Genomic DNA, 40,807 nt, shown 5'->3' with positions numbered 1-40,807 from the left:
GCCCTGATCTCGGGCGGCGCCGACACGGCCGACGCCAAGCTCGCCATCATGGAAGAGTGCGGCTTCAAGGTCACCCGCAACCCCTCGGAAATGGGTCGCATCCTGAAGTCGCTGCTGTGATGCTGCGCTGACCCCGGCCGCCTGGCCGGGGCTGCAGGCACCGCGACGAAAAAAGGCCACCCCTTGCGGGGTGGCCTTTGCACTTTCATGCAGACCGATCCGCGTGTCCGGAGACCCCTCCCCGGCCACGCCATGCCGCCCGGGGGAGCGGACTCCCCCGGCGCATTCCTCAGAAGAACAGCACGCCACCCAGCGAGATGCTGCGGTTCTTCTCCTTGGTGGCCACGTTGTCCTTGCGCTCCTGGTTGAGCTCGCCGGTCAGCGTGATGTACTTGTTCAGCGTGTGGTAGACGCCCAGCGTCAGGCCCTTGCTGTAGATCGAGTTGCCCGCGCCGACCGCGCCGTCGCTGTCGGTGTTCTTGCCGTAGTTGACGCCGACCTTGGTGTCGCCGGTGATCTTGTAGGTCACCTGGGCCAGATAGCCCTTCGAGTCGGTGCGGTTGCCGGCGGCGTCGGCGCCGCCCAGGAACTGCGCGCCCACCGTCGACAGGCCCAGGCCCTTGCCCTTGAAGCCGTAGAGCACCGCCTCGGCGTCGCCGAAGCCGACCTTGGCGCCGAGCTCCATGCCGTTGGCGGTGAAGGGCTGGCTGGTGCAGGTGCCCGAGCAGCTGGTGCTCTGGTGGACCAGGCCGGTCCAGACCTTGCCGGCGGCCGGACCGCTCCAGTCGTAGCTGAGCATCGCCTGCACGCCCGGCGTGCGGGTCTGGTTGCCGGCGAAGCGGCTCGGCTGGAAGATGCCGGCCGCGGCCTGCACGCCACCCGTCTTCGGCGTCGTGTAGGTGATCTGCGGCTGGAAGCCCACGTACATGTAGCCGTGGCCGATCATGCCGAAGGTGGTGTTGAACGGAATGCTCGCGTTGGTCGTGCCGCCGACGCCCAGCAGCGTCATGTCCGACAGCACGATGTTCTGGCCGAACAGGCCGATGTCGCGGCCGAACTTGATCGTGCCCCAGCCGTCGTTGCCGAACTGGAAGTAGGCGCTGCGGGTGTCGATCTGGCTGTAGGGATTCGGCGTGGCCGGGCTGGCACCGCCCGAGTTGTCGCCGATCGGCAGGCCGACGACGCTCGAGGTGCTGTTGATGCCCGGCGCGAAGCTGATGTCGGCCTTCACGTTCTGCTCGCCGGCCTTGGCGGTGGCGGTGAAGTGGATCCAGCCCGGCAGCAGGCCGTTGGAGATCGCGCTGTTGTCGCTCTTCGATTCGGCACCGGTGGCCTTGGTGGTCACGGTGGCGCTGCGGTTGACGTAGAAGCCGTTGACGGTGCCGCTGATGTCGAGCGTGACGTCGCCCTGGGTGAAGCTGACGGCCTCGGCCTGGCCGGCCGCAAGCAGGCCCAGCAGCATCACGCCGAGCGCATGGCGGATCGGGGTCGGACGGAATCGCTTCATGGTATGTCTCCTTCGATGAGGGTCGTGTGGCATTGTTCGGGAACGGATCCCCCCAGGGCCAGATCCGTGCCAGCCTGCCGCCCCACCTCGCAGCCCCCTGCTCTCCGGGATGACCCTGTCACATCGGTGTCCTGCACCCCCGCCGCCACCCCGACTGGCCCAGGCTGGAGCAGCCCGGCCGCCTGCGGCAGGCGAACCGGGCGGCGCCGGACACCCGTCCATCAGGATCGGCCCGCGAACGTCCGATCCGCACCACGCCGCCCTGCGGGCCCATCACCCCGGAACCGCCCGGGCCGCGGCCGCTCCCCCGCGAAAGTCCCTAGACAGCCCGGGGAATCACCGCGACGGGTTACACGACGGTCACAGACCGCCTCGCTGCACTGGCACCGGTTCCGCGCCGGCAGCTGCCCCATCCCGGCACACCCTGGCGCGGTCCGGGCGCGGGCGATCTCTCGAGAGGACAGCGCCGGCAGCGCTGCTCGCGCCCGCTGCTCCAGGGCCCGCGTCCACGCTGGAACAGTGCTCGCGCAGGCGGCGCCGCCGAAGAAACAGCGATGTAACCCGCGAGCAAGGGGTTTTCCCGTGTCCTGCCCGGGCGGCTCGGCCGGTCGAGGGTTTGTCAGGACGACAGCGCACGGCGCGGCTCGTAGAGTCACTCGCACAAAATCGAACGGTCGTGCTTTTTTTGTCACGCCGTCGCCTCGGTCCGATCAGGAGACATGATGAAGACGCCTTCCCCCACCGCCCGCCCCTTCCCCGTGCGCGCCGCGATCACGCTGGCCGCCGCGCTGATGCTCGCCGCCTGCGGTGGCGGCGGCGGTGACGACAGCGGCCCGAAGGTCGGCGCGCTGAAGGTCATGGGCGACAGCCTGGCCGACGTCGGCACCTTCGGGATGAAGTTCACCATCCAGGGCAACGCCACCTATCCGGAGCTGATCTCGCAGGCCTACGGCCTGGGCAGCGGCTGCAACTTCTTCCGCTTCACCGGCACCACCTTCACGACCGACAGCAGCGTCAACTGCACCAACTTCGCCGTCGGCGGCGGTGTCATCAATCCGGCCAGCTTCGCGCTGAGCGCCCAGGACCCGCGCGGCCTGGCGGTGCAGTTCGCCGCGGCCAACGCCATCGGCGCCTTCACCGCCGGCGACCTGCTGCTGATCGACGGCGGCGGCAACGATGCCGCGTCGCTGGTCTCCGCCTACCTGAAGGCCTCGACGGATGGCGGTGCGGCCTACACCGCGCTGCTGGGCAGCCTGCTGTCGAGCGCGCAGGTCTCGGCCGCGGCGGCCGGCGGCACGACCGGCCTGGCCGGCGCCGGCGCGACCTACATGGGCGCGCTGGCCGACCGCATGGTCACGCTGATCACCACGCAGGCACTCGACCGCGGCCTGCGCCGCGTCGCGCTGCTGAACATGCCCGCGATCACGCAGACGCCGCGCTTCCGCATGGTGCTGGCCAGCATCGGCGCCAGCGCCGGCGCAACCGCCAGCGCGCAGAGCGAGGCGCTGTTCCGCAGCTGGGTGTCGGCCTACAACACCCGGCTGGCCGAGCGGCTCGGCAACGACAGCCGCGTCGCGCTGATCGACTTCCAGGCCTCGCTCGACGCCGAGATCGCCGATCCGGCCGCCTACGGCCTGAGCAACGTGAGCACGCCGGCCTGCCCGGTCACCGGCACCGGCAGCGACGGCCTGCCGACCTACACCTTCGCGACCTGCACCGACGCCGCGCTGGCCGCCAGCCCGCCCGCGGGCGCCTCGGGCAGCGACTGGTACAGGCGCTACGCCTTCTCCGACGGCTTCCACCCGACGCCCTACGGCCACCAGCTGCTGGCGGCGCTGATCAGCAAGGCGCTGCTGGCGAAGGGATGGAACTGAGGGGGCCGCACGCCCGACGCCAGCAGGCCACAAAAGTCATGTCACTTTGGCACGCCGGCTGACGGCATCCGACGGGTGGCCTCCCGCCGCCCGGACACCCTGGAGAGAATTTCCGGATCGGGACAGGCTCCGCCACGGCGGCCCTGCCCGATGCCCGGCCATCATCTTCAGGGAGCCCTCTTCATGCATCACCACCCCTTCGTCTCCGTGCTGGTCCTGTCGGCCTGCGCACCGCTGATCGCGCAGGCCGAACCGGCCCGCCCGGCCCCGACCGCCCCTGCGGCGACCGAACCGGCAGCGCCCTCGCCCTCTCTCACCACGTCAGGCCCGTCGCAGGCAACGGCGAAGGCGGAGAACAATGGATTCGGAACCCGGAATACGGCAGCCTCTGCGCAGATCAAACCGGGCCTGAAGTGAGCGGAGAAGCGCGTCAGCGCCCGTAGGTCGCGGTGAACGAGGCCTTGCCGAGCAGCTTGTCGCCCAGGCCCTTGTTCAGCACGAAGCCGTGCAGCGCCGCCGAGCCGGTCTTCGGGATGCCGGCGGCGGCGTGCAGGTTGTCGACGCCGAGCGCGAACACGGTGAAGACATAGCGGTGCGGCTTGTCGCCGACCGGCGGGCACGGGCCGCCCCAGTTGCCGTTGCCGCCGGTGGCGCCGGTGTCGAAGAAATCGCTGTGGCCGCCGTTCGCGCCGGCCGGCAGCGTCGCCGCCGAGTTGCCCGCACCCTGCGCCAGCGAGGTCACCGCAGCCGGGATGTTGTAGACGCCCCAGTGCCAGAAGCCGCTGCCGGTCGGCGCATCCGGGTCGTAGACCTGGATCGCGTACGACTTGGTACCAGCCGGCGGATTCGTCCAGACCAGCGCCGGCGAGACGTTCTCGCCCTTGCAGCCGAAGCCGTTGAGCACGAACTTGCCGGCGATGACGCTGCCGGCCGGGATGTCCGGGCTGGAGAGCGTGAAGCCGCCGGCGGACGCTGGCAGCGTCGGCATCGAGCCCGCACAACCCGCCAGGGTCAGCACGAGCGCGGACAGCGCGGACACGGCCGCCGGGCGGCGCAGGCGATCGGACATCATCGTCATCAGGGGTTCCTCCTCATCGGTATGAATGCAGGCGACCGCAGGTCGATCGCGGTCACCATGCATTCTGGACGAACCCTGCGCAGCGGCACAATGTCACACACCCTGACGACTGCGGGCCCCGGGAGGGCCCGGCCGTTCACAGGCGCACCAGCGTGCGGATCTTCTCCAGCAGCTTCGGGCCCATGCCCTTGACCGCCAGCAGGTCCGCCGTCGAGGCGAACGGGCGCGCCGCGACGATGGCCTCGGCCAGCTTCTTCGACACGCCCTTGATGGCGGCGATCTCGGCACGGCTGGCCTCGTTGAGCGAGAGACGCGCATCCGCCGCGGCCGCGGCAGGCGCCTTCGAGGCCGTCTTCGGCTCGGGGGTCAGCGCCGGCTGAGCGACGGCCTCGGCACGCGGCTCCGCCGGGGCGAAGTTCACCGTGATCACGTTGTCGGCCTGCGCCTGCACGGCGGCCACCGCCTTGCGCTCGACCACATAGGGCTGCGCGAACTGCACCTGGTCGCGCGTCACGAAGCCCTGGCCGTCCCACTCGCGCAGCATCAGCGTCAGGGTCCAGGTGCCGGCGCCCGGCGCGGTGAACGGCAGGTCATATTGATTGTTCACCAGCAGGTGCTGGCCCTGAACGCGGCCGATCTGCACGCCCGCCAGCGCCACCCCGTCGAAATCGCCACCCAAATAGGGTCGATCCAGCGCCCACAATTCCAGCGACAGGCTGCCGCTGATATTGTCGGCATGGCGATGATTGGAAATCTCGGATGCGCTGAGAATCACGCGGTCGCCGTGGATCGAATATCCATTGATACCCGACAGGGTCAGCGACGAACTGTTTTGCGGAGCAATATTCAGCAGAGCGGTGGAAGGCATGTTCATGGTCGGTGTTGCGGCCCCCGGGCCGCTGGACACGAGCGGCGCCACGCTGTGCGCCCTCTCGAAGGCGGGCGGATTGTGACACCAGTGTTCGCCCGGCTGTGTGAAAGCGGCATGAACCGCCCCGGCCCATCCGCCCTCGGACATCGCGGTGGCGGCCCCATCGGCATTTGCATGGCCTGAAAATGCACGGATCAGGTGCAGCGCAGGATAAATGCACCAACTTGGTCCACCGAATCATTAACACCCTGTCGCAAAAAAACCCGACCGGCTGACGCTGATCGGGTTTTTCTTCGCAGGCCTTGCGGGCCTGTCGTGGGCACCCGCTTTCGCGGGTGTGACGGGAATATCGTCTTACTTCTTGCTCGGCGGCAGGTCCGTGCACGAGCCGTGCGCCACTTCCGCCGCCATGCCGATGCTCTCGCCCAGCGTCGGGTGCGGGTGGATGGTCTTGCCGATGTCCACCGCGTCGGCGCCCATCTCGATGGCCAGCGCGATCTCGCCGATCATGTCGCCGGCGTGCGTGCCGACGATGCCGCCGCCGAGGATCTTGCCGTGGCCGTGGGCCTCGGGAGAATCATCGAACAGCAGCTTGGTGAAACCCTCGTCGCGGCCGTTGGCGATCGCCCGGCCCGAAGCCGTCCACGGGAACAGGCCCTTCTTGACCTTGATGCCCTGCGCCTTGGCCTGGTCCTCGGTCAGACCGACCCACGCCACTTCCGGATCGGTGTAGGCCACCGACGGGATGACGCGGGCGTTGAAGGCCGACTTCGCCAGCTTGTCGTCGCCCAGCAGCGTGCCGGCGATGACTTCCGCCGCGACGTGCGCCTCATGCACCGCCTTGTGCGCCAGCATCGGCTGGCCGACGATGTCGCCGATGGCGAAGATGTGCGGCACGTTGGTGCGCATCTGGATGTCGACGTTGATGAAGCCGCGATCGGTCACCGAGACGCCCGCCTTGTCGGCAGCGATCTTCTTGCCGTTGGGCGTGCGGCCCACGGCCTGCAGCACCAGGTCGTAGACGCCTTCCGACTTCGTGCCGTCCAGGCCCTCGAACTGCACCTTGATGCCTTCGGGGGTCGCTTCGGCGCCGACCGTCTTCGTCTTCAACATGATGTTGTCGAAGCGCTTGGCGTTCATCTTCTGCCAGACCTTGACCAGGTCGCGGTCGGCGCCCTGCATCAGGCCGTCCATCATCTCGACCACGTCCAGGCGGGCGCCCAACGTGGAATAGACGGTGCCCATCTCCAGGCCGATGATGCCGCCGCCGACGATGAGCATCTTCTTCGGCACCGACTTCAGCGCCAGGGCGCCGGTCGAGTCGACGATGCGCTCGTCATTGGGGAAGAACGGCAGGCGCACCGCCTGCGAGCCCGCGGCGATGATGACCGACTTGAACTTCACCACCTTGGTCGAGCCGGTGCGTTCGGTGCCGGTGCCGCCGGTTTCCTCGACCTGCACGTGGTACGGGTCCAGGAACTGGCCGACGCCGCGCACGGTCGTGACCTTGCGCATCTTGGCCATCGCGGCCAGGCCGCCGGTCAGCTTGCCGATGACCTTTTCCTTGTGGCCGCGCAGCTTGTCGATGTCCAGCGTCGGAGCGCCGAACTCGACGCCCAGATCCCCCAGGTGCGAGACCTCGTCCATCACGGCCGCGACATGCAGCAGCGCCTTCGACGGGATGCAGCCGACGTTCAGGCAGACACCGCCGAGCGTCGCGTAGCGCTCGACGATGACCGTCTTCAGGCCGAGATCGGCGGCGCGGAAGGCGGCCGAGTAGCCGCCCGGGCCCGCGCCCAGCACCAGCACGTCGCACTCGACGTCGGCCGGGCCGCTGTAGCTGCCGGCCGGACCGGCCGGTGCGGCCACCGGAGCCGGTGCCGCGACCGGGGCGGCGGCCGCCGGTGCGGGCGCCGGTGCCGGAGCGGCCGCAGCCGCCTCGGCGCTCTCCAGCACCAGGATCACGTTGCCCTGGTTCATCTTGTCGCCCAGCGCGACCTTGAGCTCCTTGACCACGCCGGCGTGGCTCGACGGAATCTCCATCGAGGCCTTGTCGGATTCGACCGTGATCAGGCTCTGCTCGGCCTTCACCGTGTCGCCGGCCTTGACCAGCAGCTCGATGATCGCCACGTCCTTGAAGTCGCCGATGTCCGGGACCTTCACTTCGATCAGTGCCATGTCGTGTTCTCCCCGATCACAGCACGATGCGGCGGAAGTCCGCCAGCAGCGATGCGAAGTAGACGTTGAAGCGGGCGGCGGCCGCGCCGTCGATGACGCGGTGGTCCCACGACAGCGACAGCGGCAGCATCAGGCGCGGCTGGAACTGCTTGCCGTCCCACTTCGGCTCGATCTGGCTCTTGCACACGCCCATGATCGCGACTTCCGGGGCGTTGATGATCGGCGTGAAATACCGACCACCGATGCCGCCCAGGCTGGAGATCGTGAAGCAGGCGCCGCTCATGTCGGCCGGGCCCAGCTTGCCGTCGCGCGCCTTCTTGGCCAGCTCGCCCATTTCCTGGCTGATCTGGAAGATGCCCTTCTTGTCGCAGTCCTTGATGACCGGGACCACCAGGCCGTTGGGCGTGTCCGCCGCGAAGCCGATGTGGAAGTAGTTCTTCAGCACCAGCTGCTCGCCGTCGAGCGACGAGTTGAACTCGGGGAACTTCTTCAGCGCCGCGACCGCCGCCTTGATCATGAAGGCCAGCATGGTGACCTTGACGCCGGACTTCTCGTTTTCCTTGTTCGTCTGGACGCGGAAGGCTTCCAGCTCGGTGATGTCCGCGTCGTCATGGTTGGTGACGTGCGGGATGACCACCCAGTTGCGGTGCAGGTTGGCGCCCGAGATCTTCTTGATGCGCGACAGGTCCTTGCGCTCGACCGGGCCGAACTTGGCGAAGTCGACCTTCGGCCACGGCAGCAGGCCGGGGAAGGCGCCACCGGCGGCGGCCGCCGCGGCCGGAGCCGGAGCGGCGGCCTTCTGCGCCGCGGTCTGCACCGCGCCGGCCATCACGCCCTTGACGAAGCCCTGGATGTCGGCCTCGGTGATGCGGCCCTTCGGACCGGTTCCCTTGACCTCGGCCAGCGGCACGCCCAGTTCGCGGGCGAACTTGCGCATCGACGGCGACGCATGCGGCAGGCCCAGCGCCGGAGCGGTCGGGTTGTGCGCCGGCACGGCAGCGGCCGGGGCCGCGGCAACCGGAGCGGCAGCCGCCGGGGCCGGCGCCGCAACGGGCGCCGCCACCGGAGCGGCAGCGGGTGCAACCGCGGCAGGCGCCGGAGCGGCCACGGCGCCGGCCGCGCCTTCCAGCACCGCCACCAGCGAGCCCTTGCTCACCTTGTCGCCCAGCGCGACCTTCAGCTCCTTGACCACGCCGGCGTGGCTCGACGGGATCTCCATCGAGGCCTTGTCCGACTCGACGGTGATCAGGCTCTGCTCGGCCTTGACGGTGTCGCCGACCTTGACCAGCAGCTCGATGACCGCGACCTCGGAGAAGTCGCCGATGTCGGGCACGAACACCTCGACCGGGCCGGCGGCGGCGGCGGCCGGGGCCGCGGCCACCGGGGCCGGAGCCGGTGCAGCCACCGGCGCCGGGGCCGGCGCAGCAGCGGCCGGAGCCGGCGCGGCGGCGGCCGCACCGGCCACTTCCAGCATCAGCACCAGCGAGCCTTCGCTGACCTTGTCGCCCAGCGCGACCTTCAGCTCCTTGATCACGCCGGCGTGCGAGCTGGGAATCTCCATCGAGGCCTTGTCGGACTCGACGGTGATCAGGCTCTGCTCGGCCTTGATGGTGTCACCCGCCTTGACGAGGACCTCGATGATCGTCACTTCCTTGAAGTCCCCGATGTCGGGGACCTTCACTTCGATCAGTGCCATGGTGTCTGTCTCCGTGTTCCGTGCCGATCAGGCGTACAGCGGGTTGATCTTGTCGGTCTTGATGCCGTAGCGGCTGATCGCCTCGGCGACCTTGGCCAGCGGCAGCGTGCCCTCGTCGGCCAGCGCGCGCAGCGCGGCGACGACGATGTAGTGGCGGTTGACCTCGAAATGCTCGCGCAGCTTGGAGCGGAAGTCCGAGCGACCGAAGCCGTCGGTGCCCAGCACCTTGTAGGTGCGGCCCTTCGGCATGAACGGGCGGATCTGCTCGGCGTAGCTCTTCATGTAGTCGGTCGAGGCGACCACCGGGCCGGCGTGCGGCTGCAGCTGCTGGGTGACGAACGGGACCTTCTGGGCCTCGGTCGGGTGCAGCAGGTTCCAGCGCTCGCAGTCCTGGCCGTCGCGGGCCAGCTCGTTGAAGCTCGGGCAGCTCCAGACGTTGGCGGCCACGCCCCAGTCCTTCTCCAGCAGCTCCTTGGCGGCGATCGACTCGCGCAGGATCGTGCCCGAGCCCAGCAGGTTCACGCGCGGGGTGATCTTGGCGCCTTCCTGCAGCAGGTACATGCCCTTGAGGATCTGCTCCTCGGTGCCCTGCGACAGGCCCGGCATCGCGTAGTTCTCGTTGAGCAGCGTCAGGTAGAAGAACACGTTCTCCTGGTTCTCGACCATGCGCTTGAGGCCGTGGTGCAGGATCACGCCCACTTCATGCGCGAAGGTCGGGTCGTAGGAGACGCAGTTCGGGATCGTGCCGGCCAGGATGTGGCTGTGGCCGTCCTCGTGCTGCAGGCCTTCGCCGTTCAGCGTGGTCCGGCCCGACGTGCCGCCCAGCAGGAAGCCGCGGGCCTGCATGTCGCCGGCCGCCCAGGCCAGATCGCCGATGCGCTGGAAGCCGAACATCGAGTAGTAGACGTAGAACGGGATCATGATCCGGTTCGACGTGCTGTAGCTGGTGGCCGCGGCGATCCAGCTGGCCATGCCGCCGGCCTCGTTGATGCCTTCCTGCAGGATCTGGCCGGCCTTGTCCTCGCGGTAGTACATGACCTGGTCCTTGTCGACCGGCGTGTACTGCTGACCCAGCGGGTTGTAGATGCCGACCTGGCGGAACAGGCCTTCCATGCCGAAGGTGCGGGCCTCGTCGACCAGGATGGGCACGACGCGCGGACCGACGTCCTTGTCGCGCAGCAGCTGCGTCAGGAAGCGCACATAGGCCTGGGTGGTCGAGATCTCGCGGCCTTCCGCGGTGGGCTCGAGCACCGCCTTGAAGGTGTCCAGCGCGGGAATGGCGAACTGCTCGTCGGCCTTGGTGCGGCGGTGCGGCAGGTAGCCGCCCAGCGCCTTGCGGCGCTCGTGCAGGTAGCGCATCTCCGGCGTGTCGTCGGCCGGCTTGTAGAACGGGATCTTCGGCAGCTCGCTGTCGGGCACCGGGATGTTGAAGCGGTCGCGGAAGGCGCGGATGTCGTCGTCCGTCAGCTTCTTGGTCTGGTGGACGGTGTTCTTGCCCTCGCCGACCTTGCCCATACCGAAGCCCTTGACGGTCTTGATCAGCAGCAGCGTCGGCTGGCCCTTGTGGTTGACCGCGCGGTCGTAGGCCGCGTAGACCTTCTGCGGGTCGTGGCCGCCACGCTTCAGGGCCCAGATCTCGTCGTCGCTCATGTGGGCGACCATCTCGAGCGTGCGCGGGTCCTTGCCGAAGAAGTGCTTGCGCACGTAGGCGCCGTCGTTGGCCTTGAAGGACTGGTAGTCGCCGTCGACCGTGTCCATCATCAGCTTGCGCAGCGCGCCGTCCTTGTCCTTGGCCAGCAGCTTGTCCCACTCGCTGCCCCACAGCAGCTTGATGACGTTCCAGCCGGCGCCACGGAACTCGCCCTCGAGTTCCTGGACGATCTTGCCGTTGCCGCGCACCGGGCCGTCCAGGCGCTGCAGGTTGCAGTTGATGACGAAGATCAGGTTGTCCAGGCCTTCGCGAGCGGCCAGGCCGATCGCGCCCAGCGATTCCGGCTCGTCCATCTCGCCGTCGCCGCAGAACACCCAGACCTTGCGGTTGCTGGTGTCGGCGATGCCGCGGGCATGCAGGTACTTCAGGAAGCGCGCCTGGTAGATCGCCATCAGGGGGCCCAGGCCCATCGAGACGGTCGGGAACTGCCAGAAGCCGGGCATCAGCTTCGGGTGCGGGTAGCTCGAGAGGCCCTTGCCTTCGACTTCCTGGCGGAAGTGCAGCAGCTGCTCCTCGGTCAGGCGGCCTTCCAGGTAGGCGCGCGCGTAGACGCCCGGCGACACGTGGCCCTGGAAGTAGATGCAGTCGCCGCCGTGGTTCTCGCTCTCGGCGTGCCAGAAGTGGTTGAAGCCGGCGCCGAACATGTGCGCCAGCGAGGCGAAGGAGCCGATGTGGCCGCCCAGGTCGCCGCCGTCCTCGGGGTTGTGGCGGTTGGCCTTGACGACCATCGCCATCGCGTTCCAGCGCATGTAGGCGCGCAGGCGCTCCTCGATCTCGATGTTGCCCGGGCAGCGGGCTTCCTGGTCGACCGGAATGGTGTTGACGTAGGCGGTGTTGGCCGAGAACGGCATGTCCAGCCCGCTCTGGCGCGCATGGCCGAGCAGCTCGTCGAGGAGCTGGTGGGCGCGTTCGCCGCCTTCGGCCTGGATGACCGCGCTCAGCGCGTCCAGCCACTCGCGGGTTTCCTGGGTATCCGGATCCTGGGGATTCTGGGGCAGTGCAGACATGGTGTCTCCTCGTGCTGCATCGTCGGGAAAGACCCGTTGCGGCCGCGCTCGCTGGCGTCGGGCTCCGGGCAGGCGCACCCCTCCTCGGGGCATGGGCACGAAGTCTCGCACATCAGGATCGAAATTTCAAATGGTGCCTTACACATTCACATTGTGAAATTCACTGAAACCATAATGTCACCATGAGCTCCCGCCCTCCCGAATCCGCCCCGCCCGTGGCCCCGACCGCGCGCCCGGGCCTGCGCCTGCTGCGCCGCCTGGCCGCGCGCTGGCGACGCATGTCGCCCTCGCGCCAGGACCGGGTCGCGACGCTGGCACCGCTGCTGTCGGTGCTGCTGTTCCTGGCGGCGATCATCTCGGCCTTCTGGTATCTGCGGAACGAGGAGATCGAGCGCGAGATCGAGTCGGTCAAGCGCGACGCCGAGCTGGTGCAGCAGCAGATCCGCCTGCGGCTGATCGAGAACCAGGAGCAGCTGGTGCGCATGGCGCGCGAGGTCGCCACCCGCGCGGTCGACCGCGACGAGGTGGTGGAGCAGGCCGAGCGGCTGCAGCGCGAGCGCCCCGAGATCGTCAGCCTGACCTGGCTGGGCGCAGGCCGGCAGGTGCTGGCGCGCCATGTCTCGCCGGACCTGGTGGCGGCGATGCCGCGGCTGGGCACGCCCGGCGACGGCGACCCCAACGACGACGACGAGCGCCAGCGCATCACGCAGCAGACCTTCCGCAACGGCCGCGACCTGCGCCTGCCGGTCTACTCGCCGCCGTTCAAGCACAACAACCGGCTGCTGCTGGTGCAGGTGCTGGTGCCGGTGATCGACCACGGCAACTTCGCCGGCGCGCTGGTGGCCGAGTATTCGGTCGAGGCGCTGCTGCGCCATTTCGTGCCGCCGGAGGTCGCGCAGCGCCATGTCATCTCGGTGGTCGACAGCGACGACCAGGTCATGGCCAGCACCGTCGGCGCCGCCGGCAGCACCCGCCGCGGCACCGCGACGCTGACCTGGAGCGTGCCCTTCGCGCCGGTGCACCACGGCATCACGCTGCGCGGCGAGGGCTACCGCACCTCCGTCGGCCTGATCGGCAACACGCTGTTCTGGATGGTGCTGGCGCTGTCGGCGCTGACGCTGTGGATGCTGCTGGGCACCTGGCGCCACATGCGCCGGCGGCTGCAGATCCAGGGCGCGCTGGTGCAGGAGACCAACTTCCGCCGGGCGATGGAGAACTCCATGCTGACCGGCATGCGCGCGATGGACCTCGACGGGCGCATCACCTATGTCAACCCGGCCTTCTGCGCGATGACCGGCTTCACCGAGGCCGACCTGATCGGGCGCATGCCGCCCTACCCGCACTGGCCGCCCGAGCGCATGGAGGAAAACAACCGCCTGCTGCAGCAGGAGCTGGCCGGGCGCAGCCCCGCCGGCGGCATCGAGGTCAAGGTGCAGCGCAAGGACGGCACCCGCTTCGACGCGCGCATGTACGTCTCGCCGCTGATCGACTCGCGCGGCCAGCAGACCGGCTGGATGACCTCGATGACCAACATCACCGAGGCCAAGCGCATCCGCGACCAGCTCACCGCCTCGCACGAGCGCTTCACCACCGTGCTGGAGGGGCTGGATGCGGCGGTGTCGGTGATGTCGGTGCAGACCGGCGAGCTGCTGTTCGCCAACCGCACCTACCGGCTGTGGTTCGGCGGCGAGGCGCGCTGGCATGCGCAGCTCGCCGGCCGGCCGGCCGCGGGCGACGACGAGCTCACCGACGCGGTCGACGCGATGTCGGGCGTGCCCACCGCCGAGCTCGACGAGGCCGGCGCCGAGGCGCGCGAGGTGCACATCGAGGCGCAGCAGAAATGGTTCGACGTGCGCGCGCGCTACCTGCAGTGGACCGACGGCCGCCTGGCGCAGATGCTGATCGCCACCGACGTGACCTCGCGCCGGCAGATGGAGGAGGAGACCGCCCGCCAGATCGAGCGCGCCCAGGAGACCAGCCGGCTGGTGACGATGGGCGAGATGGCCTCCTCGGTCGCGCACGAGCTCAACCAGCCGCTGGCGGCGATCACCAACTACTGCAACGGCATGCTCTCGCGGCTGCGCGCCGGCAACCTGCGCGAGGAGGATCTGGCGATGGCGCTGGAGAAGACCTCCAAGCAGGCGCAGCGCGCCGGCCAGATCATCCACCGCATCCGCCAGTTCGTGAAGCGCAGCGAGCCGCAGCGCCAGGCCGCGCGCGCCGCCGAGATCGTCGAGGACGCGCTGGAGCTGGCCACCATCGAGCTCAAGCGGCGCAACGTCGCGATCCAGAGCTATGTCGCGCAGCGCCTGCCGGTGCTGCAGGTCGACCCGATCCTGATCGAGCAGGTGCTGCTGAACCTGCTGAAGAACGCCGCCGAGGCGATCGACAACGCGCAAATGCCGCCGAAGCGGCGCACCATCGAGCTGCGCGTCGTGCCGCGCCACACCGCCGAGCTCGGTGGCGTGATCGAGTTCAGCGTCACCGACGCCGGCCCCGGCATCCGCGAGGAAGTCATCGGCCGCCTCTACGAGGCCTTCTTCTCGACCAAGTCCGACGGCATGGGCATCGGGCTGTCGCTGTGCCGCTCGATCATCGAGTCGCACCAGGGCCGGATGAAAGCCGAGAACATCTACAATGGGGACAGCATCTGCGGATGCCGTTTCTCCTTCATGTTGCCCGTCGCCGCTGCGGGCGACGGCACGTCAAAGACACCTGAGGTCCACTGAAGACATGAGCCTGATCCCGAAGAAAGGTACGGTGTACGTCGTCGACGACGACGAGGCGGTTCGCGATTCGCTGCAGTGGCTGCTCGAGGGCAAGGACTACCGGGTCAAGTGCTTCGACTCGGCCGAGGCCTTCCTGTCGCGCTTCGACCCGCGCGAGGTCGCCTGCCTGGTCGCCGATATCCGCATGGACGGCATGAGCGGCCTGGAGCTGCAGGACCGCCTGCTCGAGCGCAAGAGCCCGCTGCCGATCGTCTTCATCACCGGCCACGGCGACGTGCCGATGGCGGTCACGACGATGAAGAAGGGCGCCGAGGACTTCATCGAGAAGCCGTTCAAGGAAGACGAGCTGGTCGCGCTGGTCGAGCGCATGCTCGACCGGGCCCGCTCCGCCTTCTCCTCGCACCAGGAACAGGCCAGCCGCGAGGCGCTGCTGGCGCGCCTGACCACCCGCGAGGCGCAGGTGCTCGAGCGCATCGTCGCCGGCCGCCTGAACAAGCAGATCGCCGACGACCTGGGCATCAGCATCAAGACGGTGGAGGCGCACCGCGCCAACATCATGGAGAAGCTCAACGCCAACACCGTCGCCGATCTGCTGAAGATCGCGCTGGGTGCCGGCCACGCCGCCAAGGCCTGAGCCCGCCCTCCCCGCTCCCGAGGCCGCTGAAGCGTCAGCGGCCTTTTTCATTGTCCCCCAGCTTCCTCAGCTCTTTTCCCTCCAGGAGATCCCCGTGACCGCCCAGCTCATCGACGGCAACGCCCTGTCCAAGCAACTCCGCGCCGAGGTGGCGCAACGCGCCGCCGCGCTGACCGCACGCGGCCTCAAGCCCGGTCTGGCCGTCGTCCTGGTCGGCGACAACCCGGCCAGCGCGGTCTATGTGCGCAACAAGGTCAAGGCCTGCGAGGACGTCGGCTTCCACTCGGTGCTGGAGAAGTACGAGGCCACGCTGTCGGAGGCCGAGCTGCTGGCGCGCATCGACGCGCTGAACAACGACCCGTCCATCCACGGCATCCTGGTGCAGCTGCCTCTCCCGAAGCACATCGACGACCACAAGGTGATCGAGGCCATCTCGCCGCTGAAGGACGTCGACGGCTTCCACGTCGCCTCGGCCGGCGCGCTGATGGTCGGCGAGGTCGGCTTCAAGGCCTGCACGCCCTACGGCTGCATGAAGATGCTCGAAAGCATCGGCATGAAGGATCTGCGCGGCAAGCACGCCGTCGTCATCGGCCGCTCCAACATCGTCGGCAAGCCGATGGCGATGATGCTGCTGGCCGCCAACGCGACCGTGACCGTCTGCCACAGCGGCACGGCCGACCTGGCCGCCATGACCCGCCAGGCCGACGTGATCGTCGCGGCGGTGGGCAAGCGCAACGTGCTGACCGCCGACATGGTCAAGCCGGGCGCGGTCGTCATCGACGTCGGCATGAACCGCAACCTTGAGGGCAAGCTCTGCGGCGACGTCGACTTCGACGGCTGCAAGGAGATCGCCGGCTTCATCACCCCGGTGCCGGGCGGCGTCGGGCCGATGACGATCACGATGCTGCTGGTCAACACGATGGAGGCGGCCGAGCGCGTCGCTGCTGCCGCCGCCTGAGCGAGCGCAGCACATCCCGTCACGCCCGGGAGCGGGCGGGGCCCCTTGCGGATGCCCTGCCCGCCCCCACCTGAAGCCCCGGTCGGTTACGCTGGCCGGGGCTTCGTGCCGTCCGGCGCGTCGCCTGTCCGTCCCCTTCGCTTTCCAGCCCTGCTGCCCATGCCGATGACCGACACCGCCGCCAATCCGCTGCTGACCTCCTCCCCGCTGCCGCTGTTCGACGCCATCCGCCCGGAGCATGTGAGCCCGGCGCTCGATGCGCTGCTGGCCGACGCGAACGCCGCGCTCGAGACCGCGGTCGCCGCCGACACCCCGGCCGACTACGACACGCTGTCGCGCACGCTGACCGTCGCCACCGAACGCCTGGGCTGCGCCTGGGGTGCGGTCGGGCATCTCAAGGGCGTGGCCGACACGCCGGAGCTGCGCGCCGCCTTCAACGAGAACCTGCCGCGCATCACCGAGTTCTATACCCGCCAGGGCGCCGACGAGCGGCTCTACGCCAAGTACAAGGCCATCGCCGCCAGCCCCGCCGCGGCCACGCTGAGCGCGCCGCGCCAGCAGGCGCTGTCGCACTGGCTGCGCGACTTCGTGCTGTCGGGCGCCGAGCTGCAGGGCGAGGCCAAGGTGCGCTTCGCGCAGATCCAGGAGCGGCTGGCCGAGCTGAGCCAGGCCTTCTCCGAGCATGTGCTCGACGCCACCGACAGTTTCTCCTGCCTCGTCACGACGGAGGAGCTCGCCGGCGTGCCGGCGGACGTGCAGGCCGCCACCCGCGCCGCGGCCGAGGCTGCGGGCCAGGACGGCCACAAGCTCACGCTGCACATGCCGGTCTACCTGCCGGTGATGCAGTACGCCGAGAACCGTGCGCTGCGCGAGCGCCTGTACACGGCCTACGTCACCCGCGCCTGCGAGGCCGGGCCGCCCGAGCGCGACAACACCGCGGTGATGGCCGAGATCCTGCGCCTGAAGCAGGAGGAGGCCGCGCTGCTGGGCTACGCCACCTACGCCGACGTCTCGCTGGTCGCCAAGATGGCCGAGAGCCCGCAGCAGGTCATGGACTTCCTGCGCGACCTGGCCCGCCGCGCCCGGCCCTACGCCGAGAAGGATCTGGCCGAGCTGCGCGAGTTCGCCGCCAAGGAGCTGGGCCTGAGCGAGCTGAAGTCCTGGGACGTGTCCTTCGCCAGCGAGAAGCTCAAGGAGGCGCGCTACGCCTTCAGCGACCAGGAGGTGAAGCAGTATTTCACCGAGCCGAAGGTGCTCGCAGGGCTGTTCCGCATCATCGAGACGCTGTTCGAGGTGGCGATCCGCCCGGACAGCGCGCCGGTCTGGCACGAGTCGGTGCGCTTCTACCGCATCGAGCGCGGCGGCGAACTGGTCGGCCAGTTCTATCTCGACCCCTACGCACGCCCGGGCAAGCGTCCCGGCGCCTGGATGGACGACGTGAAGGGCCGCTGGCTGCGCCCGGACACCGGCACGCTGCAGACGCCGGTGGCGCATCTGGTGTGCAACTTCTCGGCGCCGGTGGGGACGAAGCCCGCGCTGCTGACGCACGACGAGGTGCAGACCCTGTTCCACGAGTTCGGCCACGGCCTGCACCACATGCTGACGCAGGTGGCGGACCTGGGCGTGTCGGGCATCTCCGGCGTCGAGTGGGACGCGGTCGAGCTGCCGAGCCAGTTCATGGAGAACTTCTGCTGGGAATGGGAGGTGCTCAAGCACATGACCGCCCATGTCGACTCGGGCGAGCCGCTGCCGCGCGCCCTCTTCGACAAGATGATCGCCGCGAAAAACTTCCAGAGCGGCCTGATGACGCTGCGCCAGGTGGAGTTCGCGCTGCTCGACATGCGCCTGCACGCCGAGCCGGGCAGCGACGCGCGCATCCAGCAGGTCGTCGACGAGGTACGCGACGAGGTGGCGGTGATGAAGCCGCCGGCCTTCAACCGCTTCCAGCACACCTTCTCGCACATCTTCGCCGGCGGCTACGCGGCGGGCTACTACAGCTACAAGTGGGCCGAGCTGCTCAGCGCCGACGCCTGGAGCGCCTTCGAGGAAGAAGGCGTGCTCAACCCCGAGACCGGCCGGCGCTACCGCCGCGAGATCCTGGAGGCGGGCGGCGCGCGCGACGCGATCGACAACTTCCGGGCCTTCCGCGGCCGCGAGCCGAAGATCGACGCGCTGCTGCGTCACCAGGGCATGGCATGAAGGCGGCCCGTCTGACGATGGCGCTGGCGGCGGGCGCGGCGCTGCTGGCGCTGGCCGGCTGCGCCTCGGGCCCGGGCACGCCGGCCGCGCCGCTGCCGACCGTGGCCTCGGTCGACCTGGCGCGCTACGCCGGCGCCTGGTACGAGGTCGCCTCGCTGCCGAACCGCTTCCAGAAGCAGTGCGTCGCCGACACCCAGGCACGCTATCGCCCGGTCGGCGACGACATCGAGGTGCGCAACCGCTGCCGCACCGCCGACGGCGCGGTCGAGGACATCACCGGCATCGCCAAGGTGGTGCCGGGCAGCGGCAACGCCAAGCTGCGGGTGAGCTTCTTCCGGCCCTTCTACGGCGACTACTGGATCCTGGCCTTCGGGCCGGACCAGCGCTGGGTGCTGGTGGGCGAGCCGAAGCGCCAGTTCGGCTGGGTGCTGTCGCGCACGCCACAGCTGCCGCCCTCGGAGCTCGACGCCGCGCTGGCGCGTGCCGAGGCGCTGGGCTATGCCCGAAGCGCCTTCAAGACCACGCCGCAGACGCAGCCGCTGGATTGACGGAGCGATTGAGCGACCGGCCGCGCGGCCGGCCGGCTCAGGCCGCGCGCCGGCCGGTGCGGCCGGCGACCACCTGCTCGCAGACCTTCAGCGTCTCGACCGCCACGTCGTCCCAGGTGCGGCTCATCGCCGCGGCGATGCCGGCGTGGTCCCAGTCGCGGTCGAGCGCGTCGCGCAGCGCCTTCGTCAGCGCGCCGGCGTCGCGCGGCGGGATCAGGATGCCGTTGCGCTCGTGCAGGATCTCGCGGGTGCCGCCGACATCGGTGGCCACCACCGGGCGGCCGCAGGCCACGCCCTCGACCACCACGTTCGGATAGCCCTCCGACCAGCTTGGCAGCGTCAGCACGTCGGCGGCGTTGATCCATTCGGCGACCTGCTCCGGTGCCTGGCCGCCGGGCAGGTGCACCCGCTCGGTCAGGCCGGTCGAGCGCACCAGCTCCATCAGCTCGGCCTTCATCACGCCGTCGCCCACCAGCGCCAGCGTGACCTTCGGATCGTCCTTGGCCAGCGTCTGGAAGGCGGTGATCAGCTCGCGCATGCCCTTGGCCTCGACGAAGCGGCCGACGTACACGATCATCTTCTCGTCCGGCCTGACGCCCCACTTCGCGCGCAGCGCGGCCTGGTCGAGCGGCTTGAAGACGGCGGTGTTGAAGCCGTTGATGATGGTGTGGACCTTGTCGGCGGGCGCGCCGAACTCGCGGATCGAGTACTGGCGCATCGCCTCCGAGACGGTCAGCAGCGCGTCGACGCCGTCGATGGTGCGCCGCGTCATCTTCTCGTTGACGCCCGAGCGCACATGGATGTCCGAGCCCAGCGCGCCCACCACGCAGGGCACGCCCAGCGCACGCGCGGTGCGCAGCGCGGCGAAGCCGTCCGGATAGACCCAGTAGGCCAGCACCAGATCGGGCTTGAAGCGCCGCACCCTGGGCGTCAGCGACCAGCTGGCGATGTGGCCGTTCCAGCCGCGGCTGACGACCGGCAGGCCCATGTAGTCGAAGGTCTCGACATCGCAGCCGTCGAGCCGGTAGTCGGGGCCGATCGAACCGTAGATGAAGCTGCGCGGGCGCAGGCCCGGCACCTTCGGATACTGCATCGTCTGCAGGAAGGTCTTGACGGTGGCGAGCCGGCCGAGCGAGCGGGCGGTCTCGTGGATGTAGCGGCCCCGCGTCTGGTCGTGCGGGACGGGCAGCATGGGCGTGACGAGGGCGATGCGCATGGACGACAGAAGGGAAGAAGGTGGTGCTGGACGTCGGCCGCGGTACGGGCACGCGGCACAGGGATCGCCATTGTCGGGGCAAACCCGCACCGCCCGGTGACACGCGGCCCGCCCCGGCGCCGAGGGACGCGGCGGCGCGGGCAATGTGTCTCAGCGGCGCAGCATCGGACTGTCGAGCGCCAGCGTCGTCGCGTCCAGGCGCAGGGACTGCGCATCCAGCCCCTGCAGCGACTCGCCCGCGCCCTCGAGCCGGCCGACGACGACGGTGCGCAGCGCCGCGGCCGGCCAGCGCCGGCGCACGAACTCCAGCACCTGCAGGCCGTCGACGCCGGCGAGTTCGCCGGCGAAGCGCGCCGGCTCGTCGAGCGCCACGCCCTGGGCCCAGAGCTCGCCGAGCTGCGTGGCCAGCCCCTCGGTGGTGTCGAGCCGGCGCGCGAAGCTGCCCACCAGCGCCGCGCGCCGCGCCTGCAGCTCGGCCTCGTCGGGCGGCTCGCGTCCGGGCGAGAGCATCTGCTCGCGCATCAGCAGCACCGCCTCGGCGGCATGGCGGTGCTCGACGCGCGTCTCGGCGAAGAACAGGCCGCCGGCGCGCTGCTGCTCGATGCGGCCGTCGGCGCCGTAGGACAGGCCGCGGCGCACCCGCACCGCCTGGTTCAGCCGGGCCGAATAGCCGCCGCCCACCACCGCCGCGGCCATCTGCGCGACCCGGCGGTCCGGCGCGTCCAGCGCGACGAAGGGCGCGCTGACGACGACGCTGCTCTGCGCCGCCCACGGCAGGTCGATCAGCAGCGTCGCGGGCAGCACCGGCTGCGGCGCCGCGCTGGGCATCTCGTAGGTGGCCGGCTCGCCGGCTCGCCAGCCCTCCAGCAGCGGGCGCATCAGCGCACGGGCCCGCGCCGGATCGATGTCGCCGGCCAGCACGATGGCGAGCCGGTCCGGGCGGAACCAGCGCCGGTGCATCGCCGCCAGATCCTCGCGGCGCACCGCCTGCAGGCTCTCGGGCGTCGTCACCAGCCCGTGCAGGCTGCGCCCCCAGGCCGAGCGGCGCGCCACCAGCGTGGCCAGCAGCGCCGGGTCCTGCAGCCGCAGCCCCAGCCCGTCGATCGCCTGCGCGCGCACCTGCTGCAGCTCCTGCGCGCCCAGCAGCGGCCGGCGCACCAGATCGACCAGCAGCGCCAGCGCCTCGGGCAGGCGCGGCGTCATCACCGTCATGTCCACCCAGATGCCGCTGTCGTGCACGCCGGTGGCGATCGAGCCGCCCAGCGCCTCGGCCTGGCGCGCCAGCGTGGCGCCGTCGACCGGCTGGCCCTGGCGCATCGCGCCGCGCGCCAGCATCTGCGACAGCAGCATCGCGCAGCCCGCGCGCCCGGGAGGATCGGCCGCGCTGCCGCAGCGCACCCGCATCGACACGCTGACCAGCGGCAGCTCGTCCTGCGTCGCGACGATCAGCTCCGGCGCGCCGCCGCCCAGGCGCAGCCGCACCACGTCGGGCACATGCACCGGCGCCATCGGCCCGGGCTCGGGCAGACCCGGCACCGCCAGGCTGCTGCCGCGCGGCGGCCCGGCCCGCGGCACGCCCGAGGCCGAGGACAGCGCCGGCCCGGCGCAGCCCGACAGCGCCGCGCCGGCCAGGCCGAAGCCCAGACCGCCCTGCATCACCGAGCGCATCAGATCGCGCCGGCGCATCATCGCCGTCCCCCGGTCGGGGGCTGCTGCACGTACTGCAGCGTCACCCGCGGCGCGCCGAGCAGCTGGCTGCGCAGCACGCGGCGCACGTCCTCGGCCTGCACCGCGGCGAGCCGCTGCAGGTCGGCGTCGGCCGCGGCCGCGTCGCCCTGCAGCATCTCGGCCCAGCCGGCGGCCAGCGCCCGGCCCTCGGCGCTCTGGCGCGACACCAGCGCCTCGGTCAGCAGCCGGGTGCGGACCTTGTCGAGCTCGGCCGGCGCCAGGCGGCCATGCGCGAGCTGGTGCAGCTCGCGCAGCAGCGCCTCCTCCAGCCGCGGCAGGCGCGGATCGGCGCGCGGATCGAGGCCGACCACCGACGGGCCGGCGGCGATCGCCCAGGCGCTGAGCATGCCGGCCTCGGCGAACAGGTCGACGCCGAAGCCGGCGCCCTGCGCCAGGCGCTCGCGCTCGACCAGCGCGGCGACCATGCGCGAGGAGTCGCCGTCGCCCAGCAGCGCCGCGACCACGCGCCAGACCACCGCATCCGGATGCGAGGCGGCCGGGCCGCGCCACATCAGCGCCACCGCCGGCGCCGGCACCTGCGCAGCCGCCAGCACCGTGCGCGCATCGGCCTCGCGCGGCGGCTCGACGACCGGCATGCGCGGCACCGGCCCCCGCGGCGCCTGCAGCGGCCCGAAGTGGCGGTCCACCCAGCGCTCGAGCTGCGCCGGATCGAAGTCGCCGGCCACCACCAGCGTGGCGTTGTCCGGCCGGTAGTAGGCATCGTGAAAGCGCTGCACGTCGGCCAGCGTCGCCGCGTCCAGGTCCTCGATGCGGCCGATGACCGGGCGACGGTAGGGATGGGCCTGCCAGAAGGCCGGCGCCAGGCCGTGGAAGAGCGGCCCGTACGGATCGTCCAGCACGCGCTGGCGGAACTCCGCCTGCACCACCGCACGCTCGCTGCGCAGGCTGCTCTCGTCGACCTGCAGCCAGGCCATGCGCTCGGCCTCGGCCCACAGGATGCGCTCCAGGTGGCCCGAGGGCACCAGGCTGAGGTAGGCGGTCGTGTCCTCGGCGGTGAAGGCGTTGTTGCGCCCGCCGACGTCTTCGGTGAGCCGGTCGAAGGCCTCGTCGGGCAGGCGCCGGGTGCGCCGGAACATCATGTGCTCGAACAGGTGCGCGAAGCCCGAGCGGCCCGGCGGATCGTCCTTGCCGCCCACCCGGTACCAGATCTGCACCGCGACGACGCCGGCCCCGGCCCGGCCGACGCGGCGCTCGTCGGGCAGCGCGACCACCCGCAGCCCGTTGGCCAGCACGCGCTGCCGCGGCTGCAGCCGCGGCAGCGCCGGCCATCCGCCCGCGGCCGGCGCCGGCTCGCCCCGGGCATCGGCACGCACCGCGCCGGGCGCCGCCAGCGCCAGCGCGCCCAGCGCCCGCAGCCAGACCCGCCGGTCCGGCCCCCTGCCCCGCGTCGCCCGAAGCCCCGCCCTCACCGTCTCGCCATCCGCCACGCGCCGATCCACCCCGTTCCTCCGGGACGCAAGCCTACACCGTGGCGTTCCCCAGATCGGTGTCGCCCTGCTGGTGGAAACCCAGGCCGTGGCGACCTTCGTGCTTGACCCGGTACATCGCGGTGTCGGCGCGACGCATCAGCGTGGCCTCGTCATCGCCATCCTCCGGGCTGACGGCGATGCCGATGCTGAACGAGACCCGCAGCTCCAGCGCGCCGATCCGGTAGGGACGGTCGACCGCCTCGAGAATGTGCTGCGCGACCCGCCGGGCGTCCGGCGACTCCTCGATCTGCGGCAGCAGCACGACGAACTCGTCGCCGCCGAGGCGGCAGACGGTATCGCTGGCGCGCACCGCCTCCTGCACCCGCCGCGCCACCGCCCGCAGCAGCGCGTCGCCGGCGTCGTGGCCATGGCGGTCGTTGACCTGCTTGAAATGGTCCAGGTCCATGAACAGCAGCGCGAGCCGGCCGTGCTGGCGCCGCCGCAGCTGCAGCGCCTTGTGCAGCCGGTCCTGCAGCAGCAGCCGGTTGGGCAGACCGGTCAGCGCGTCATGGTGGGCCTGGCGCGCCAGCGTGCGCTCGAGATCGTGCGCGGCCGTGATGTCCTGCAGCGTCAGCACGACGCCGACCGACTGCGCGTCGCCGCGCTCGCCCGGCTCGTGCAGCGGCACCGCGGTCTCGCGCACCACGCGCCAGCGACCGTCGCGGCAGCGCAGCCGGCAGCTCACCGGCGCCGGCCGGCTGTCGTCGAGCAGGCAGCGCTCGACCGGATCGCCCGGCGCCGAGCCGCCGTCGAGCGCCTGCCGCCCCAGCAGCCCCGCCCACGGCCGGCCGCGCACCTCGTCGAGCGTCCAGCCGATCATCTCGACCGCGGCCGGATTGAGGCTGCGGACCCGGCCGAGCCGGTCCAGGCCGACGACCGCGTCGCCGATGCTCTCGAGCATCGCCGCGGTGTGACGGTGCTGCAGCGCGAGCTGCTCGGCCAGGCGCTTGCGCGTCACGTCCTCCAGCACCGCCAGCGAGCGGATGAAGCGCCCCTGCTCGTCATGCTCGCTGATCGCCGACAGCAGCACGTCCAGATGGCCGCCGTCGCGGGCGACCATGCGGTACTCGACATCGCGGCATTCGCCGCTGCGCAGGAAGGCCGGAATGACCTGCTCGATCGCGCGCCGGCGCGACTCGGCGTCGAGGAAGTCGGTCGACGGCCGGCCGACGACGTCGCGCTCGTCGTAGCCGAGCCGCTCGAGCCAGAGCCGGCTGACCGCGAGCATGCGGCCGTCCGGACCGATCGAATGCATCATCGCCGGCGTGCGCTCGTACAGGCGCCGGTAGCGCTCGCGCTCGCGCTCCAGCGCGACCTCGCGCTCGAGCGCCGCGCCCATCGAGGCCGACAGCAGCAGCGAGGGCACCAGCATCATCGCCACCGACAGGTGCACCAGCGCGTCCTGCCAGTGCGTGGTGGTCGGCGGCGTGGCCAGCAGGCCCAGCGAGATCATCGCGCCGACCGCCTGCGCGACGCACAGCACCAGCAGGGACACCTGCACGAAGCGCAGCCGCACCGCCGCCACCAGCAGCGGCAGGCCGATGTAGACGAAAGGGTAGGCCAGATGCAGCAGCGCCAGCACCGCCACGCCCAGCGACACGCACAGCAGCACCAGGGTGTCGACATCGACCCAGGCCGCCATCTCGGCCGGCTTCAGGCGCAGCAGCGCCAGCAGCAGCGGCAGCAGCGCCAGCGTGCCGATCAGGCTGCCCAGCACCAGGTTCAGCCAGGCCAGCGGCGCCGACGCGCCCGTCTGCCCGGCCAGCAGCATCAGCGGCACCGACAGGCTCGCGGCCACCAGCGCCGGCAGCAGCACCGCGCTGAGCCCGACGCGCGCGCACGCCCGCGGACTCGACAGCAGCCGCAGCCGGTCGGGCGAGACCTGCAGCACCCGCGCGCCCAGCAGCATCGCCGCCGCGTGGCCCGGCAGCCAGGACAGCAGCGTCGCGCCGCCCAGCCCGCTCAGCAGCCCGGCCAGCGCCAGCCCGGCCAGCAGCGCCGCCAGCGCCTGCAGGCGCTGGCGCGGCCCGGTGGTGCACAGCAGCGCCACCATGCCGAAGGCATCGGCCATCCACGGGCTGACCAGGCTGCCGGGCTGGCTGGCCAGCAGCAGCGCCAGGCCGGCGAGCAGCGCCGCGCCGGTCGCCGTGGCCAGCGCCATCCGCCCGGGCCGGCGCTGCCAGCCCCGCAGCAGCACGGACTCGACATCGGCGGCGGCCGCAGCACCCTCGGCGCCGGCGGCATGGGCCGGATCGATCGGCGCCGCGCTCATCGGCTGCCCCCGGGCGACGGGCGGCGGCGCCATAGCGCCAGCGCCGACAGCAGCAGCGCCAGCCCGAGCAGCAGCAGGCCGATGCGACCGGCCCACAGCCGCAGGCCGGTCTCGGCGCCGGTCTCGATGCTGACGCCCCAGCGCTGCAGCAGATCGCGCCGGCGCGCGGCCGGCACCCGGCGCAGCGCCTCCTCCAGCGCCTCGCCCAGCTCGGGGCGGTCGCGTCGCCAGGCGAAGCTCAGCGGGTACTCGAAGCCGACCGGCGCGCCGATGACCAGGCCGCCCAGATCATGCTCTCGGGCGACGAAATGCACGCTCGCGACATCGGCGACCACCGCGTCGACCTCGCCGCGCAGCATCTGGCGCAGGCCGTCGAGGTCGCTGTCGACCGCGCGCCAGCCGACCTCCGGATGCTGGGTGCGCACATGGGCCTCGACCGCGTAGCCACGCCCGACCGCCACCGGCCGGCCCGCCAGCTCGGCCAGCGAGTCATGCACGCGCCGCCCGACGATGACCGCCGGCACGCTGACATAGGGCCGCGAGAACGACAGGTACTGCGCGCGCTCCGGCGTCGGCCGCAGCGAGGACAGGAAATCGACCTCGCCGCGGCGGGTCGCGGCGAGCTGATCGGCCAGCGGCCGCGCCGGCAGCATCTGCACCGGCAGGTCGGCCTGCTGGCGCATCTCGTCGAGCAGGTCGATCGACAGGCCGCGCACCCGGCCCTGGCGGTCCTGGTAGACGAAGGGGCCGTAGTCGCTCTCCGGCGCGAAGCGCCAGGCCGCCGCTCCGGCCCGGGCCGACGGCAGCATCAGCAGGACGCCCAGCAGCACGGCCTGCAGGACGGATGCTCGTGGTCTTGGAAGCACGGCTTGTTCTCCCCCTCGCGAATTTTCATTCTCGATGTGAACCCGACGTGCGTGCAAGGCGGGTCGCCCCACCCCTGGCCGGCCGGGGGACAAGCCGTCGATCAGCGGCGCGGGCGCTCGCGCCGCACGGGCCGGCGCTCGGGCCAGTCCGGCGGCACCGCGGCGGCCGGGGCGGCAGCGGCGGCCTCGGGCGCCTGCGCCGCCTCGTCGCCGGCCTTCAGCGCCAGCGCACGCGCATAGAGCTCGCCCTTGGGCGCGCCGGTGGCGCGCACCGCCAGCGCCACCGCCTGCTTGAGCGGCAGATCCTCCAGCAGCACTTCCAGCAGCCGTTCGGTCGAGGCGGTCGCGGCGCCGGCCTCCTCAGCCTCGGGCGCCGGGCGGGCGTGCAGCACCAGCACGAACTCGCCGCGGCGGTGGTCGTCGCTGGCGGCCAGCCAGGCGGGAAAGGCCTCGGCCGCGAGCGTGTGGATGGACTCGAACTGCTTGGTCAGCTCGCGGCAGACGGTCAGGCGCCGCTCGGGCATCGTCTGCGCCAGCGCGGCGGCCAGCGCCTCGATGCGGTGCGGCGCCTCGAAGATCACGCAGGTGCCGGCGTCCTCGGCCAGCCGGCGCAGGTCGCGCTCGCGCGCCGCGGCCTTCGGCGAGACGAAGCCGGCGAAGCGGAAGCCCTGCCCCGCGATGTCGCCGGCCGCGCTCAGCGCCGTCACCACGCTGCTGGGGCCGGGCAGCGGAATGACCCGGAAGCCCGCCTCGCGCACCGCCGCCACCAGGCGCGCGCCGGGGTCGGAGATCGCCGGCGTGCCGGCATCGCTGACATAGGCCACGCGCTCGCCGCGCCTCAGGCGCTCGACCACGCGCGGCGCGGCCGCTTCCTCGTTGTGCTCGTGCAGCGCGATCAGCGGCTTGCCCAGGCCCAGGCGCTGCAGCAGCCCGGCGCTGACGCGGGTGTCCTCGCAGGCCACCGCGTCGACCAGCGCCAGCACATGCACCGCGCGCAGGCTGAGGTCGGCGATGTTGCCGATCGGCGTGGCCACGACATACAGTGAGGCGGCCGGATGCTGCTGCTGGCCGGCGGCCAGCGCCGCGGCCTGGACGATCGAGGGGGGGACGGAAATGTCGAGAGTCACGGACGGAAACGCCGGAGGCGCCACGAGGATCGGGATCGGATCGGCCGCGGAGGACCGGGCCCTGCAGCACCTGCAGCGCCACGGGCTGGTGCTGGTGCAGCGCAATTATCGAGTGGCCGCGGGCCCGTCGGCACGCGGCGGCGAGATCGACCTGATCCTGCGCGCGCCCGACCGCGAGGGCACGCTGGTCTTCGTCGAGGTGCGCAGCCGCGGCCGCGACGACCACGGCGGGGCCGCAGCCAGCATCACGCACGCCAAGCGCCGGCGCATCATCCTGGCCGCGCGCCACTACCTGCAGCGGCTGCGGGGCGAGTGGCCGCCGTGCCGCTTCGACGTGGTGGCGATCGACGGCGACGAGCTCGAATGGCTGGTGGCGGCCTTCGACGCCGGCTGAGGAGAGGCGCCCTGCGCTTCTGAAATCCGCCCGAAACGGAGCGGCGCGCGCGCTGGCATATCATCGACGCCATGCTCGAGCAACGCATCCAACAACAGTTCTTCGACAGCGCCGACGTCAAGTACGCCGCCGCCGAAGTCCTCACCCGGCCGGTCGGCGACGCGGCCCAGATCCTGCTGAACTGCATCACCTCCGGCGGCAAGGTGCTGGCCTGCGGCAACGGCGGATCGGCCGGGGACGCCCAGCACTTCGCCGCCGAGCTGGTCGGCCGCTTCGAGCGCGAGCGCCCGGGCCTGCCGGCGATCTCGCTGGCCACCGACACCTCGATCCTGACCGCGGTCGGCAACGACTACGGCTACGAGCATGTCTTCTCGAAGCAGGTGCAGGCGCTGGGCCAGCCCGGCGACGTGCTGCTGGCCATCAGCACCAGCGGCAACTCCGGCAACGTCATCGCCGCGATCGAGGCGGCGCACGAGAAGGACATGACCGTCATCGCGCTGACCGGCAAGGGCGGCGGGCGCATCGGCACGCTGCTCGCCGGCGAGGACATCCACATCTGCGTGCCGCATGACCGCACCGCGCGCATCCAGGAAGTCCACCTGCTGGTCATCCACTGCCTGTGCGACGCGATCGACGTGTCGCTGCTCGGCGAGGAATGAGGCTCCACGAAAGGATCGAGACGATGAAGACGCCGCTGAAGACCCCGCCCCTGCTGCGCACGGTGCTGCTGCCCGCGCTGCTGGCGTCGCTGCTGGCGGGCTGCGCCCCGGTGCTCGTCGGCGGCGCGGCCGTCGGCGGCGTGCTGGTGGCCAGCGACCGCCGCAGCGCCGGCGTGCAGCTCGAGGACGAGGGCCTGGAGCTCAAGGTCGGCCAGCGCATCCGCACGGTCGCCGGAGAACGCTCGCATGTCAGCGTCAACAGCTACAACCGCCAGGTGCTGCTGACCGGCGAGGTCTTCAACGAGGCGGACAAGGCCGCGATCGAGCAGGCCGCGACGCGGGTCGACGGCGTGCGCTCGGTGGTCAACGACCTGGGCGTCATGTGGCCGAGCTCGACGAGCGAGCGCTCGCGCGACCTGCTGCTGGCCGGCAAGGTCAAGGCGACCTTCGTCGACGCCGCGGGGCTGTCGGCCAGCGCCTTCCACATCACCGTCGAGCGCGGCGTGGTCTACCTGATGGGCCGGGTGACCGAGGAGGAGGCGCAGCGCGCGATCGACCTCGCGCGCACCGTCTCCGGCGTCGCCAAGGTCGTGCGTCTGGTCGAGATCCTGACGCCGGAGCAGCTGGCCAACCTCAAGGCCCGCTGAGCGCGAGCGCGCCGGCTCAGCGCAGCCGGCGGATCAGGCTGGAGGTGTCCTGGCGGCCGCCGCCCAGCGCCTGCACCTCGGCGTAGAACTGGTCGACCAGCGCGGTCACCGGCAGGCGCGAGCCGTTGCGGCGCGCCTCCTCCAGCACCAGGCCGAGATCCTTGCGCATCCAGTCGACCGCGAAGCCGAAGTCGAACTGGCCGTCCACCATCGTCGTGCCGCGGTTGTCGAGCTGCCAGCTCTGCGCCGCGCCCTTGCCGATGACCTCGAGCACCTGCTTCATGTCGAGCCCGGCGTTCTGGCCGAAGGCGATCGCCTCCGACAGGCCCTGCACCAGGCCGGCGATGCAGATCTGGTTGACCATCTTCGCGAGCTGGCCGGCGCCGCTGTCGCCCAGGCGCGTGACGGCGCGCGAGAAGGCCATCGCGACCGGGCGCATCTTCTCGAAGGCCTCGGGCGTGCCGCCGCACATCACCGTCAGCACGCCGTTGACCGCGCCCGCCTGACCGCCGGACACGGGCGCGTCGACGAAGTCGCAGCCCCGCGCGCGCGCCAGCAGCGCCAGCTCGCGCGCCACGTCGGCCGAGGCGGTGGTGTAGTCCACCAGCAGGCCGCCCGGCTTCAGGCCGGCCAGCGCCCCGTCCTCGCCCAGCACCACCGAGCGCAGGTCGTCGTCGTTGCCGACGCAGATGAAGACGATGTCGGCCTGCCCGGCCGCCTGGCGCGGCGTGGCTGCGCAGGCCACCGTCAGGCCGGCGTGGGCGGCGACCCAGTCGGCGGCCTTCGCGGCGGTGCGGTTGTAGACGGTGACGGCGTGGCCGGCACGGGCGAGGTGGCCGGCCATCGGGCCGCCCATCACGCCCAGGCCCAGGAAGGCGACGCGGCGGGGTTCGATCGGATCGTGACTGCGGGTCATCGCGGGCTCGGCTCCGTGCACGGGAGGTTCATTGGAGGTCGGTCATCCTAAGCGGTTTCGGAGCCAGGCGCCCCAGCAGCCGGTCCTCCTCGGCCGGCTTGACGAACAAGTCCCGCAGCTCTTCGGGCGGCTGGCTGGCCAGCTCGGCCGCCTTGCGCCGGCTGTGCAGCTTGATCATCAGGCGCAGGTCGTTGAGCGAGTCGGCATTGCGCAGCGCGTCCTCCTCGGTGATGAAGTAGCCCTCGAAGAGGTCGAACAGCGCCTGGTCGAAGGTCTGCATGCCGTGCTCGCGGCTGCGCTTCATCACGTCCTTGATCGCCGAGACCTCGCCCTTGAAGACCAGGTCCGACACCAGCGGCGTGTTGATCAGCACCTCGACCGCCGCGATGCGGCCGCTGCCGTCCTGGCGCGGCACCAGGCGCTGCGAGATCAGCGCGCGCAGGTTCAGCGACAGGTCCATCAGCAGCTGGTCGCGCCGCTCCTCCGGGAAGAAGTTGACGATGCGGTCGAGCGCCTGGTTCGCGTTGTTCGCATGCAGCGTGGCCATGCACAGGTGGCCGGTCTCGGCGAAGGCCACCGCGTGCTGCATCGTCTCGCGGTCGCGGATCTCGCCCATCAGGATCACGTCGGGCGCCTGGCGCAGCGTGTTCTTCAGCGCCGCCTCCCAGTTCAGCGTGTCGATGCCGACCTCGCGCTGCGTGACGATCGAGTTCTTGTGCGGATGCACGAACTCGACCGGATCCTCGATCGTGACGATGTGGTCGCAGGCATTGACGTTGCGGTGGTCGACCATCGCCGCCAGCGACGTCGACTTGCCCGAGCCGGTGGCGCCGACCATGATGATCAGCCCGCGCCGGGTCATCGTCAGGTCCTTGAGCACGTTGGGCAGGCCCAGGCGGTCGATGTTGGGCAGGTCCTTCGGGATGGTGCGCAGCACCAGGCCGGTCTGGCCCTGCTGCACGAAGGCATTGACGCGGAAGCGCCCGATCTCCTTCGGCGAGATCGCGAAGTTGCACTCCTTGGTGCGCTCGAACTCCGCCGCCTGCTTGTCGTTCATGATCGAGCGGGCCAGCGCCATCGTGTGCTGGCCCGACAGCGCCTGCGGCGACACGCGCACCACCTTGCCGTCGACCTTCATCGCCGGCGGGAAGTCGCAGGTCAGGAACAGGTCCGAACCTCCGCGGGAGACCAGCAGGCTCAGCAGGTCGTTGATGAACTTGGATGCCTGATCGCGTTCCATCTGAAGCAGTCCTCGCCGGCTCAGCCGGGAAAGTTCTCGGGCGAACGGGCCTTGCCACGGGCCTCGGCCGCGTTGATCTGCCCACGGCGCACCAGGTCGGCCAGGCACTGGTCGAGCGTCTGCATGCCCTGGGCCTGGCCGGTCTGGATGATCGAATACATCTGCGCGACCTTGGCCTCGCGGATCAGGTTGCGGATGGCCGGCGTGCCCAGCATGATCTCGTGCGCCGCGACCCGGCCGTTGCCCTCGCGGTTCTTGCACAGCGTCTGCGAGATCACCGCCACCAGCGACTCCGACAGCATCGCCCGCACCATGTCCTTGTCACCGGCGTCGAAGACGTCGATGATCCGGTCGATGGTCTTGGCCGCGCTCGAGGTGTGCAGCGTGCCGAAGACCAGGTGGCCGGTCTCGGCCGCGGTCAGCGCCAGCTGGATGGTCTCGCGGTCGCGCATTTCGCCCACCAGGATCGCGTCCGGATCCTCGCGCAGCGCGCCGCGCAGCGCCGCCGAGAAGCTCTCGGTGTCGCGGTGGACCTCGCGCTGGTTGATCAGGCACTTCTTCGACTCGTGCACGAACTCGATCGGATCCTCGATCGTCAGGATGTGGCTGTACTCGCTCTCGTTCAGGTGATTGATCATCGCCGCCAGCGTCGTCGACTTGCCCGAGCCGGTCGGGCCGGTGACCAGCACCAGGCCGCGCGGGCGCAGCGCCAGCTCGCCGAACACCTTCGGACACTTCAGGTCCTCCAGCGTCTGGATCTTGCTGGGGATCGAGCGGAAGACCGCGCCGATGCCGCGGTTCTGCATGAAGGCGTTGACCCGGAAGCGCGACAGGCCGTTGATCTCGAACGAGAAGTCGCAGTCCAGCTTGGCCTCGAAGGCCTTGCGCTGGGCGTCGTTCATCACGTCGTAGACCATCTCGTGCACCTTCTCGTGCGGCAGAGGGTCGACGTTGAGCCGGCGCACGTCGCCGTGGACGCGGATCAGCGGCGGCATGCCGGCCGAGAGATGCAGGTCGGAGGCCTTGTTGCGGACCGCGAATCTCAGAAGTTCAGTGATTTCCATGCAGCGATACCTCCCGGGCGGCTCCGCCCTCGAGCGGGCGGGCGGCCCTGCCGACCCGGAAATAAATGAAAAACTCCAAGTCGACGATTATGACGATGCTCAACGGCAACATCCAAGTTGTACACCAGCGCCTTAAGGCGGCCTGCACCCAGGCGGCCAGGCCGGCGCAATCCGTGCAATTGCTGGCAGTCAGCAAGACCCGCGGCGCCGACGAGGTGCGCCTGGCCCATGCCGCCGGCCTGCGCGCCTTCGGCGAGAACTACGTCCAGGAAGGACTCGACAAGATCGCCGCGCTGGCCGACCTGCGCGCCGACCTCGAGTGGCACCTGATCGGGCCGCTGCAGTCGAACAAGACCCGCGTGGTGGCCGAAGGCTTCGACTGGGTGCATTCGGTCGACCGGCTGAAGACCGCCGAGCGGCTGTCGGCGCAGCGCCCCGTGGGGCTGGCGCCGCTGCAGGTCTGCCTGCAGGTCAACATCAGCGCCGAGGACAGCAAGAGCGGCGTCGACCCGGCCGAGGTGCCGGCGCTGGCGCGCGCGGTGGCGGCGCTGCCGCGGCTGCGCCTGCGCGGCCTGATGGCGATTCCCGCGCCGGCCGAGGGTCTGCAGGCGCAGCGCGAGCCGCACCGCGCGCTGCGCGAGCTGCTCGAGCGGCTGCGCGCCGAGGGCCTGGCGCTCGACACGCTGTCGATGGGCATGAGCGACGACCTCGAGGCGGCCGTTCTCGAAGGCGCGACGATCGTGCGCATCGGCACCGCGATCTTCGGCCACCGCGCGCCGAAGGCCGCCGGCTGACGGTCTTGAAAGCCGGCGCCGCCATCCCATCTGCCAGAGCAGGAAAGACACGGACGACGGGCCCCGGCCCGCGCCGATCCACCGCACCACGGAGGTTGCTTCCATGCTCTACAGAAGCCTGTTCCCGCGCGACCTGTTCGCCGAGTTCGACCGCCTGCAGCGCGAGCTCCAGGCCGGCGCCGACACGCCCGCCACCATCCGCGGCAGCGGCCGCGGTGGCTACCCCGCACTGAACGTCGGCACCACGCCGTCCAGCGTCGAGGTCTGGGCCTTCGCGCCCGGCCTCGAGCCCGCCTCGATCGAGGTGCAGCTGGAACGCGGCGTGCTGACGCTGGCCGGCGAGCGCGCCCCGACCCGCCCGTCCGCCGACGACAAGGCCACCCAGCATCTGGCCGAGCGCTTTTCCGGCCGCTTCCGCCGCGTCGTCAGCCTGCCCGACGACATCGACCCGGACGCGGTCGAGGCGCGCTACCGCGACGGCGTGCTGCAGGTCAGCGTGCGCCGCCGCCAGGCCGCGCAGGCCCGCCGCATCGAGGTCCAGTGAGTTCCGGCAAGTACCGGTGGTGAACACCGACACGATCGCTGACAGGAGTTGCACGATGAACACGCCGAACCGTTCCCAGAACGCCGCACCGACACCGACCGGCGGCACCGACCCGACCCGCCCGGATCCGGCGATCGTCCCGCCGGTCGACGTCATCGAGGATGCCGGCGGCATCACGCTGTACGCCGACCTGCCGGGCGTGCCGCGCGAGGCGCTGCACCTGCGCGTCGACGGCGACCAGCTCTCGATCGAGGGCGAGGCCCGGGTGCCCGCGCCGGCCGGGCTGGAGATCAGCCATGCCGAGGTCGCGCTGCCGCGCTACCGGCGCACCTTCACGCTCAGCCGCGAGCTCGACAGCGGCCGCATCGCGGCCGAGATGAGCCACGGGGTGCTGCGCGTGCGCATTCCGCGGGCCTCGCACGCGCAGCCGCGCCGCATCGAGGTCCAGGTGCAGTGAGCCTGCAGGGCCGGCCGCGACCGGCCCGCCCCCTCCCGTTTTCCTCCACCCGCTTGATCAGGAGCAGCGCATGAAGATCGACGACATCCGCGAGAACCTCGGCCAGTTCTGGGGTTCGTTCTCCGAGGGCTGGGACCGGCTGCGCCACACCGCCGCCGGTGCGCTGACCCGCTTCCGCCCGGGCGAGCAGACCCAGCTGCCCGAGCGCCACGAGATCGACGATCCGCTGCATTTCCCGGCGCAGTCCTGGGCGATGCTCGGCGGCGACGTGTTCGAGGACGAGCAGCGCCTGGTGGTGCGCATCGAGGCACCGGGCATGCGCAAGGAGGACTTCTCGATCGAGATCGGCGGCGACACGCTGCAGGTGCGCGGCGAGAAGCGCTTCGAGCGCGAATCCACCGAGGGCCGCTGGCGCGTGCTGCAGTGCGCCTACGGCAGCTTCCAGCGCTCGGTGCCGCTGCCCGCGCCGGTGCGCGGCGAGGAGGCGCGCGCCAGCTACCGCGACGGCGTGCTGCGCATCGACCTGCCCAAGCGCGAGCCCGGCCGCCCGGGCAGCGTGCACGTCAAGGTCGACTGAGCGACGGCGCGACGGCCGCCGGCGCGGCCGTCCGGGTCTGCGGACCCGCGGGCAGGGCCAGCATCGCCGCCGTGGCGATCTGCACCGGCGACGACGGCGCGGCGGTCGCGCCGGAGGCCGGCTGCGTCCCGCTGACCCGCCCCAGGTCGCCCGGACAGGGCTGGCCCTGGAAGACGATGCCGGTGTCGGTGCGGCACTTGTAGACGCCGGCCGGCAGCTGCGCCAGCGCGGGCGCGGCCGGCATGGCCAGAGCAGCGGCCAGCGCCAGCAGCGCCGGCGCGCGACGCGATCCGCGGCCCGGCCGGCCTGCGAGCAAGTGGTTCTTGTCTGTTCCCAACGGCATGGATGCCCTCGTCAATCGGTTTTCGCAATTCAACCCTTCAAAAGGTTGAATCACGCCACCCACCCCCGCGAACAGGGGGTGCATGAACGAGAAGCAGTGCCGGTCCCGCCGGGACCATGGCGCCGGCGCGCCCGGAGCCCGGCACGCCGACGCTCAGAGCTTGATCGCCGCGGTGTTCTTGACCTCTTCCATCACCACATAGGTGCGCGTCTCGCGCACGCCGGGCAGCGCCCAGATCACCGAGCCGATGAACTCGCGGTAGGCGGCCATGTCGGCCACGCGGGTCTTGAGCAGGTAGTCGAAGCCGCCGGCCACCAGGTGGCATTCCAGGATCTCGGGGCGCACCTGCACCGCGGCGCGGAAGGTGTCCATCACGTCCTGCACCGTGCGGTCGAGCAGCACCTCGACGAAGACCATCAGCCCGGCGTCGAGCTTGACCGGGTCGAGCCGCGCCTCGTAGCCGAGGATGAAGCCCTCGCGGGTCAGACGGCGCACCCGCTCCAGCACCGCGGTCGGCGACAGATGCACCGCCTCGGCCAGCTTCAGGTTGGAGATCCGCCCGTCCGCCTGCAGCAGCGCGAGGATGCGACGGTCGATCTTGTCCAGATCGGAGGAGGTGCGGTCATTGGCCATGCCGGACATTATCCGGTTGTCACCGCTGATTTTGGCGAGTTGTTCTGCCTCCTGACGAATACGCTGGAGACCTTTCCAACATCGCCGAGACCACCGCCATGAACGCCCTGACCGACCTTCCCGCCCTGGCCTCCCTCTTTCCGGACCGCCTGCCGCCGCCGGTGCGCGACGAGTCGCAGCAGGTCGCACGGCTGCTGGCCGAGCTGCACGGCCGGCTCGACTGGGCGGCGGTGATCACGCTGGGCACGCCGTGGGTGGACGCGGTGCGCCGGCACCCGGCGCCGTTCTGGGCGATGGAATCGCTGCTGCGCGAATACCCGATCTCCAGCGCCGAAGGTCTGGCGCTGATGCGCCTGGCCGAGGCGCTGCTGCGCGTGCCCGACACCGAGACCGCGCTGGCCCTGACCGCCGACCAGCTCGGCCGCGCCGACTTCGCCGCGCACACCCACGACGGCCAGGACCATGCGCTGATGAGCCACCTGGCGGCGCAGGCCATCGAGCTGTCGAAGAAGATGCTGCCCGGCGACGAGGCCACCGGCCAGCGCGCCGGCCTGCTGCAGCGCCTGGGCGCCAAGACGGTGGTGGCGGCCACGGTGCGCGCGATCCAGCTGCTGGGCCGCCAGTTCGTGCTCGGCCAGAACATCGGCGAGGCGCTGGACCGCGCCGCCGCCAACCACCGCGAGCACCGCCTGCTGCGCCACAGCTTCGACATGCTGGGCGAAGGCGCGCGCACCGACGCCGACGCGCAGCGCTACGCGAAGTCTTATGCCGACGCGATCGCCGCCATCGCCGCGCGCGGCCGCGCCAGCCGCCCGGAGGACGGCGACGGCATCTCGATCAAGCTCTCGGCGATCGACCCGCGCTACGAGGCGGCCCAGTTCGCCACCGTGCAGCGCCGGATGATGCCGCGCCTGCTCGCGCTGGTGGACGCGGCGGCCAGCGCCAACCTGAACCTCACCATCGACGCCGAGGAGACCGAGCGGCTGGAGCTGTCGCTGGCGGTGCTCGACGCCACCGCGGCGCATGTGGCGCAGCGCTTTCCCACCTGGCGCGGCCTGGGCCTGGCAGTGCAGGCCTACCAGACCCGCGCGCCGGAAATGGTCGAGGCGGTCATCGAGATCGCGCGCCGCCACGGCCTGCGGCTGATGGTGCGCCTGGTCAAGGGCGCCTACTGGGACGGCGAGATCAAGCGCGCGCAGGAAATGGGCCTGCCGGGCTATCCGGTCTGGACCGACAAGCGCCACACCGACCTGAGCTACCTGGCCTGCGCGCAGCGCCTGCTGGCCGCCGCCGAGATCTATCCGCAGTTCGCCACCCACAACGCCGGCACCATCGCCGCGATCCTGGAGATGGCGCGCGCGGCCGGGCGCATCGGCGCCGATCCGGGCTTCGAGCTGCAGCGCCTGCACGGCATGGGCGAAGGCATCCACCGCGAGGTGCTCAAGCGCGCGGACGCGCCGCCGCTGCGCATCTACGCGCCGGTGGGCGAGCACCGCGACCTGCTGGCCTATCTGGTGCGCCGGCTGCTGGAGAACGGCGCCAATTCCTCCTTCGTGCACCAGCTCGCCGACGAGGCGGTGTCGATCCCGGCGCTGCTGGCCTCGCCGCTGCGCGCCGCCGCCCCGTCGACGCTGCCGCTGCCGCGCCGGCTCTACGGCGAGTCGCGCGTCAACGCGCTGGGCGTCGATCCGGTGGTCGAGCGCGAGCGCCTGCCGCTGCTGGCCCGCCTGGCGGTGCCGATGCCCTCGGCGCCGACCGACGACAGCGCCGCCTCGGCCGCGCTGGCGATGGACGCGCTGCACCGCGCGCAGCCGGCCTGGAACGCGGTGCCTTTGAGCGAGCGCTGCGCCGTGCTGCGCCGCGCCGCCGACCTGATGGAGCGCCAGATGACCGAGCTGGTGGCGCTGCTGGCGCAGGAAGGCCGCAAGACCTTCGGCGACGGCGTGGCCGAGGTGCGCGAGGCCATCGACTTCTGCCGCTACTACGCCGAGCAGGCCGAAGCCCGCCTGGCCCCGCAGGCCCTGCCCGGCCCGACCGGCGAGAAGAACGAGCTGCGCCTGCACGGCCGCGGCGTCTTCGTCTGCATCAGCCCGTGGAACTTCCCGCTGGCGATCTTCGCAGGCCAGGTGGTGGCGGCGCTGGTGGCCGGCAACACGGTGGCGGCCAAGCCGGCCGAGCAGACCCCGCGCAGCGCGCGCCGCTGCGTCGAGCTGCTGATCGAGGCCGGCCTGCCCGCGGACGCGATCCGCCTGGTCTGCGGCCCCGGCGAGACGGTGGGCGCGGCGCTGGTGGCGCATCCGCGCTGCGCCGGCGTGTGCTTCACCGGCTCGACCCAGGTCGCGAAGATCATCCAGCGCCAGCTCGCGATGGGCGACGGCCCGATCGTGCCGCTGATCGCCGAGACCGGCGGCCTGAACGCGATGATCGTGGATTCGAGCGCACTGCCCGAGCAGGTGGTGGACGCGGTGGTGCAGAGCGCCTTCCGCTCGGCCGGCCAGCGCTGCTCGGCGCTGCGGCTGCTGCTGGTGCACGAGGGCGTGGCCGACAAGGTGAGCGAGATGATCGCCGGCGCGATGGCCGAGCTGGTCTGCGGCGACCCGGCCGACGCGGCCAGCGGCTGGTCGGTCGACGTCGGCCCGGTGATCGACGCCGAGGCGCATGCCGGCCTGTCGACGCAGGTCGCGCGGCTGGAGCGCGAGGCGCGCCTGGTCGCCCGCACCGCGATGGACGCGCGCTTCAGCGCGACCCACATCGCGCCGGTGGCCTTCGAGCTGAAGTCGGTCCAGGAGATGAAGCAGGAGATCTTCGGCCCGGTGCTGCACATCGTGCGCTGGAGCGGCCCGGTGGACGCGGTGGTCGATCAGGTCAACGCGCTGGGCTACGGCCTGACGCTGGGCATCCACACCCGCATCGACGACCGTGCCCACCGCATCGCCGAGCGCGCGCGCGTCGGCAACGTCTATGTCAACCGCAACATGATCGGCGCGGTGGTGGGCGTGCAGCCCTTCGGCGGCGAGGGCCTGTCGGGCACCGGCCCGAAGGCGGGCGGGCCGCACTACCTCTACCGCTTCTGCGGCGAGCAGACGCTGACGGTGAACACCGCGGCGGCCGGGGGCAATGCGGCGCTGCTGGCCGGGGATCACTGAGCCGGCGCCTGGCGTGGATGGCCGCCTTCGCGGCCATGACGGAGGACGCGCAGATGCCGCCCTCCCGTCATCCCCGCGCAGGCGGGGACCCACGAGCTGAAACCCCGGTGCTGGCGGCCGTCGCGGCCGTCATCCCCGCGCACGCGCAGCCACCTCACGCGGGCATCCTGAAGGGCCGTCATCCGCCCCCCTCGGACATACACTTCCCCGCCATGACACACGACGCCCCCACCTCCACCTCCCCCACCCTCGCCTTCATCGGCGGCGGCAACATGGCCACCGCCATCCTCGGCGGTCTGGTGCGCAGCGGCACGCCCGGCGCCAACCTGATCGTGCTCGACCCGAACGCCGAGCAGCGCGCCCGGCTGGAGCGCGACTTCGGCGTGCGCACGCTCGCCGCAGCCGACGCCACGCTGTCCGAGGCGGACGCGGTGGTCTGGGCGGTCAAGCCGCAGAGCTTCCGGGACGCGGCCGCGCCCTGCGCGCCCTTCGTGGCCGGCGCGCTGCACCTGTCGGTGATGGCCGGCATCCGCAGCGACGCCATCGCCCAGGCCACCGGCTCGGACCGCGTGGTGCGCTCGATGCCCAACACGCCGGCGCTGATCGGCCAGGGCATCTCGGGCCTGTACGCGCGCCCGGCGGTGAGCGCGGCCGAGCGCGCCCAGGTCGAGGCGATGCTCGCGCCCACCGGCGCGGTGCTGTGGGTCGCGCAGGAAAGCGATCTGGACGCGGTGACGGCGCTGTCGGGCTCCGGCCCGGCCTATGTCTTCTATTTCATCGAATCGATGATGGCCGCCGCCGAGCGCATGGGCCTGTCGGCCGAGCAGGGCAAGCAGCTCGCGCTGGCCACCTTCGGCGGCGCCACCGAGCTGGCGCGCCGCTCCGACGAGACGCCGGCGGTGCTGCGAGAGCGCGTCACCTCCAAGGGCGGCACGACCTACGCTGCGCTGACGACGCTGGATGCGCGGGAGGTCAAGGGCAGCTTCGTCGAGGCGATGCTGGCGGCGCAGGCGCGGGCGCGTGAGCTGGGGGACGAGTTCGGGCGGTGAGATTCGAGGGGCCTGTTCGGCGGCACGAAGCGATGCAGCGCGACGCGCTCCTGAGCCCCTGCAGACGCTACCGCTACGCGCTGTGGCGCCGCTGGGGCGAAGGCCCGCCCGCGATGTTCATCGGCCTGAACCCGAGCACCGCTGACGAGACCGCCGACGACCCCACCATCCGGCGCTGCATCGCGTTCGCACGATCCTGGGGCCATGGCGCGCTGTGCATGGTCAACCTCTTTGCCTACCGCGCCACGCGGCCGACCGACCTTCTGGCACAGGACGACCCGGTCGGGCCAGAAAACGACGCCTATCTTCAGAAGCTGGCCGCCGAGGCCGGCGTGGTGGTCGCGGCCTGGGGCGTTCACGGCACCCACCGCGGCCGGCACAACGTGGTGCGCGCCATGCTTCCCGCACTGCACTATCTGCGGCTGACGAAGGACGGACACCCCGGCCATCCGCTGTATCTGCCTGCCAGCCTGCGACCGGTGGCGTGGGTTAGGCGATGCTGCGCCGAGCAGTCACAACGTTGCACGAGCGCGTCACCTCCAAGGGCGGCCCCCTCTAGCTGTCAAGACCCGGGAGATTCTTTGGCCGCTTCTTGAACAAGTCGGGTGACTTGGCCCGCCAGGACTTGAGGGCATCAAGAGGCGTGTGATGGTCC

The 40,807-nt window shown here is 71.2% G+C and carries 34 protein-coding genes and 1 pseudogene; 18 read left to right on the top strand and 17 right to left on the bottom strand.

Annotation, left to right across the window (positions count from 1 at the left end):
- Positions 1 to 120 (top strand): annotated as a pseudogene (locus HNQ01_RS21170) (succinate--CoA ligase subunit alpha); the annotation flags it as partial.
- Positions 121 to 289: 169 nt separating this feature from the next.
- Here the strand turns inward: HNQ01_RS21170 and HNQ01_RS21165 are convergent.
- Complete coding sequence (locus tag HNQ01_RS21165) at positions 290 to 1,507, bottom strand: porin (RefSeq protein WP_173807500.1); 1,218 nt, start codon at positions 1,505 to 1,507, stop codon at positions 290 to 292.
- Between the two features lie 722 nt (positions 1,508 to 2,229).
- Here HNQ01_RS21165 and HNQ01_RS21160 point away from each other — a divergent pair.
- Together HNQ01_RS21160 and HNQ01_RS21155 are read left to right on the top strand one after the other, a co-directional pair.
- A complete protein-coding gene (locus HNQ01_RS21160; RefSeq protein ID WP_286181052.1) occupies positions 2,230 to 3,381 on the top strand; it encodes an SGNH/GDSL hydrolase family protein in 1,152 nt (383 codons plus the stop codon).
- A 183-nt stretch (positions 3,382 to 3,564) separates the two neighbouring features.
- Positions 3,565 to 3,798, top strand: a complete 234-nt coding sequence (locus HNQ01_RS21155) for a hypothetical protein (protein WP_173807499.1) — start codon at positions 3,565 to 3,567, stop codon at positions 3,796 to 3,798.
- A gap of 13 nt (positions 3,799 to 3,811) precedes the next feature.
- On the opposite strand, the gene HNQ01_RS21150 is transcribed toward HNQ01_RS21155, so the two are convergent.
- The 5 genes from HNQ01_RS21150 to aceE all read right to left on the bottom strand — a co-directional run bounded on the left by HNQ01_RS21150 (position 3,812) and on the right by aceE (position 11,922).
- Positions 3,812 to 4,369 carry a YbhB/YbcL family Raf kinase inhibitor-like protein gene (locus tag HNQ01_RS21150; RefSeq protein ID WP_217427645.1) on the bottom strand — a complete coding sequence of 186 codons (558 nt, stop codon included), beginning with the start codon at positions 4,367 to 4,369 and terminating at the stop codon, positions 3,812 to 3,814.
- Between the two features lie 226 nt (positions 4,370 to 4,595).
- Positions 4,596 to 5,333 carry a ComEA family DNA-binding protein gene (locus HNQ01_RS22250; RefSeq protein ID WP_217427642.1) on the bottom strand — a complete coding sequence of 246 codons (738 nt, stop codon included), beginning with the start codon at positions 5,331 to 5,333 and terminating at the stop codon, positions 4,596 to 4,598.
- 351 nt (positions 5,334 to 5,684) lie between these two features.
- Positions 5,685 to 7,508, bottom strand: coding sequence for a dihydrolipoyl dehydrogenase (lpdA, locus tag HNQ01_RS21140; protein WP_173807497.1), 1,824 nt, complete (start codon positions 7,506 to 7,508; stop codon positions 5,685 to 5,687).
- Positions 7,509 to 7,524: 16 nt separating this feature from the next.
- Positions 7,525 to 9,204: a dihydrolipoyllysine-residue acetyltransferase gene (gene aceF / locus HNQ01_RS21135; protein WP_173807496.1), complete on the bottom strand. Its 1,680-nt coding sequence runs from the start codon at positions 9,202 to 9,204 to the stop codon at positions 7,525 to 7,527.
- Between the two features lie 27 nt (positions 9,205 to 9,231).
- Positions 9,232 to 11,922, bottom strand: a complete 2,691-nt coding sequence (gene aceE, locus HNQ01_RS21130) for a pyruvate dehydrogenase (acetyl-transferring), homodimeric type (protein WP_173807495.1) — start codon at positions 11,920 to 11,922, stop codon at positions 9,232 to 9,234.
- 182 nt (positions 11,923 to 12,104) lie between these two features.
- Here aceE and HNQ01_RS21125 point away from each other — a divergent pair, with 182 nt between their 5' ends.
- The 5 genes from HNQ01_RS21125 (at position 12,105) to HNQ01_RS21105 (ending at position 18,990) form a co-directional block, all read left to right on the top strand.
- The gene (locus HNQ01_RS21125; protein WP_173807494.1) at positions 12,105 to 14,651 is read left to right on the top strand and encodes a PAS domain-containing sensor histidine kinase; all 2,547 of its coding nucleotides are present in this window, start codon (positions 12,105 to 12,107) and stop codon (positions 14,649 to 14,651) included.
- A gap of 4 nt (positions 14,652 to 14,655) precedes the next feature.
- Entirely contained in the window at positions 14,656 to 15,285 is a 630-nt protein-coding gene (locus HNQ01_RS21120) for a response regulator transcription factor (RefSeq protein WP_173807493.1), read from the top strand.
- Between the two features lie 94 nt (positions 15,286 to 15,379).
- On the top strand, positions 15,380 to 16,243 hold the full coding sequence (folD, locus tag HNQ01_RS21115; RefSeq protein ID WP_173807492.1) for a bifunctional methylenetetrahydrofolate dehydrogenase/methenyltetrahydrofolate cyclohydrolase FolD: 864 nt from the start codon (positions 15,380 to 15,382) through the stop codon (positions 16,241 to 16,243).
- A gap of 165 nt (positions 16,244 to 16,408) precedes the next feature.
- Entirely contained in the window at positions 16,409 to 18,442 is a 2,034-nt protein-coding gene (locus tag HNQ01_RS21110; protein ID WP_173807502.1) for a M3 family metallopeptidase, read from the top strand.
- Positions 18,439 to 18,990: a lipocalin family protein gene (locus tag HNQ01_RS21105; RefSeq protein ID WP_173807491.1), complete on the top strand. Its 552-nt coding sequence runs from the start codon at positions 18,439 to 18,441 to the stop codon at positions 18,988 to 18,990. The genes HNQ01_RS21110 and HNQ01_RS21105 overlap by 4 nt, the downstream gene beginning before the upstream one ends.
- Before the next feature lie 37 nt (positions 18,991 to 19,027).
- Here HNQ01_RS21105 and HNQ01_RS21100 read toward each other — a convergent pair whose 3' ends face one another.
- From HNQ01_RS21100 to rsmI, 6 genes are all read right to left on the bottom strand, one after another.
- Positions 19,028 to 20,182: a glycosyltransferase gene (locus HNQ01_RS21100; protein WP_217427641.1), complete on the bottom strand. Its 1,155-nt coding sequence runs from the start codon at positions 20,180 to 20,182 to the stop codon at positions 19,028 to 19,030.
- A 174-nt stretch (positions 20,183 to 20,356) separates the two neighbouring features.
- A complete protein-coding gene (locus HNQ01_RS21095) occupies positions 20,357 to 21,892 on the bottom strand; it encodes a M16 family metallopeptidase (protein WP_173807489.1) in 1,536 nt (511 codons plus the stop codon).
- Positions 21,892 to 23,364: a M16 family metallopeptidase gene (locus tag HNQ01_RS21090; RefSeq protein ID WP_173807488.1), complete on the bottom strand. Its 1,473-nt coding sequence runs from the start codon at positions 23,362 to 23,364 to the stop codon at positions 21,892 to 21,894. The genes HNQ01_RS21095 and HNQ01_RS21090 overlap by 1 nt, the downstream gene beginning before the upstream one ends.
- 52 nt (positions 23,365 to 23,416) lie before the next feature.
- Positions 23,417 to 25,729: a diguanylate cyclase domain-containing protein gene (locus tag HNQ01_RS21085; RefSeq protein WP_217427640.1), complete on the bottom strand. Its 2,313-nt coding sequence runs from the start codon at positions 25,727 to 25,729 to the stop codon at positions 23,417 to 23,419.
- A complete protein-coding gene (locus tag HNQ01_RS21080) occupies positions 25,693 to 26,526 on the bottom strand; it encodes a transporter substrate-binding domain-containing protein (protein ID WP_217427639.1) in 834 nt (277 codons plus the stop codon). The genes HNQ01_RS21085 and HNQ01_RS21080 overlap by 37 nt, the downstream gene beginning before the upstream one ends.
- Positions 26,527 to 26,663: 137 nt before the next feature.
- Positions 26,664 to 27,689, bottom strand: a complete 1,026-nt coding sequence (gene rsmI, locus HNQ01_RS21075) for a 16S rRNA (cytidine(1402)-2'-O)-methyltransferase (protein WP_434801527.1) — start codon at positions 27,687 to 27,689, stop codon at positions 26,664 to 26,666.
- Between rsmI and HNQ01_RS21070 the strand changes: the two genes are divergently transcribed.
- From HNQ01_RS21070 to HNQ01_RS21060, 3 genes are all read left to right on the top strand, one after another.
- Complete coding sequence (locus HNQ01_RS21070) at positions 27,676 to 28,083, top strand: YraN family protein (RefSeq protein ID WP_173807485.1); 408 nt, start codon at positions 27,676 to 27,678, stop codon at positions 28,081 to 28,083. The genes rsmI and HNQ01_RS21070 overlap by 14 nt on opposite strands.
- Before the next feature lie 71 nt (positions 28,084 to 28,154).
- Positions 28,155 to 28,742 (top strand): phosphoheptose isomerase, encoded by a 588-nt coding sequence (locus HNQ01_RS21065; RefSeq protein ID WP_173807484.1) that lies wholly within the window; start codon positions 28,155 to 28,157, stop codon positions 28,740 to 28,742.
- 23 nt (positions 28,743 to 28,765) lie between these two features.
- Complete coding sequence (locus HNQ01_RS21060) at positions 28,766 to 29,389, top strand: BON domain-containing protein (protein ID WP_173807483.1); 624 nt, start codon at positions 28,766 to 28,768, stop codon at positions 29,387 to 29,389.
- A gap of 16 nt (positions 29,390 to 29,405) precedes the next feature.
- On the opposite strand, the gene HNQ01_RS21055 is transcribed toward HNQ01_RS21060, so the two are convergent.
- From HNQ01_RS21055 to HNQ01_RS21045, 3 genes are read right to left on the bottom strand one after another with little or no spacing between them, the layout of a single operon-like run.
- The gene (locus HNQ01_RS21055) at positions 29,406 to 30,305 is read right to left on the bottom strand and encodes an NAD(P)-dependent oxidoreductase (RefSeq protein ID WP_173807482.1); all 900 of its coding nucleotides are present in this window, start codon (positions 30,303 to 30,305) and stop codon (positions 29,406 to 29,408) included.
- Positions 30,306 to 30,333: 28 nt separating this feature from the next.
- On the bottom strand, positions 30,334 to 31,545 hold the full coding sequence (locus HNQ01_RS21050; RefSeq protein ID WP_173807481.1) for a PilT/PilU family type 4a pilus ATPase: 1,212 nt from the start codon (positions 31,543 to 31,545) through the stop codon (positions 30,334 to 30,336).
- Positions 31,546 to 31,565: 20 nt separating this feature from the next.
- Entirely contained in the window at positions 31,566 to 32,609 is a 1,044-nt protein-coding gene (locus HNQ01_RS21045) for a type IV pilus twitching motility protein PilT (RefSeq protein ID WP_173807480.1), read from the bottom strand.
- Positions 32,610 to 32,698: 89 nt separating this feature from the next.
- Between HNQ01_RS21045 and HNQ01_RS21040 the strand changes: the two genes are divergently transcribed.
- From HNQ01_RS21040 to HNQ01_RS21025, 4 genes are all read left to right on the top strand, one after another.
- The gene (locus HNQ01_RS21040) at positions 32,699 to 33,403 is read left to right on the top strand and encodes a YggS family pyridoxal phosphate-dependent enzyme (RefSeq protein ID WP_173807479.1); all 705 of its coding nucleotides are present in this window, start codon (positions 32,699 to 32,701) and stop codon (positions 33,401 to 33,403) included.
- A 103-nt stretch (positions 33,404 to 33,506) separates the two neighbouring features.
- The gene (locus HNQ01_RS21035; protein ID WP_173807478.1) at positions 33,507 to 33,947 is read left to right on the top strand and encodes an Hsp20/alpha crystallin family protein; all 441 of its coding nucleotides are present in this window, start codon (positions 33,507 to 33,509) and stop codon (positions 33,945 to 33,947) included.
- 55 nt (positions 33,948 to 34,002) lie between these two features.
- The gene (locus HNQ01_RS21030) at positions 34,003 to 34,404 is read left to right on the top strand and encodes an Hsp20/alpha crystallin family protein (RefSeq protein ID WP_173807477.1); all 402 of its coding nucleotides are present in this window, start codon (positions 34,003 to 34,005) and stop codon (positions 34,402 to 34,404) included.
- A 70-nt stretch (positions 34,405 to 34,474) separates the two neighbouring features.
- Positions 34,475 to 34,981 carry an Hsp20/alpha crystallin family protein gene (locus HNQ01_RS21025; RefSeq protein ID WP_173807476.1) on the top strand — a complete coding sequence of 169 codons (507 nt, stop codon included), beginning with the start codon at positions 34,475 to 34,477 and terminating at the stop codon, positions 34,979 to 34,981.
- Here HNQ01_RS21025 and HNQ01_RS21020 read toward each other — a convergent pair.
- Positions 34,968 to 35,324, bottom strand: a complete 357-nt coding sequence (locus HNQ01_RS21020; RefSeq protein ID WP_173807475.1) for a hypothetical protein — start codon at positions 35,322 to 35,324, stop codon at positions 34,968 to 34,970. The two genes, HNQ01_RS21025 and HNQ01_RS21020, sit on opposite strands and share 14 nt — an antisense overlap.
- A 153-nt stretch (positions 35,325 to 35,477) precedes the next feature.
- Positions 35,478 to 35,957: an Lrp/AsnC ligand binding domain-containing protein gene (locus HNQ01_RS21015; protein ID WP_173807474.1), complete on the bottom strand. Its 480-nt coding sequence runs from the start codon at positions 35,955 to 35,957 to the stop codon at positions 35,478 to 35,480.
- Positions 35,958 to 36,055: 98 nt separating this feature from the next.
- On the opposite strand from HNQ01_RS21015, the gene HNQ01_RS21010 reads away from it, so the two are divergent.
- The 3 genes from HNQ01_RS21010 (at position 36,056) to HNQ01_RS21000 (ending at position 40,748) form a co-directional block, all read left to right on the top strand.
- A complete protein-coding gene (locus HNQ01_RS21010) occupies positions 36,056 to 39,103 on the top strand; it encodes an L-glutamate gamma-semialdehyde dehydrogenase (RefSeq protein ID WP_173807473.1) in 3,048 nt (1,015 codons plus the stop codon).
- 212 nt (positions 39,104 to 39,315) lie between these two features.
- Entirely contained in the window at positions 39,316 to 40,152 is an 837-nt protein-coding gene (gene proC, locus HNQ01_RS21005) for a pyrroline-5-carboxylate reductase (RefSeq protein ID WP_173807472.1), read from the top strand.
- Positions 40,153 to 40,184: 32 nt separating this feature from the next.
- On the top strand, positions 40,185 to 40,748 hold the full coding sequence (locus HNQ01_RS21000) for a DUF1643 domain-containing protein (RefSeq protein ID WP_173807471.1): 564 nt from the start codon (positions 40,185 to 40,187) through the stop codon (positions 40,746 to 40,748).
- The last annotated feature ends 59 nt before the right edge of the window (positions 40,749 to 40,807 follow it).

It is taken from the genome of Sphaerotilus uruguayifluvii, from assembly GCF_013294065.1.
Taxonomy (GTDB): domain Bacteria; phylum Pseudomonadota; class Gammaproteobacteria; order Burkholderiales; family Burkholderiaceae_C; genus Sphaerotilus; species Sphaerotilus uruguayifluvii.
Note: the sequence above shows the minus strand (reverse complement) of the source record. Positions and strands in the feature narration are given on the sequence as shown.

Coding starts and splice junctions, on each gene's coding strand:
- HNQ01_RS21020 (WP_173807475.1), bottom strand. CDS start 35,324: ATGCCGTTGGGAACAGACAAGAACCACTTGCTCGCAGGCCGGCCGGGC.
- HNQ01_RS21125 (WP_173807494.1), top strand. CDS start 12,105: ATGAGCTCCCGCCCTCCCGAATCCGCCCCGCCCGTGGCCCCGACCGCG.
- HNQ01_RS21040 (WP_173807479.1), top strand. CDS start 32,699: ATGACGATGCTCAACGGCAACATCCAAGTTGTACACCAGCGCCTTAAG.
- HNQ01_RS21045 (WP_173807480.1), bottom strand. CDS start 32,609: ATGGAAATCACTGAACTTCTGAGATTCGCGGTCCGCAACAAGGCCTCC.
- HNQ01_RS21050 (WP_173807481.1), bottom strand. CDS start 31,545: ATGGAACGCGATCAGGCATCCAAGTTCATCAACGACCTGCTGAGCCTG.
- HNQ01_RS21085 (WP_217427640.1), bottom strand. CDS start 25,729: ATGGCGCCGCCGCCCGTCGCCCGGGGGCAGCCGATGAGCGCGGCGCCG.
- HNQ01_RS21120 (WP_173807493.1), top strand. CDS start 14,656: ATGAGCCTGATCCCGAAGAAAGGTACGGTGTACGTCGTCGACGACGAC.
- HNQ01_RS21070 (WP_173807485.1), top strand. CDS start 27,676: ATGTCGAGAGTCACGGACGGAAACGCCGGAGGCGCCACGAGGATCGGG.
- HNQ01_RS21165 (WP_173807500.1), bottom strand. CDS start 1,507: ATGAAGCGATTCCGTCCGACCCCGATCCGCCATGCGCTCGGCGTGATG.
- proC (WP_173807472.1), top strand. CDS start 39,316: ATGACACACGACGCCCCCACCTCCACCTCCCCCACCCTCGCCTTCATC.
- aceF (WP_173807496.1), bottom strand. CDS start 9,204: ATGGCACTGATCGAAGTGAAGGTCCCCGACATCGGGGACTTCAAGGAA.
- HNQ01_RS21105 (WP_173807491.1), top strand. CDS start 18,439: ATGAAGGCGGCCCGTCTGACGATGGCGCTGGCGGCGGGCGCGGCGCTG.
- HNQ01_RS21155 (WP_173807499.1), top strand. CDS start 3,565: ATGCATCACCACCCCTTCGTCTCCGTGCTGGTCCTGTCGGCCTGCGCA.
- HNQ01_RS21110 (WP_173807502.1), top strand. CDS start 16,409: ATGACCGACACCGCCGCCAATCCGCTGCTGACCTCCTCCCCGCTGCCG.
- HNQ01_RS21010 (WP_173807473.1), top strand. CDS start 36,056: ATGAACGCCCTGACCGACCTTCCCGCCCTGGCCTCCCTCTTTCCGGAC.
- HNQ01_RS21100 (WP_217427641.1), bottom strand. CDS start 20,182: ATGCTGCCCGTCCCGCACGACCAGACGCGGGGCCGCTACATCCACGAG.
- aceE (WP_173807495.1), bottom strand. CDS start 11,922: ATGTCTGCACTGCCCCAGAATCCCCAGGATCCGGATACCCAGGAAACC.
- HNQ01_RS21025 (WP_173807476.1), top strand. CDS start 34,475: ATGAAGATCGACGACATCCGCGAGAACCTCGGCCAGTTCTGGGGTTCG.
- HNQ01_RS22250 (WP_217427642.1), bottom strand. CDS start 5,333: ATGAACATGCCTTCCACCGCTCTGCTGAATATTGCTCCGCAAAACAGT.
- HNQ01_RS21150 (WP_217427645.1), bottom strand. CDS start 4,369: ATGCCGACGCTGCCAGCGTCCGCCGGCGGCTTCACGCTCTCCAGCCCG.
- HNQ01_RS21000 (WP_173807471.1), top strand. CDS start 40,185: ATGCAGCGCGACGCGCTCCTGAGCCCCTGCAGACGCTACCGCTACGCG.
- HNQ01_RS21030 (WP_173807477.1), top strand. CDS start 34,003: ATGAACACGCCGAACCGTTCCCAGAACGCCGCACCGACACCGACCGGC.
- HNQ01_RS21065 (WP_173807484.1), top strand. CDS start 28,155: ATGCTCGAGCAACGCATCCAACAACAGTTCTTCGACAGCGCCGACGTC.
- HNQ01_RS21055 (WP_173807482.1), bottom strand. CDS start 30,305: ATGACCCGCAGTCACGATCCGATCGAACCCCGCCGCGTCGCCTTCCTG.
- HNQ01_RS21060 (WP_173807483.1), top strand. CDS start 28,766: ATGAAGACGCCGCTGAAGACCCCGCCCCTGCTGCGCACGGTGCTGCTG.
- HNQ01_RS21095 (WP_173807489.1), bottom strand. CDS start 21,892: ATGCGCCGGCGCGATCTGATGCGCTCGGTGATGCAGGGCGGTCTGGGC.
- HNQ01_RS21160 (WP_286181052.1), top strand. CDS start 2,230: ATGAAGACGCCTTCCCCCACCGCCCGCCCCTTCCCCGTGCGCGCCGCG.
- lpdA (WP_173807497.1), bottom strand. CDS start 7,508: ATGGCACTGATCGAAGTGAAGGTCCCGGACATCGGCGACTTCAAGGAC.
- HNQ01_RS21035 (WP_173807478.1), top strand. CDS start 33,507: ATGCTCTACAGAAGCCTGTTCCCGCGCGACCTGTTCGCCGAGTTCGAC.
- HNQ01_RS21015 (WP_173807474.1), bottom strand. CDS start 35,957: ATGGCCAATGACCGCACCTCCTCCGATCTGGACAAGATCGACCGTCGC.